General features: G+C 48.5%; 56 protein-coding genes, 1 tRNA gene and 1 pseudogene (1 of these 58 running past the window's edge). 26 read left to right on the top strand and 32 right to left on the bottom strand.

From position 1 onward, the window contains the following. Positions 1 to 22 carry the beginning of an acetyl-CoA carboxylase carboxyltransferase subunit beta gene (locus VIS94_15950; GenBank protein HEY9162571.1) on the bottom strand. The gene continues 716 nt to the left of window position 1, outside the view, so only the first 22 of its 738 coding nucleotides appear in the window; the start codon lies at positions 20 to 22; its stop codon lies off the left edge, out of view. Continuing rightward, on the bottom strand, positions 19 to 762 hold the full coding sequence (locus VIS94_15945; protein ID HEY9162570.1) for an MBL fold metallo-hydrolase: 744 nt from the start codon (positions 760 to 762) through the stop codon (positions 19 to 21). The genes VIS94_15950 and VIS94_15945 overlap by 4 nt, the downstream gene beginning before the upstream one ends. Before the next feature lie 148 nt (positions 763 to 910). Between VIS94_15945 and VIS94_15940 the strand changes: the two genes are divergently transcribed. The 3 genes from VIS94_15940 to VIS94_15930 are packed head-to-tail and all read left to right on the top strand — an operon-like array spanning position 911 to position 4,852. After that, positions 911 to 2,827 carry an aconitate hydratase gene (locus VIS94_15940; GenBank protein ID HEY9162569.1) on the top strand — a complete coding sequence of 639 codons (1,917 nt, stop codon included), beginning with the start codon at positions 911 to 913 and terminating at the stop codon, positions 2,825 to 2,827. A gap of 1 nt (position 2,828) precedes the next feature. Next, positions 2,829 to 4,232, top strand: a complete 1,404-nt coding sequence (gltX, locus tag VIS94_15935) for a glutamate--tRNA ligase (GenBank protein ID HEY9162568.1) — start codon at positions 2,829 to 2,831, stop codon at positions 4,230 to 4,232. Next, positions 4,229 to 4,852: an MBL fold metallo-hydrolase gene (locus tag VIS94_15930; GenBank protein HEY9162567.1), complete on the top strand. Its 624-nt coding sequence runs from the start codon at positions 4,229 to 4,231 to the stop codon at positions 4,850 to 4,852. Before gltX ends, VIS94_15930 begins: the two co-directional genes overlap by 4 nt. A gap of 7 nt (positions 4,853 to 4,859) precedes the next feature. Here VIS94_15930 and VIS94_15925 read toward each other — a convergent pair whose 3' ends face one another. Beyond that, the gene (locus VIS94_15925) at positions 4,860 to 5,270 is read right to left on the bottom strand and encodes a hypothetical protein (GenBank protein HEY9162566.1); all 411 of its coding nucleotides are present in this window, start codon (positions 5,268 to 5,270) and stop codon (positions 4,860 to 4,862) included. A 129-nt stretch (positions 5,271 to 5,399) separates the two neighbouring features. Between VIS94_15925 and VIS94_15920 the strand changes: the two genes are divergently transcribed. Next, positions 5,400 to 6,383 carry a LysM peptidoglycan-binding domain-containing protein gene (locus VIS94_15920; protein ID HEY9162565.1) on the top strand — a complete coding sequence of 328 codons (984 nt, stop codon included), beginning with the start codon at positions 5,400 to 5,402 and terminating at the stop codon, positions 6,381 to 6,383. 30 nt (positions 6,384 to 6,413) lie between these two features. Here VIS94_15920 and VIS94_15915 read toward each other — a convergent pair whose 3' ends face one another. The 6 genes from VIS94_15915 to thrC all read right to left on the bottom strand — a co-directional run bounded on the left by VIS94_15915 (position 6,414) and on the right by thrC (position 13,686). Then, positions 6,414 to 6,722, bottom strand: coding sequence for a PilZ domain-containing protein (locus VIS94_15915; GenBank protein HEY9162564.1), 309 nt, complete (start codon positions 6,720 to 6,722; stop codon positions 6,414 to 6,416). Between the two features lie 454 nt (positions 6,723 to 7,176). Next, positions 7,177 to 8,184 carry a UDP-glucose 4-epimerase GalE gene (gene galE / locus VIS94_15910; GenBank protein HEY9162563.1) on the bottom strand — a complete coding sequence of 336 codons (1,008 nt, stop codon included), beginning with the start codon at positions 8,182 to 8,184 and terminating at the stop codon, positions 7,177 to 7,179. A 251-nt stretch (positions 8,185 to 8,435) separates the two neighbouring features. Continuing rightward, complete coding sequence (locus VIS94_15905; protein HEY9162562.1) at positions 8,436 to 9,593, bottom strand: aromatic amino acid transport family protein; 1,158 nt, start codon at positions 9,591 to 9,593, stop codon at positions 8,436 to 8,438. A gap of 56 nt (positions 9,594 to 9,649) precedes the next feature. Then, entirely contained in the window at positions 9,650 to 11,086 is a 1,437-nt protein-coding gene (ahcY, locus tag VIS94_15900) for an adenosylhomocysteinase (GenBank protein ID HEY9162561.1), read from the bottom strand. A gap of 14 nt (positions 11,087 to 11,100) precedes the next feature. Continuing rightward, entirely contained in the window at positions 11,101 to 12,261 is a 1,161-nt protein-coding gene (gene metK / locus VIS94_15895; protein ID HEY9162560.1) for a methionine adenosyltransferase, read from the bottom strand. Between the two features lie 42 nt (positions 12,262 to 12,303). Further along, positions 12,304 to 13,686 carry a threonine synthase gene (gene thrC / locus VIS94_15890; GenBank protein HEY9162559.1) on the bottom strand — a complete coding sequence of 461 codons (1,383 nt, stop codon included), beginning with the start codon at positions 13,684 to 13,686 and terminating at the stop codon, positions 12,304 to 12,306. A 116-nt stretch (positions 13,687 to 13,802) separates the two neighbouring features. On the opposite strand from thrC, the gene VIS94_15885 reads away from it, so the two are divergent. Beyond that, positions 13,803 to 14,696, top strand: coding sequence for a phosphoribosylaminoimidazolesuccinocarboxamide synthase (locus VIS94_15885; protein ID HEY9162558.1), 894 nt, complete (start codon positions 13,803 to 13,805; stop codon positions 14,694 to 14,696). 133 nt (positions 14,697 to 14,829) lie between these two features. On the opposite strand, the gene VIS94_15880 is transcribed toward VIS94_15885, so the two are convergent. Next, entirely contained in the window at positions 14,830 to 15,489 is a 660-nt protein-coding gene (locus tag VIS94_15880) for a CoA pyrophosphatase (GenBank protein ID HEY9162557.1), read from the bottom strand. A gap of 78 nt (positions 15,490 to 15,567) precedes the next feature. Between VIS94_15880 and VIS94_15875 the strand changes: the two genes are divergently transcribed. The 11 genes from VIS94_15875 to VIS94_15825 all read left to right on the top strand — a co-directional run bounded on the left by VIS94_15875 (position 15,568) and on the right by VIS94_15825 (position 24,741). Then, positions 15,568 to 16,158 (top strand): hypothetical protein, encoded by a 591-nt coding sequence (locus tag VIS94_15875; protein ID HEY9162556.1) that lies wholly within the window; start codon positions 15,568 to 15,570, stop codon positions 16,156 to 16,158. A gap of 36 nt (positions 16,159 to 16,194) precedes the next feature. Then, positions 16,195 to 17,766 (top strand): bifunctional phosphoribosylaminoimidazolecarboxamide formyltransferase/IMP cyclohydrolase, encoded by a 1,572-nt coding sequence (gene purH / locus VIS94_15870; protein ID HEY9162555.1) that lies wholly within the window; start codon positions 16,195 to 16,197, stop codon positions 17,764 to 17,766. A gap of 243 nt (positions 17,767 to 18,009) precedes the next feature. Continuing rightward, positions 18,010 to 19,287 carry a phosphoribosylamine--glycine ligase gene (purD, locus tag VIS94_15865; protein HEY9162554.1) on the top strand — a complete coding sequence of 426 codons (1,278 nt, stop codon included), beginning with the start codon at positions 18,010 to 18,012 and terminating at the stop codon, positions 19,285 to 19,287. A gap of 62 nt (positions 19,288 to 19,349) precedes the next feature. Continuing rightward, positions 19,350 to 20,156 (top strand): MBL fold metallo-hydrolase, encoded by an 807-nt coding sequence (locus VIS94_15860; GenBank protein ID HEY9162553.1) that lies wholly within the window; start codon positions 19,350 to 19,352, stop codon positions 20,154 to 20,156. Positions 20,157 to 20,319: 163 nt separating this feature from the next. Beyond that, positions 20,320 to 20,808, top strand: coding sequence for a 5-(carboxyamino)imidazole ribonucleotide mutase (purE, locus tag VIS94_15855; protein ID HEY9162552.1), 489 nt, complete (start codon positions 20,320 to 20,322; stop codon positions 20,806 to 20,808). Between the two features lies 1 nt (position 20,809). After that, positions 20,810 to 21,433, top strand: a complete 624-nt coding sequence (locus tag VIS94_15850) for an L-threonylcarbamoyladenylate synthase (GenBank protein HEY9162551.1) — start codon at positions 20,810 to 20,812, stop codon at positions 21,431 to 21,433. 23 nt (positions 21,434 to 21,456) lie between these two features. After that, on the top strand, positions 21,457 to 22,584 hold the full coding sequence (locus VIS94_15845) for a glycosyltransferase family 2 protein (protein ID HEY9162550.1): 1,128 nt from the start codon (positions 21,457 to 21,459) through the stop codon (positions 22,582 to 22,584). A 181-nt stretch (positions 22,585 to 22,765) separates the two neighbouring features. Further along, positions 22,766 to 23,542 carry an imidazole glycerol phosphate synthase subunit HisF gene (gene hisF, locus VIS94_15840; GenBank protein ID HEY9162549.1) on the top strand — a complete coding sequence of 259 codons (777 nt, stop codon included), beginning with the start codon at positions 22,766 to 22,768 and terminating at the stop codon, positions 23,540 to 23,542. 2 nt (positions 23,543 to 23,544) lie between these two features. Further along, positions 23,545 to 24,108, top strand: a complete 564-nt coding sequence (locus tag VIS94_15835) for a hypothetical protein (GenBank protein ID HEY9162548.1) — start codon at positions 23,545 to 23,547, stop codon at positions 24,106 to 24,108. 30 nt (positions 24,109 to 24,138) lie between these two features. Beyond that, positions 24,139 to 24,516 carry a hypothetical protein gene (locus VIS94_15830; GenBank protein HEY9162547.1) on the top strand — a complete coding sequence of 126 codons (378 nt, stop codon included), beginning with the start codon at positions 24,139 to 24,141 and terminating at the stop codon, positions 24,514 to 24,516. Positions 24,517 to 24,555: 39 nt separating this feature from the next. Beyond that, positions 24,556 to 24,741, top strand: a complete 186-nt coding sequence (locus VIS94_15825; GenBank protein ID HEY9162546.1) for a hypothetical protein — start codon at positions 24,556 to 24,558, stop codon at positions 24,739 to 24,741. A 240-nt stretch (positions 24,742 to 24,981) separates the two neighbouring features. Here the strand turns inward: VIS94_15825 and VIS94_15820 are convergent, their stop codons facing one another. The 9 genes and pseudogenes from VIS94_15820 to VIS94_15780 all read right to left on the bottom strand — a co-directional run bounded on the left by VIS94_15820 (position 24,982) and on the right by VIS94_15780 (position 35,343). Beyond that, positions 24,982 to 26,025 (bottom strand): hypothetical protein, encoded by a 1,044-nt coding sequence (locus VIS94_15820; protein ID HEY9162545.1) that lies wholly within the window; start codon positions 26,023 to 26,025, stop codon positions 24,982 to 24,984. 66 nt (positions 26,026 to 26,091) lie between these two features. Then, positions 26,092 to 26,238: pseudogene (locus VIS94_15815) on the bottom strand (cupin domain-containing protein). A gap of 117 nt (positions 26,239 to 26,355) precedes the next feature. Further along, positions 26,356 to 28,431 carry a hypothetical protein gene (locus VIS94_15810; GenBank protein HEY9162544.1) on the bottom strand — a complete coding sequence of 692 codons (2,076 nt, stop codon included), beginning with the start codon at positions 28,429 to 28,431 and terminating at the stop codon, positions 26,356 to 26,358. Between the two features lie 226 nt (positions 28,432 to 28,657). Next, on the bottom strand, positions 28,658 to 29,689 hold the full coding sequence (locus VIS94_15805; GenBank protein ID HEY9162543.1) for a Gfo/Idh/MocA family oxidoreductase: 1,032 nt from the start codon (positions 29,687 to 29,689) through the stop codon (positions 28,658 to 28,660). Between the two features lies 1 nt (position 29,690). Further along, positions 29,691 to 30,293: a ThuA domain-containing protein gene (locus VIS94_15800; GenBank protein HEY9162542.1), complete on the bottom strand. Its 603-nt coding sequence runs from the start codon at positions 30,291 to 30,293 to the stop codon at positions 29,691 to 29,693. Further along, complete coding sequence (locus VIS94_15795; GenBank protein ID HEY9162541.1) at positions 30,290 to 32,434, bottom strand: FAD-binding protein; 2,145 nt, start codon at positions 32,432 to 32,434, stop codon at positions 30,290 to 30,292. The genes VIS94_15800 and VIS94_15795 overlap by 4 nt, the downstream gene beginning before the upstream one ends. Positions 32,435 to 32,457: 23 nt before the next feature. Next, complete coding sequence (locus VIS94_15790) at positions 32,458 to 33,216, bottom strand: 3-ketoacyl-ACP reductase (protein ID HEY9162540.1); 759 nt, start codon at positions 33,214 to 33,216, stop codon at positions 32,458 to 32,460. Positions 33,217 to 33,244: 28 nt separating this feature from the next. Then, positions 33,245 to 34,225 (bottom strand): LacI family DNA-binding transcriptional regulator, encoded by a 981-nt coding sequence (locus tag VIS94_15785; GenBank protein ID HEY9162539.1) that lies wholly within the window; start codon positions 34,223 to 34,225, stop codon positions 33,245 to 33,247. After that, on the bottom strand, positions 34,222 to 35,343 hold the full coding sequence (locus tag VIS94_15780; GenBank protein ID HEY9162538.1) for a hypothetical protein: 1,122 nt from the start codon (positions 35,341 to 35,343) through the stop codon (positions 34,222 to 34,224). Before VIS94_15780 ends, VIS94_15785 begins: the two co-directional genes overlap by 4 nt. A 131-nt stretch (positions 35,344 to 35,474) precedes the next feature. Here VIS94_15780 and VIS94_15775 point away from each other — a divergent pair, with 131 nt between their 5' ends. From VIS94_15775 to VIS94_15755, 5 genes are all read left to right on the top strand, one after another. After that, a complete protein-coding gene (locus VIS94_15775) occupies positions 35,475 to 36,290 on the top strand; it encodes a crotonase/enoyl-CoA hydratase family protein (GenBank protein ID HEY9162537.1) in 816 nt (271 codons plus the stop codon). A gap of 14 nt (positions 36,291 to 36,304) precedes the next feature. Further along, a complete protein-coding gene (locus VIS94_15770; protein HEY9162536.1) occupies positions 36,305 to 36,850 on the top strand; it encodes a cupin domain-containing protein in 546 nt (181 codons plus the stop codon). Between the two features lie 9 nt (positions 36,851 to 36,859). Beyond that, complete coding sequence (locus tag VIS94_15765) at positions 36,860 to 37,999, top strand: acyl-CoA dehydrogenase family protein (GenBank protein ID HEY9162535.1); 1,140 nt, start codon at positions 36,860 to 36,862, stop codon at positions 37,997 to 37,999. Positions 38,000 to 38,188: 189 nt separating this feature from the next. Further along, positions 38,189 to 39,136, top strand: a complete 948-nt coding sequence (locus tag VIS94_15760; protein ID HEY9162534.1) for a hypothetical protein — start codon at positions 38,189 to 38,191, stop codon at positions 39,134 to 39,136. A gap of 194 nt (positions 39,137 to 39,330) precedes the next feature. Continuing rightward, positions 39,331 to 40,287: an amidohydrolase family protein gene (locus VIS94_15755; protein HEY9162533.1), complete on the top strand. Its 957-nt coding sequence runs from the start codon at positions 39,331 to 39,333 to the stop codon at positions 40,285 to 40,287. A gap of 84 nt (positions 40,288 to 40,371) precedes the next feature. Here the strand turns inward: VIS94_15755 and VIS94_15750 are convergent, their stop codons facing one another. Next, on the bottom strand, positions 40,372 to 40,890 hold the full coding sequence (locus tag VIS94_15750) for an HXXEE domain-containing protein (GenBank protein ID HEY9162532.1): 519 nt from the start codon (positions 40,888 to 40,890) through the stop codon (positions 40,372 to 40,374). 154 nt (positions 40,891 to 41,044) lie between these two features. Next, positions 41,045 to 41,941, bottom strand: coding sequence for an SDR family oxidoreductase (locus tag VIS94_15745; GenBank protein HEY9162531.1), 897 nt, complete (start codon positions 41,939 to 41,941; stop codon positions 41,045 to 41,047). Between the two features lie 280 nt (positions 41,942 to 42,221). On the opposite strand from VIS94_15745, the gene VIS94_15740 reads away from it, so the two are divergent. Both VIS94_15740 and VIS94_15735 read left to right on the top strand, forming a co-directional pair. After that, positions 42,222 to 43,415: a sialidase family protein gene (locus VIS94_15740; protein ID HEY9162530.1), complete on the top strand. Its 1,194-nt coding sequence runs from the start codon at positions 42,222 to 42,224 to the stop codon at positions 43,413 to 43,415. Positions 43,416 to 43,449: 34 nt separating this feature from the next. Continuing rightward, the gene (locus VIS94_15735; protein HEY9162529.1) at positions 43,450 to 45,360 is read left to right on the top strand and encodes an aldehyde ferredoxin oxidoreductase family protein; all 1,911 of its coding nucleotides are present in this window, start codon (positions 43,450 to 43,452) and stop codon (positions 45,358 to 45,360) included. A 493-nt stretch (positions 45,361 to 45,853) separates the two neighbouring features. Here VIS94_15735 and VIS94_15730 read toward each other — a convergent pair whose 3' ends face one another. Genes VIS94_15730 through VIS94_15700 form a run of 7 tightly spaced genes read right to left on the bottom strand, consistent with a single transcriptional unit; the run spans position 45,854 to position 51,237 of the window. Continuing rightward, complete coding sequence (locus VIS94_15730) at positions 45,854 to 46,870, bottom strand: NAD-dependent epimerase (protein ID HEY9162528.1); 1,017 nt, start codon at positions 46,868 to 46,870, stop codon at positions 45,854 to 45,856. Beyond that, positions 46,870 to 47,520, bottom strand: coding sequence for a pyrimidine 5'-nucleotidase (locus VIS94_15725; GenBank protein HEY9162527.1), 651 nt, complete (start codon positions 47,518 to 47,520; stop codon positions 46,870 to 46,872). Before VIS94_15725 ends, VIS94_15730 begins: the two co-directional genes overlap by 1 nt. 7 nt (positions 47,521 to 47,527) lie before the next feature. Continuing rightward, entirely contained in the window at positions 47,528 to 48,424 is an 897-nt protein-coding gene (locus VIS94_15720; GenBank protein ID HEY9162526.1) for a prenyltransferase, read from the bottom strand. Next, positions 48,417 to 49,442, bottom strand: coding sequence for a Holliday junction branch migration DNA helicase RuvB (ruvB, locus tag VIS94_15715; GenBank protein HEY9162525.1), 1,026 nt, complete (start codon positions 49,440 to 49,442; stop codon positions 48,417 to 48,419). Before ruvB ends, VIS94_15720 begins: the two co-directional genes overlap by 8 nt. Then, positions 49,439 to 50,002 (bottom strand): Holliday junction branch migration protein RuvA, encoded by a 564-nt coding sequence (ruvA, locus tag VIS94_15710; protein HEY9162524.1) that lies wholly within the window; start codon positions 50,000 to 50,002, stop codon positions 49,439 to 49,441. The genes ruvB and ruvA overlap by 4 nt, the downstream gene beginning before the upstream one ends. Beyond that, a complete protein-coding gene (gene ruvC / locus VIS94_15705; protein HEY9162523.1) occupies positions 49,999 to 50,487 on the bottom strand; it encodes a crossover junction endodeoxyribonuclease RuvC in 489 nt (162 codons plus the stop codon). The genes ruvA and ruvC overlap by 4 nt, the downstream gene beginning before the upstream one ends. After that, positions 50,488 to 51,237 (bottom strand): YebC/PmpR family DNA-binding transcriptional regulator, encoded by a 750-nt coding sequence (locus tag VIS94_15700; GenBank protein ID HEY9162522.1) that lies wholly within the window; start codon positions 51,235 to 51,237, stop codon positions 50,488 to 50,490. Positions 51,238 to 51,409: 172 nt separating this feature from the next. Here VIS94_15700 and VIS94_15695 point away from each other — a divergent pair. Together VIS94_15695 and VIS94_15690 are read left to right on the top strand one after the other, a co-directional pair. After that, a tRNA-Ala gene (locus VIS94_15695) sits at positions 51,410 to 51,485 on the top strand. A gap of 133 nt (positions 51,486 to 51,618) precedes the next feature. After that, complete coding sequence (locus VIS94_15690) at positions 51,619 to 52,944, top strand: hypothetical protein (GenBank protein HEY9162521.1); 1,326 nt, start codon at positions 51,619 to 51,621, stop codon at positions 52,942 to 52,944. A gap of 144 nt (positions 52,945 to 53,088) precedes the next feature. On the opposite strand, the gene VIS94_15685 is transcribed toward VIS94_15690, so the two are convergent. The 4 genes from VIS94_15685 to VIS94_15670 all read right to left on the bottom strand — a co-directional run bounded on the left by VIS94_15685 (position 53,089) and on the right by VIS94_15670 (position 56,296). Continuing rightward, the gene (locus VIS94_15685) at positions 53,089 to 53,544 is read right to left on the bottom strand and encodes a cupin domain-containing protein (protein HEY9162520.1); all 456 of its coding nucleotides are present in this window, start codon (positions 53,542 to 53,544) and stop codon (positions 53,089 to 53,091) included. 63 nt (positions 53,545 to 53,607) lie between these two features. Further along, positions 53,608 to 54,702, bottom strand: a complete 1,095-nt coding sequence (locus VIS94_15680; GenBank protein HEY9162519.1) for a hypothetical protein — start codon at positions 54,700 to 54,702, stop codon at positions 53,608 to 53,610. A 16-nt stretch (positions 54,703 to 54,718) separates the two neighbouring features. Next, the gene (locus VIS94_15675) at positions 54,719 to 55,705 is read right to left on the bottom strand and encodes a DUF6282 family protein (protein ID HEY9162518.1); all 987 of its coding nucleotides are present in this window, start codon (positions 55,703 to 55,705) and stop codon (positions 54,719 to 54,721) included. 186 nt (positions 55,706 to 55,891) lie between these two features. After that, entirely contained in the window at positions 55,892 to 56,296 is a 405-nt protein-coding gene (locus VIS94_15670; GenBank protein ID HEY9162517.1) for a gamma-glutamylcyclotransferase family protein, read from the bottom strand. 80 nt (positions 56,297 to 56,376) lie between these two features. Between VIS94_15670 and VIS94_15665 the strand changes: the two genes are divergently transcribed. After that, positions 56,377 to 57,381 (top strand): NAD(P)-dependent oxidoreductase, encoded by a 1,005-nt coding sequence (locus tag VIS94_15665; protein HEY9162516.1) that lies wholly within the window; start codon positions 56,377 to 56,379, stop codon positions 57,379 to 57,381. Positions 57,382 to 57,671: the final 290 nt, after the last annotated feature.

Below are 57,671 nucleotides of genomic sequence, written 5' to 3'. Positions count from 1 at the left end.
CAATATCCAGAATTTCCGTCAAAGGTTGAATACCTCCCCTCCCCTTATATATCCCATTCCTTCAGGTATATCTCTTATCACATCTTTAAAATAACGCGGTTTGATATGGTATGCAATCACCTTCGAGAAGCTCAAGCGGTTCAATTCCCTGCCGATAACTGCCGGAGTCATATGCCCGGTAAGTCTTGCAACCTCATGCATCTTATCAGGAAATGAAGTTTCCACGAAAAACAGTTTAAGCTTTGATGCAAGGGAAGCGGCAAGATTGAACAGTCCAGGTGTGTATGAGGTGTCTCCGCTGAATATGACATGCTTGTCGCCTTCAGAAATCATAAAGGATTTTGCCCCGCTTATATGTTGGGCTTTTATCCCCTTTGCGCATAATCCATTAAGGCTGAAGGTGTCTGCAGGCAGCGTATGAATTCTGCATAAGGATCCGTCAAGTTCAAGTTGCTTCAGCTTCGGCCATATTGTACCGTTAAACAGGTGTTTTCTTATTGCATTCAATGTAATTCCGCTTCCCCATATGTCGACGCCCTTTCCTTTGCCGAAACATACAACGTCAAGGATGAAAGGGAGTTCCTTTATATGGTCTATATGGGAATGGGTCAAAAGGATATGACTGATGCCCGAAAGTCTTTTAGTATCAAGAACAGAGGCAGCCGAGCCAGCATCTACCAGAACTTCCCCGTTTATCAGTATGCTAGTAGTATTGAATCCTTTTGCCACGGCACCACTGCATCCGAGTATTTCTATCTTCATAACCATCCCGCTTATTGTTTAGAAATACTCTTCGGTTATATTTGAAATAAACTATAGGCTTTCTGAAAATGCCCCCGAATGTCATTGACTGAGACGGTCTTATCAATTAGACATTAATTCACTTTTTAAAACCATTTAAGAGGTCATCATGGCTTATACGGCAGCACAAAAAATTATCAATGCCCACAAGGTAGATGAAACACCGGATGAAATTGGGTTAAGGATAGACCAGACGCTCACTCAGGATGCAACAGGCACCATGGCTTATCTGGAGTTCGAGGCCATAGGGATCGACGCAGTCAGAACCGAGCTTTCGGTCAGCTATGTGGACCATAACACGCTCCAGACCGGTTTCGAAAATGCGGACGACCACCGTTTTCTTAAGGACATCGCGGCAAAATACGGCATCTATTTTTCAAGACCCGGAAACGGCATATGCCATCAGGTGCATCTTGAGCGGTTCGGAATACCTGGCAAAACACTGCTCGGCTCAGACAGCCACACCCCGACCGGAGGCGGCATAGGAATGCTGGCTATAGGCGCAGGAGGTCTTGACGTAGCTGCAGCAATGGCCGGAATGCCCTTTTATATCCCGAAGCCTAAGATACTCGGAATAAAACTATCAGGCAGTCTTTCGCCCTGGGTCAGCGCCAAGGACATCATACTGGAGGTACTGAGAAGGCTTACAGTCAAAGGCGGCGTCGGCAGGATAATCGAATATACCGGAGAAGGCGTAAAAAGCCTTAGCGTCCCGGAGCGGGCCACCATTACAAACATGGGGGCCGAACTCGGTGCGACCTCGTCAATATTCCCGAGCGACGAGATTACCAGGGCCTTTCTTGTCGCACAGAAGAGGGGCGAGAAATGGATGGAACTGAAGGCAGATGATAATGCTTCATATGATGAATTGATTGAAATCGACCTGAGCAACCTTGAACCTATGGCGGCATGCCCTCACAGTCCCGACAGAGTGGAAAAAATATCCGCGCTTAAGGGTAAAAAGGTCGATCAGGCGCTCATAGGCTCGTGCACGAACTCATCACTCAAAGATATGCTCACCGTTGCAGCGGTCCTTAAGGGGAAGACTGTTCATCCCGATGTAAGCCTGGGCATCGCACCCGGATCGAAACAGGTACTTACAATGCTGGCCGAGACAGGTGCGCTCACTGATATAATCGCAGCCGGGACAAGAATTCTGGAGAGCGCATGCGGCCCTTGCATAGGCATGGGCCAGTCCCCCAGAACAAAAGGCGTGTCACTAAGGACTTTCAACCGGAATTTCAAGGGCCGCTCCGGGACAGAGGACGCGGAAATCTATCTGGTATCCCCTGAAGTGGCAGCAGCTTCTGCGATTGCAGGGGTATTGACAGACCCGAGAGATCTCGGGATTTATCCGGAAATAAAAATTCCTGCCGTTTTTTCAGTCGATGATTCAATGATTATTCCACCCCCGGCTGATAGAAATATCGAAATCACGAGGGGGCCGAACATAAAGCCTTTCCCCAAAAGAGGCGCAATGGAAGATTCAGTCGAATTAGAGGTCCTGCTCAAGCTTGAAGACAATATAACAACCGATGACATCATGCCGGCAGGCTCTAAGATATTGCCGCTGAGGTCAAACATTGAAAAGATTTCGAAATACGTCTTTTCAGGCATTGACAGTAATTTTTCAGAAAGGGCGATTGCTGCCGGCGCAGGCTGCGTACTGGCAAGAAACAACTATGGCCAGGGATCATCAAGGGAACATGCGGCAATCGCACCCATGTATCTGGGGATAAAGGCCGTACTTGCAATAACGTTTGCCAGGATCCACCGTGCCAATCTGATCAACTTCGGCATACTGCCTGTTACAATCGATGAGAGTTCATATCATTCCATAAGGAGCGGGGATAAAATTCAGATATCCGGAATTCTAGGAGCACTTGACGGAACAGGCCGGATAAAGATTGATAATACCTCATCAGGAAACAGCATCGCAGGAAAACTAACGGTTTCTGAAAGAGAAGCGGCCTTGCTGAAGAAGGGCGGCCTCCTCAATTATATAAAATCCGTGGCAGGTGATTAAGATGACAGAAATAAGAACAAGATTCGCGCCTTCACCGACCGGCCACCTTCATATAGGCGGCGCAAGAACAGCCCTTTTCGCATGGCTTTACGCAAGGCATACAAGCGGAAAATTCATTCTGAGGATTGAAGATACCGATGCCCTGCGTTCAACCGACGAATATACAGAGAAAATCCTTCAGGCAATGGAATGGCTTAACCTCAACTGGGACGAAGGCCCTTTCTTCCAGTCAAAAAGGCTCGATATTTACAGGGAATATGTGGAACAGCTTATTAAAAATGACCGCGCGTTCTGGTGTGAATGTACGCCCGAAGACCTTGAACTGAAACGCGAGGAAGCCCTTAAAACCGGCGGAAAACCTAAGTACGACGGGACATGCAGAAACAAGAAGCTGGGCCCGGGACCCGGCCGTGTTGTCAGGTTCGCCTCACCCAAAACCGGGACAACTTCCTTTGAAGATGTCATAAAAGGGACAATCAGCGTTGACAATTCCGAACTGGATGATCTCATAATTCTAAGATCAGACAACATGCCCACCTATAATTTCACTGTAGTGATAGACGATGCAACCATGAACATAAATTATGTCATCAGAGGCGATGATCATGTTAACAACACCCCCCGCCAGATCGCCCTGTATGATGCGCTTGGTTTTCCTCATCCCGTATTCGCGCATGTCCCCATGATACTGGGTTCGGACAAGACTAGGCTTTCGAAGCGCCACGGTGCCACATCGGTAATGGCCTACAAGGAAATGGGGTATCTTCCCGAGGCACTTGTAAATTATCTGGTCAGGCTTTCATGGGCGCACGGTGACCAGGAGATATTTACGATGGATGAACTCGTGGAGCTCTTTGACATCAAAGATGTCGGCAGAAGTGCTGCTGTATTCAATCCTGAAAAGCTACTGTGGCTCAACCACCATTACATAAAAACCGGGGATGTAAAAAGGCTGGCAAAACTTCTCAGACCGTTTGCAATAAAAGCCGGGCTTGACCCCGTAAGTGATGATTATCTCGAACATGTAGTTGAAGATGTACGGGAAAGAACACATACCTTGAAAGACATGCTCGATTTCGGAGATTTCTATTTTAAGGAAATAGATGAATCGCCTGAGCTCAAAAATAAATTCCTGACTCCGGACATGATCCCGGTTTTCAGGGAATTGATCTCAGGCCTTGAGCATGTAGACCTTGCAGACAGAAAAATTACCGAAGGTGTCTTTGCCGGTGTCCTTGAAAAATGCGGCATCAAGTTCAAGCAGCTCGCCCAGCCAATAAGGATCGCACTGACAGGCAAAACGGCTTCGCCCGGAATATTCGAGATCATATCGACTCTCGGCCCCAGGGTTATTCCGCGTTTGAAAAATGCCCTTTCCTTCATGGAATCAAGCACAGGCCGATGATAAAGGTAATACCGTTTGAATCCCGCTATTTCAGCCTTTTAAGTTACATACTGGCGGATCACGATAGAGGAGAATGCATCATCATCGATCCTGCAAGAGAGATTTCTTCATCAATAGAAGACCCGCTCAAAATAAAATCGGTGATCAACACGCATATTCATTTTGATCACACGCAGGGGAACCCCTTTGTAGGCAGACTGAGCCCGATTAAAGCGCACAAGCTTGAAAACAAACCACTCTATCGTCTGACTAACACTCTGATATCATCCGTGATGGCTGGCAAAAAGCCTCCGAAAACAAATTTTTCGCTTAAGGATGGCGATGAGATCGCTCTGGGCGGAACAATCATCCGCATATTGCACACGCCGGGCCACTCACCGGGTTCCATCTGCCTTTACTGGGATGGCAACCTTATCTCAGGAGATACTATGTTCACAGGTGGAATAGGCCGGACAGACATACCTCACGGCAGCAGCACGTCCATAAAAAAAAGCCTCGCAATGCTTCTCGATCTGCCGGATGATACTCTTATCTGGCCGGGTCATGTGTATGGCTCCAGATATCCTCTCACTTTGAAGGAAAACAGACGGGCAGTAGTCTGGTCAATGAATTCCCTATGATAAAAAGCTAATCCAGAGGATTCGGTTTCTTTTTTACAGCCGATGGGTCTTTCAGCGCCTTATCCAGTTCAAGGAATAGATCCTGCTTCGCAGGACCTTTTTTCATCATTCCTTCTATCTGACTGAGCTTTGCCTCTTTTTCAGCCTTGACGCGCAGTATCTCTTCCATCATCGCAGGCGTTTTAACTTCCTTCGGAATGTTTTCGATCAGTAGATGGTCCTTTATATAAAACCTCTCTTCTGTTCCACTGATCGCAGTCCCGATAATTCCTGCATCATCAAGCCGTCTTGAAATTCTTGCGGTTTCCTCCCGGGAAAGATTGAGAGTATCGGATATCTCTTTTAACGAAGGAGATATTCCCTTGCCATGCTCTAAAATCCTTATTGCGGCTACAAACAGATGCGCCTGACCGTACATTCCCTGATCATTCATTCAACAAATATATATTTAAAACCATTTAATCTTGCAATAATTATTCAAGAATGGCACATTCAAAACCGATAAAGCATCTAAGTACAAAACCTGTGCAATAAAGGAGGGTACGACTTGAAGAAGGTTATTCCTCTAATTACCGGCTTTTTTTTCCTGCTGGCATTCGGTGCGGCCTGGGCGGATGATTCGGAAATTGTTCATACGGTCAAGAAAGGCGACACTCTTTGGGATATTTCCAACAAATACCTGAAGACACCCTGGAAATGGCCGCTCGTCTGGGCAGAGAATGATAAGATAACAAATCCTCACCTCATTTATCCCGGGGATAAGATTGTAATTTTCAGCCAGAATGGCGTGACATCCATAAAAGTTATTCCTTATGACAAGACCTCAGGAGAAAGGATCTTCTCGTTTGATGATTTTTCCAAAATGAAAGGAAGGTCCATTGTATTATCACCTGAATTTTCAACGCTTATCTATTCCGACAATCCATTGAAATTAAAAGGCCGTGTTTTGAAAAAGGTTGAAAACGGCGATTTGTCCACAACAGATGACCAGATACTGATCAAAGGATTCCCTGACGCAAAGCCTGGAAAAGTTCTGGTAATAAAATCTTTGCAGAACGACGTGAAAGTGGATGATGAAGTCTATGGCTATCTTTATAAAATTGTTGCCCTTGCTAAAGTGGACAATGTTGAAAAAGATATAGCTATCTGCACTGTTACCTATTCCTATCAGGAGATTAGCGGAAACGATCTTGTCGATGATGATATTACCGGGGTAAAGCCCTTGACACTAGATCTGTCTGAAAATAAAGGCTTCGGAGAATCAGTAATCATTGACGTATGGCACAATGCCTCAGGAGGAGGAAACGGAGATTTGGTATTTATTGACCGGGGTACATCCGATGGTCTCAAGCCCGGCAATATCCTGAATATTTATAAAGACGTCCCTGTCAAAGATGGAAAGACCACCAAAGATATAAATGCCTATGCCGGCACAGCTGTCGTTATTCAGACAGTTAAAAACAGCGCCATAGTACTCATTACGTATGCGACCATGTATATTGAACAAGGTTTTGTTGTATCGGGAAAATAGGCAAGTAAATATAAAGTCAGGGGGATGCCCCTAATAAGGCATTCCCCAGTTGGATATAATCGAATCTATTCCTCTCGTATCTGTTCTTGTAAACTCTATACCCATACCGTTATTTGATTTTCTTGTGACACGACCCTGTGCCCATACTATCCGGCCCATGTTGTCAACATCGATACTTGCAAGAATATAAATCCCGACATCATGTGGAGATTCCGTTTGAATGAACATACCTTCCTTGCTTATATTGTTCACCTTCCCCCTGCAGTACTTCATTGAATCTCCCATGTATATGACTTTCAGATTTACGCTGGTGCGGGCATTTTTCCTTCTCTCGTCCATGAAAGATCACCTCCAATTTTAAACTTGAAATCCTGATATATTTTATCGGCAATTGAAATTAAAAACTATATTATATACCAGCATTACCACACTATATAAAGTTCAACAAGGTATAGCCTTCTAAATGTGTTCTCAGGCTTGAGAAAATATCCTCTACGGCATGAGGTAAAACAATACTGCTGACTGCGGATCTGATGTTATAACATAATAAATTTCTCACCATCAGGTGAGTATTGCATTCAGACCGCAGCAGCATAAGATAACTGAAATAAATATGCAATTATGTAGTAATAAGCAACAGACATGCCAAATGTTATTTCCAGCACGAATATTGCCTAACCTGTTGATAATGAGGGCCAAAATTTTACACAACAACCGTAATTAACCATTCTGACATGTTAGATGTCAGCAACTAATGGAATTCCTGTGCTGCCTGGGGAAATAAATTTCTCTATCAATATCCTCGAGGATTCATCAGTTGCCACCGCCATGAATCTTCACACATCCTCTCAAGCCCGAGTTCGGCCTTCCATTCAAGTTCTCTTAATGCCTTCGCAGGATCTGCATAACAGATGGCTATATCTCCAGGTCTTCTGCCTGTGAATCTATATGGTATTCTTTTGCCGCACGCCTTTTCAAAAGCCTTGACCATATCAAGGACGCTGTAGCCCTGTCCTGTTCCAAGATTGTATATCGCCACTCCCGGCTTTTCTTTTAATTTCCCTATTGCTTTTATATGACCAATCGCCAGATCAACTACATGAATATAATCGCGTACTCCCGTGCCGTCATGGGTAGGATAGTCATTTCCGAAAACGCTCAACTCCTTTAATTTCCCGACGGCAACCTGCGAAATAAAAGGCATGAGGTTGTTCGGAATGCCATTGGGATCTTCCCCTATCCTCCCGCTCTTATCGGCCCCGACAGGATTGAAATATCTCAGCAGGATAACATTCCATGAATTATCGGAGGCATGGAGATCCTTCATTATTTCCTCTATCATATATTTTGTTCTTCCATATGGATTGGTGGGACCGAGCTTGTCCTCCTCCGTAATCGGGATATGCTCAGGATCTCCATAGACGGTCGCCGAGGAGCTGAAAACAATATTCTTGACATTTGCATCCTTCATCGCTTCGAGGAGCATGAGCGTTCCCGTAATATTATTGTGATAATAGTGAAGAGGAATTGACACAGACTCGCCGACAGCCTTCAACCCAGCAAAGTGTATGACCGCTTCAATTTCATATTTTGAAAATATCGATCTCAAGGCATCCATATCAAGCAGGTCGGCTTTATAGAAATCGACGGTTTTTCCTGCAAGTTCGCTGACCCGTTTCAATGATTCTTCCTTGCTGTTTGAAAGGTTGTCAACTACGACAACTTCAAACCCGGCCTTCAAAAGTTCAAGTACTGTATGACTTCCTATATACCCTGCACCGCCTGTGACAAGAATCCTCATATATCCTCCGCTATTTAATTATGTCTTTGAAATTTAAATCGGTATATCCGGGGAAAAAGAAAAGAGTTCTTTATATAAAAAACGGATAACGATGATTTTCATGGCTGGGCATTGATTGCCGCAGATGAAAGAGGCTTATCCTGGATGCTCTCTTTGATTCCTTCAAGCGGCAAATCTATATTTTAAAAATCCCTGACAGCCCTTCTGTTCTTCAAAGGTTTACGGCGTCCGCCTGAAAATATCCTGCAGGACTAGTCCACCTTTACAAGCGAACCGGCAGCCATCAATATGAATGCGATTATCACCAGCGCCTGAAAGACAGGTTTGCCGAAAAAGTCAAGCTGCCATTCAGGTTCTTTTACTGCACCCTGCTTTTTTACGATATTATAAAGAGGTATCATCATTATAACTATAAGGATTGCTATCGTTCCGCCTGCAATCTGCATGAAACCCAGAAAATCGGTGGCCCTTGATATGACGACGATAAATGAGGGGAGCGTCGCCACAAGCCATGAAATTCTCTGTCCCCAGCCAAGCCTTTCCTGCACTACCACAGCCAGGGCAAAAGAAACCGACCAGTATGTGGTTAGCATTGCCAGCAGAACGAAGAGTGAACTGAAATACTTAATCCAGCCGCCGATAGAATTTGCCAGGCCGTTCATGGCGAACCTGGTTACATGGCCGGAAGCACCTACACAGATCATGACAATGGCAAATATGATGATGCAGTTCAAAGCCATACCGAAAGCCACGGCCTTCGGTATGAGCTTTTTGTTCCATGAGAGCCCCTTAACAACCTGTGGAACCGAAAACAGGGCGAAAAAGCTGAACATCATCATACCGAACAGGGCCATCTGGTATTTGAACGCCCCAGTAACTTCGGGCCTGAAGGAGAGACCGTGTCTTAGTGAGGCGATAAGCAGGATTATCACGAATACAAATATCGCCGAAACACCATACTTTTCGCTTATGCCTATGGCTTTCAGACCGAAAAATACAACGCCCGCCGCAATAAGATAAACAATACAGTGGGCGGCCCATAGTGGAATGGCAGGGAACAGATTGTTTATGTTCTCTCCCCCGCCCGCAATAAATGCTGAAAGGCTCGCTATGAAAGAGAGAACTATTACGGCGAACAGAAACCACAATATATATTTTGTTATTGTACCCTTCAGCATGTACTTGCTGAACATTTCTATTATCTGTTCATTGTGACCGTCCCTCAACATGATTTCAGCAGTCATCAGATGAAATATCAGGCTGATGCCGAATGCCAGCAACAGGATAATGAGAGTGGGAATAATACCGGAAAGAGAGGCCAGATATGGTGCGGCCATTACCCCTCCGCCTATGCCGTATCCAGTAACAATTGAAGAGGCCTCAATAAAAGTCAGGTTTTTATTCTCCATAAAATTATCCTTTCAAAATAATTCTGGTATTAAAAAAGCGCCTCTAAGGCGCTTTTTTAATACCTGTAATGATCCGGCTTGAACGGGCCCTCTGGTCTGACCCCGATATAATCCGCCTGCTTCTTGGTTAATTTTGTAAGCTTCACACCGAGCTTGCCCAGGTGAAGCCTTGCAACCTCTTCATCAAGAGCTTTCGGCAGCGTGATGACATCAATCTTATGTTTATTCGACCATAGTTCGATCTGGGCAAGCGTCTGGTTCGTAAACGAGTTCGACATGACAAAGGAGGGATGACCCGTGGCGCATCCCAGGTTTACCAGCCTTCCTTCTGCGAGAAGGTAGATGCTGTGCCCGTCAGGGAATATGTATTTATCCACCTGCGGTTTTATGTTCACCCTTTTAACGCCTTTCTTTGTGTTCAGCCTGTCCACCTGTATTTCATTGTCGAAATGTCCGATGTTGCAGACAATAGACTGATCCAGCATTTTTTCCATATGCTCGAGCGTAATCACTTCGCAGTTGCCGGTTGCCGTTACAAAGACATTGGCCTCTTTCAGCGCGTCTTCAACAGTTGTCACCTCGAATCCTTCCATAGCCGCCTGAAGCGCGCATATAGGATCAACCTCAGTAACAAGCACTCTGGCGCCGAAACCGCGCATGGATTTTGCACAGCCTTTGCCTACATCGCCGTATCCGCAAACACACACGACCTTTCCTGCAATCATGACATCGGTTGCACGTTTGATTCCATCCGCAAGCGATTCCCTGCAGCCGTAGAGATTATCGAATTTGGATTTCGTAACCGAATCATTGACGTTAATGGCAGGGAACAGAAGCTCTCCCCTTTCCTTCATCTGATAGAGCCTGTGTACCCCTGTTGTCGTTTCCTCCGAGACACCCCTGATATCCTTGACCATCCTGTGCCAGAATGTTTTATCTTTCTTCAACTGGCGCTTGAGGATGGCATTTATTATTTGAAGCTCTTTATTCTCAGTCGGTTCGTCAAGAATTTTCGGATTTTTCTCGGCATAATAACCCCTGTGGACCATAAGCGTTGCATCGCCGCCGTCGTCAACAATCAGATTGGGTCCTTTTCCTTCGGGAAAGCTGAGTGCTTGAAGCGTGCACTCCCAGTATTCCTCAAGCGTCTCGCCTTTCCATGCAAAGACGGGAGTGCCACAAGCAGCAATACCCGCAGCCGCATGATCCTGAGTTGAAAATATGTTACATGAGGCCCAGCGCACATCTGCACCCAGATCTTTCAGCGTTTCAATAAGGATTGCCGTCTGGATAGTCATATGAAGGCTGCCGGTAATCCGCGCCCCTTTAAGCGGCTTTTTCTTAGCGTACTTTTTTCTGAGGGCCATCAGTCCCGGCATTTCATGTTCGGAAATCTCAATTTCCTTCCTTCCGAATTCGGCAAGCTCAATATCGGCAATCTTGCATTTGAGTTCTGAATAATCCAGAATCCTTGTGTTGGTTTTGCGGGCCATTATCTGCTCCTTTATCAGGCCAGATTTTTTAGGGCTTCGACCTTGTCGGTCTTTTCCCATGTGAATTCAGGCTCATTCCTGCCGAAGTGGCCGTAACCTGCCGTCTTCTTGTATATCGGTCTGAGCAGATCAAGCGCCTCGATTATACGCCTTGGTTTAAGCGGGAATATTTCTCTCACCATTGACGAGAGCTTTTCTTCGGGAACAGTAGAAGTGCCCCATGTGTCAATCATGACGGATACGGGATCGGCCACACCGATTACATAGGCCAGCTGCACCGTACATTTCTTAGCAAGACCCGCAGCTACAATGTTCTTGGCAATATAGCGCGACATGTATGCTGCGCTGCGGTCGACCTTGGAAGGGTCCTTTCCGGAAAAAGCACCGCCGCCATGAGGTGCGAACCCGCCATAGGTATCAACTATGATCTTCCTGCCCGTCAAACCGCAGTCGGCATGCGGACCGCCAAGGACAAACCTGCCTGTTGCATTTATATAATACTTGGTATTGTCATCTATCAGCTCATTCGGGACTATCTTTTTAATCACCTCTTCGATGATGCCTTCTTTCAGCTTGTCATAGCTGATGTCTTCATTATGCTGTGCCGCAATGACAATACCATCAATCCGTTTTGGAACCCCATCCTTATATTCTACCGTGACCTGAGTTTTGCCGTCCGGCCTCAGAAATTCTAGGATGCCCTGTTTCCTGGCATCGGAAAGTCTCTTAGAAAGCCCCTGTGCATAAAATATGGGTGCCGGCATAAGTGTCGGGGTTTCATCGCAGGCAAAACCGAACATCATACCCTGGTCTCCCGCACCCTGCTCCGCAAAAAGGCCTTCACCCTCGTTCACTCCCTGTGCGATATCGGGCGACTGCTTGTCCAGGGTAACCATTACACCGCAGGTATCCCATGAAAACCCCATACCGCTGTCCGTATAGCCGATCTCTTTTATTGTCTGTCTGGCTACACGCTGGACATCGAAATTATGTTTAGTCGTTATTTCTCCCGCAACGACAACAAGACCTGTAGTTACAAGAGTTTCACAGGCAACACGCGCTGCAGTGTCATGGGCCAGTATCTCGTCAAGAACCGCATCCGAAATATGATCGGAAACCTTATCGGGATGGCCTTCCGTCACTGATTCTGATGAAAACATAAAGTTCTTTACCATTCTTTTCCTCCCTTGATATCTCTGTTTATTCAGTGTTGATTCCTAGCCCTTTTTCTGGAGGCCAAGATACTCTGCAACTTTTATGGGATCAAGTTCCAGTCCGACAGGTGTATTCCTGTATTCGTCGTTTACAACAACCCCGTATTCAGGGGCAAAGCTGTCATCGAAATACATCTGCTGGAAACCCGAGAACTTGAGCTGGTGAGAGGTCGAATCTACCACGAAATTCATATCCTTCTCGAGCATGCCTGCCCCAAGCGCCTTTTTGAGTCCGGCTACAGATTCGCCGCCCTGGGTGCATACGACATGTCCATGCCTGTTGGATTTCAGCATGCCTTCCATAATTTCCGTCTCTGTCACGGTAATTGTCATGAATTTATGGCTGTAATAGCTTTCAACAAGCCTCTTGACCTTCGGAAAGCTCACGGGATCGCCGATCATGGCCGCCTGAGCTACAGACAGAGACACCTTCATGGGATGGAACTCACCGCTTTCACGCCATTTGACGACAGGATCCGCATGATGGCTCTGCACACCGAGAATTACAGGAAGCTCATCAATGATGCCCAGGTTAAGGAGATCAAGGAACCCTTCCATGACTGCAGTTACATTGCCTGCGTTTCCTATGGGCACAACCACGGCCAGATTGCCAGTCTGCCATCTCATCTGCTGCGCCACTTCAAATGCGTATGATTTCTGCCCCAGTATCCGAACCGGATTTTTCGAGTTCAGCAGAAACACCTTGTAATCCTGGGCAAGCCTTTCGACAACACGCATGCAGTCGTCAAACACACCCGGAAGCTCAATGACCGTCGCACCCGAGCCCAGAGGCTGGGAAAGCTGCTGGCTTGTCACTTTTCCTTTAGGAAGGAGCACTACGGTCTTCACCTTGTCCTTCGGCAGGTAGCTCAGGTACAGTGCCGCAGCTGCCGATGTATCACCTGTTGAAGCACATATGCCGAGAACATTATCCAGATCTCTTACCCTTATTACATGGTTCAGATAGCTTATGGCTGATGCCATACCGCGGTCCTTGAAGCTTGCAGAAGGGTTGAATCCGTCATTCTTCACAATAAACGGGGCGCCGACCCATTCTGAGAGTTCAGGATTAGCCTTTACAATGGGTGTGTTTCCTTCTCCCAGATAGATGATATCTTCCACCGGAAGTATGGGCAGTATAAGCTCATGGAATCGGAATATACCGGAAAGGCTGTGAGTGTTTGTGGCCCTTCTGGCATCGAATATATCGCGCCATCTGCCGGGCGATGTTTTTTTCAGGTTATCAAATTCGGTGTTTTCGATTATCAGAAGGGAACTGCATTCGGGGCAGGTGTAAATGAAATCATATATGTCATAATTGCTTCCGCAACCTATGCATTTATAGGCAAGGGAACCGCACATCTCTGGCATGTTTTCTTCAGCCATAGCAAACAAATCCTATTAAAGACGTCTTTTGGGAATGCCAAGTCATATAATACGCTATTGACTTTTTCAATACTTTTTTGGCACCCTAGCGCTCTATTACATAAGAAGGAGATCATATGTCAGCCTTATCAAATTACGAGATATCTGGTGGCAGGAAAATATCCAGCGGCAAGGTCAGAGAAATCTTCGATGTGGACGATGATCACCTCATGATGGTTACCACGGACAGGCTCTCGGCATTCGACGTGGTTATGCCTGATCCGATTCCAGACAAGGGGGCAGTTCTCAACCGCATCTCGCTCTGGTGGTTTGACAAAATGAAGTCCGTCATGAAAAACCATGTGGTCAGTTCCGACATAAACGAATACCCCGCGCCATTCAAAGGAGACATCAGACTGAAGGACCGCTCGATGCTGGTCATAAAGGCCAGACCGCTGACAATCGAATGCATAGTCAGGGGCTACATCTCAGGCTCAGGGTGGAAAGAGTACAAAGAAAAAGGCTCCATTTCAGGAATAAAGCTTCCTGCGGCATTGAAGGAATCTGACAAGCTGTCCGAACCGATCTTTACTCCCTCAACAAAAGCTGAAATGGGCCAGCATGACGAGAATGTCTCCGAGGAAGTTGCAAAGAATCTTGTCGGTACTGAAATCTTCAACAAGGTAAAAGAGGCCGCACTGAAGATCTACAAAACAGCGGCTGATGAGGCCTTGAAAAAAGGCATCATCATCGCCGACACAAAGTTTGAATTCGGGATAAGAAACGGCGAGGTAATACTGATCGACGAGGTGCTTACCCCGGACTCCTCGCGCTTCTGGCCGCTTGACAAATACGCTCCGGGAAAAGCCCAGCCGAGCTATGACAAACAGTTTGTCCGCGATTACCTTGAAACGCTTGACTGGGGGAAAAAGGCTCCCGGTCCGAAACTTCCTGAAGAGATCATCTCGAAAACTCGTGAAAAATATATCGAGGCATACGAGAGGCTTACCGGACTGAAATTCTCATCCTGACACAGGCTGATTCGCATATCGTTCCACGTCAAAAGCGATAACTGATTTTATTGTGTCAATGAATTATTTATGTCTGATTATTCAAATATTTCCAGGCTGTTATCGGGAATTAATGAAAAGATCAGTCAATCTTCTATCTGTATGCTTCCTGAGAAGCAATAACAGAAAGTATCCATTTTCTTGCTGTTTCTGTTACTGGTTTTGTTGCAGGCTCCCTTTCCAGCAGGACTTCGGCAAACTGGCGCAGCATTTTTGCGGTCGCTCCCCAGATCACTCCATCCTCTGTTTCCAGACAGAAAAGTTCGAACTCATGACCTTTGATCGAGGCCTTCTCCATCATCCATGCATCATCTGAAAGCACATCGGCCAGCGGCAGGAAAAGAAGCGTCTCGGATTCGCTGTTTATTTTAAGCTCATACGGCCAGGGGACAATTCCCACAGCAGGGGTGATATGAAAACCGGATATGGTGATATAATCATCAAGCAGTCCCAGTATATCAACATCACCGGACCTGATGCCTATTTCTTCTTCAGCCTCTCTCAGGGCGGTCTCAACCGGTGATGCGTCATCGGACTCGGCATGCCCTCCGGGAAAGGAAATCTCCCCCTTGTGGTGTTGAACATTCATTGAACGTTTTGTAAGGATGATCTGAGGTCTTTCTTCAATAAAAGAGACCGGTATAAGTACGGCGGCAGGTTTCAATTTTTCCACGAAAATCTTTTTTCTCGTCCTGCTACCCAGTCTTGAACTTATCAGATATGCCAGTTTCTCTCTGCTTGACAATTCATCCATAGCAAAACAATGTACCACATCATACGGATAATGAACAGTCTTGACCGCCAGTGTTATTGCTGTGTATAGATATGAGTCATGAAGACAACATACCCCATAGAAGAATTCATCGAGTTCATGGAAGACATGATGAATGACCTTGACCAGCTTCTTGAAAGCCCGACTGTGGAGAAAAAATCCGCCATCAAGTGGAGAGAAGATACCAGAAAAAAAATATCCACTGTCTTCGGTGAAAACCACCCGTATGTCAGGGAATTCGAGGCTATTGATTTTGCAACCCCTTTCATCGACGGCTCGGACAGGGTCATGGTCGAGGATACATACAGGCTTGGCCTGGAGGACGGGAAATCATATCTGATCGCCATGATGGACGAGCTCGAAAGCGAATACTATCACGTATTCGGCATGATGGATATCGAAACCACTTTTTATGAGATGGGCAGGTATATAATTGCTAAGACAGAAGACGACGCCGTCAGGGAAGACCTTCTTCAGAGGATATCTGTCTTGAGCGAGGGACTTGTCTCCGGTGATATCGACGGCAAGGTCATCTCCGAACAGCTCAGATACATAGGTCAGATGGATAAGGACCTGTTCAAGATGATCGTCCCGATCTTTGCATGGTATTATGTTGGTGCAGACAAGTCAGGTGACACGATCCCCAACTGATAAACACTACAGCAAACCAAAATTTAAGGAGTTATAATGCCAAAAATCGAGAGAGTACTGATCAGTGTTACAGACAAGGCCGGAATCGCCGCTTTTGCAAAAGACCTTGCTTCCTTCGGCGTGGAAATAATATCAACCGGCGGAACCGCTAAAATGCTCAGGGAGAGCGGGCTCACAGTGATCGACATATCGGACTTTACCGGTTTTCCCGAGATGATGGACGGCAGGCTGAAGACCCTGCATCCCAAGGTTCATGGCGGAATGCTGGCGCTCAGAAACAACCCGGGTCATGTAGCGTCTATGAAGGAACACGGTATAAAACCGATCGACATGCTTGTTGTAAACCTCTACCGCTTTGAAGATACCGTGGCAAAAGGCGCCGGATTGCACGAGGCCATAGAGAATATAGACATCGGCGGACCGGCTATGCTTCGCGCCGCATCCAAAAACTACGAATTCGTTAGCGTTGTCACGGACCCGGCTGACTATGCATCCATCATTGAAGAGATGACCGCTTCAGGCGGAGCAGTCAGTCCAAAAACCAACTTCAACCTTGCCAGAAAGGCATTCTCCCTGACTGCCCGCTATGACGCAGCCATTTCGAATCATCTACAGGGCATTGACGTGGAAGAAGGCCAGTTCCCTCTTACATATACCGTGCAGTTCAACCGCAGGCAGATCATGAGATACGGAGAGAACCCGCATCAGAAGGCCGCTTTCTATGCCGAGACAAAAATCGACCAGCCTTCCATTGCCACAGCGGAACAGCTCTGGGGCAAGGAACTCTCATATAACAACATCATGGACTCCGATGCCGCACTCGATATGATTATGGACTTTGACAAACCGGCATGCGTCATCCTGAAGCATTCCAACCCGTGCGGGGCCGCTCAGTCGGATTCTTCACTTGCAGAAGCCTACAGAAATGCATTCGCAGTCGATAAGGTCAGTGCATTCGGGGGCATAGTAGGGCTCAACAGGATTGTCGATGCCGAAACTGCCAGGGCGATCGGTGAGGTGTTTACCGAGGTCGTCGTTGCACCCGGTTATACCGAGGAAGCCTTGAAGATTCTGGAAGAAAAGAAAAATATCAGACTCCTGAACGTTCCCGAAATACTTGCAGGACCAAGTGCCAAAAAGCAGATGATATCAACTCGAAGGGTTGTAGGCGGACTTCTTCTGCAGGACAGGGATATGGGAACCATTGACCTCAAGAATGCCAAAGTCGTCACAAAAAGGGCCCCGACCGCGGAAGAGCTTGAGGCGTTGCAGTTCGCATGGCGCATAGTCAAGTTCGTCAAGTCGAACGCCGTAGTCTATGCCTCAAAGAATCAGCTCATAGGCGTCGGCGCAGGGCAGATGAGCCGGGTCGATTCCTCAAGGCTTGCGATCCTGAAAGCAGGAAACTCGGGGCTGTCGCTCAAAGGCTCTGTAGTTGCATCGGATGCGTTCTTCCCGTTCAGAGACGGCATAGACGAGGCTGCAGGCGCGGGTGCAACGGCTGCTGTTCAGCCCGGCGGCTCGGTAAGGGACGAGGAAGTGATCGAGGCTGCCAATGAGCACAACATGGCGATGGTATTTACAGGCATGCGGCACTTCCGCCATTAATAATAATACAGGTCGTTATAACTTTGCATCTCTGCGTCGCTCCTCATCGAAGTCATTGCGGCATACGCTAATGTATGCCTCATGACTCGATTTCGTCGCTTCTTGATCTGCTTTGTTATAACGCCCTGTAATTAAAAACATAGATTGAAAAACAAACCTGAATACAAAAACAAATCGAAATAAATATCCGATTCTGATAATTTAAAGTCCTTATTAAAAAACAACCAGTCCGGAGGATAATGGATGAAAGTTCTCGTTATAGGTTCGGGCGGCAGGGAGCATGCACTCTGCTGGAAAATCGCCAAAAGCCCGCTGGTCGATACGGTTTTCTGCGCACCGGGAAACGGCGGAATCGAGATTGATGCCGAATGTGTGAATATAGGTGTAAGCGATTTTGCCTCGCTCATCAAGTTCGTAAGGTCAAATGACATAGGGCTCACCGTGGTCGGACCAGAAGTTCCTCTTTCCGAAGGAATAGTTGATGTTTTTGCAGCAGAGGGGCTGAAGATTTTCGGACCGGACAGGAAGGCTGCTCAACTTGAGGGCTCAAAGGTCTTTTCCAAGGAGGCCATGAAGGAATTCTGCATTCCGACAGCCCAATTCTGCACATTTAATGACTACGATTCCGCAAAAGACTATGTGGGAAAGGCATGCTTCGATCTAGTCGTCAAGGCGGATGGTCTTGCCGCAGGCAAAGGGGTTATCGTCACATGCGACAAGGACGAGGCATTCAGGGCGCTCGACGAGGTCATGCTTGACAAGGCCTATGGCAGCGCCGGAAACTCGGTCGTTCTCGAGGAAAAGCTCATCGGAGAGGAGGCTTCCTTCATCGCGATATGCGATGGCGAGAATATCGTTCCGCTTGCATCTTCCCAGGACCACAAACCTGTCTTCGATAACGACGAGGGGCCCAACACCGGAGGCATGGGTGCGTATTCGCCTGCGCCCGTAGTTGATGATAAGATATTCGGCAATGTCATGGAAAATGTACTTTACCCTCTTGTAAGAGGGCTCAAGAAAAAAGGCATCATATATAAAGGCGTCATTTATGCAGGCCTTATGATAACGGATAAAGGAGTGTATGTCCTGGAATATAACGTCAGGATGGGAGACCCGGAGACACAGCCGCTTTTGATGAGACTTAAGAGCGACATCGTGCCGGTCATGCTTGAAGTGGCCTCAGGCGGCAGCATCAAGGACATGTCACTGGAGTGGGAAAACGGCGCAACCGTCTGCGTGGTGATGGCGTCGGGCGGCTATCCCGGCGGCTATAAAAAGGGCCTACCCATATCAGGCATCGAGAAAGCCGACTCCATTCCGGGCGTTAAGGTTTTCCATGCAGGCACGAAAAAAGAAGGCAATGTAATAATTACATCCGGCGGCCGAGTGCTTGGTGTGACGGCACTTGGGCCGGACATCAAATCAGCCATAGACAAGGCGTACAGGGCAACAGGCCTTATCAATTTCGATGGTATGCATTACAGGAAGGACATCGGGAGAAAGGCGCTTATTAGAGAATAGTGGTGAGATGGGAGTGGTGAGTGGTGAGCAATGTAAGATTTTATAAATAGGCCATCGTAATCATGCTTGAAATAGATACTTTTGAAGATATCACACAAATCAGAATGAGCCGTGAGATCGACGGCAAGCCGGTTTACTGGGTGGCGGCTTATCTGATAGACGGATTGTTGATCGACACCGGATGTTTCTATACGGCTGATGAACTCATGAACTTCCTGAGCGATAAGAATGTAAAGCTTGCGGTCAACACTCATTTTCATGAAGACCACATCGGTGCCAACAAGATTCTCATGGAGAAATTTGGAATCGATATATTCGCTCACCCTGATTCGGCAAAGCGCATCTCTCAAAAGATCGAGCTTTATCCTTATCAGGAAACCGTCTGGGGTTACCCGGAACCGAGTGTGGTAAAACCCGTTCCGGAAACAATCAAAACAGGTAACTATACGTTTCAGGTCATCGAAACCCCGGGCCACAGCACAGGCCATATCGCCCTGGTCGAGCTTTCAAGAGGCTGGTGCTTCTCGGGGGACATATTCACACGCGAAATGCCCAAATTCATAAGGCCCGAGGAAGATGTCAGCGGTATGATAAAATCAATGCGCTCGCTGATAGACCTGCCATGTGAAAGGCTCGTGCTTTTGACCTCGGTCGGCAAGATCGTCATCGATGGAAGAAAAGCCCTTTCCGAATGCATGGCCTACCTGTCCGACATGGCATCCAGGACAAAAGCGCTTGCAGATGAAGGCCGTGATGTGAAAGACATCATGGACACACTTTTCGGCGGCGAACACAACTTCGCCTCGATTACGAATAACCACTATTCGACTTATAATTTTGTCAAGTCATTGCTGATGTGTAATAATTAAATAATATTTTGCAAATACATCAGAACTACAGGGCGTCAGAACAAAGCAGACCGCGAAGCAACGAAGATGAGGAGTGAGACATACTTTTATGGTATGTCGCAACGACGAATCGAGGCGCGACAAAGGTATGCGCAGTTATCACGCCCTGTATAATGGAGGGGAAATGAAGGTTGCCATTATAATGGGAAGCAAATCCGACCTGCCGGTAATGGAAGAGACTACCGCTATTCTCAAGCAGTTCGGGGTCGAGACCGAAATGAGGGTGCTTTCCGCACACAGGTGCCCTGATGAAGTTGCCGCGTTCGCAAAAGCCGCAGCAGACAACGGCTTTTCTGCAATAATCGCAGGCGCGGGCATGGCCGCACACCTGCCGGGAGTCATAGCATCATATACGACGCTTCCGGTAATCGGCGTGCCCATAGATGCATCGTCGCTTGACGGCATCGACGCCCTCTTATCAATCGTCCAGATGCCCCCGGGAATACCCGTAGCAACGGTAGGCATCGGAAAAGCCGGAGCCAAGAACGCAGCGCTTCTGGCAGTGGAAATGCTGGCCCTTGCAGAACCGTCTCTCAAAAACAAGCTGACATCTTTCAGGGATGACCAGAAAAAAACCATTCTGGCCGCGGACAAAGAGGTGAAAAACTCCTAGGATGCTTATCACCTCCTCTGCTGAAGACATAGCGTATCTCACAAAAAAGAGACCGGGAACGGTTTTCGCCTACCCTACCGAGACGGTTTACGGCCTGGGCTGCCCGATTACCGACAATCAGGCAATAGAGCGTATAATCAATATAAAAGGCAGAAACGCAGCAAAAGGCATGATAGTGCTTGTCTCAGGACTGCATCAGGCAAAGGCTCTTGCAAAAATCGATTCCAGACATGAACTGCTGCTTGGCAGATTCTGGCCCGGTGCCTTGAGTGCTGTCATGAAAATCAATTCCAGTCTTCATGAAACTGCCGCGTACATCCAGAACGGGACAATCGCAATAAGGGTGTCTCCCCACCCGCTAGCAGCAGAACTTACAAGGTTTATCGGCCCCATCATATCTACATCCGCAAATCCTTCAGGGATGAAACCTGCCAACTGCAGGGAAGACATAATCTCATACGGCCTTGATATCGATGCGATCCTTGACGGCGGAAAAATTCAGGACGGATTGCCGTCAACTCTCATTGACCTCACCGGCGAAGAGCCTGTCTCTTTGCGAGAGGGAGCGGTTCCCTTCGAAAAAATTCTTGAGTTTTGGAATCAATTACCATTGAGTAAATCATGACTGCATCCGGCAAGGAATCATGCATGAATGAAATAAATGTTTCCATCATTGTACCGACATACAAGGAAGCGAAAAATATAACGCCGCTATCCGAACAGATTGATCAGGCCATGAAGGGTGCCGGACTTACTTATGAAATCATAATTGTGGATGATAATTCGAAAGACGGCATTATTGAGGCAGTGGATCTGATCAAGGATAGATACAATATCCACTTGAAAGTAAGAGAATCGGAGCGGGGCCTGTCTTCTGCGGTTATTGCAGGGTTCGGCCTGACAAAGGGTGAGATTATCGTCGTAATGGATGCCGACCTGAGCCACCCGCCTTTTAAAATTCCGGAGCTTGTCATCCCGATACTGAATGATGATTATGATTTTATTATCGGAAGCAGATTCGTCAAAGGCGGCTCCGCACCGCATTTCAACTGGTATCGAAAGCTCAATGCCCTGGTGTCCAGGATGATAGCCAGACCTTTTACCAATGTCTCGGATCCGATGGCCGGTTTCTTTGCTTTTAACAGGAAGCTCTTGAGGCCGGGATTGATGCTTAATCCTCTCGGGTTCAAGATCGGCCTGGAGTTGATAGTCAAGGCCTCCCCGAAGCGCATATCGGAAATCCCAATCCAATTCCGGGAAAGGGAGTTCGGGGAAAGCAAACTGTCATTGAAGGAACAGATTAATTATCTCATCCATATTAAAAGGCTGTTTGAATATAAATACGAAACCATTGCCCAGTTCATAAAGTTTTGCCTCATCGGCGGCTCCGGCATGGTAGTCGACCTTGCCGCAGTCTATCTTTCAATGCAGATATTTATGATTTCAGGCATCATCTCCACACCGTACCGGTTTCGCTCCGCCCGGGTAATCGGTTATGTTTTTGCCGTCACATCGAATTTCCTGTTGAACAGAAAGTTCACTTTCCCTGAAGCCGGGCAGGGAAACATCCACCGGCAATACCTGTCTTTTTTCATAGTGTCGCTGCTGGGTTTTATCGTAAACTTTTCCATCTCCGTCTATCTTCACGAGCATATCGCTTTCTTCAACAAATACTACCTGTTAGCGGCCTTCATGGGCATTCTTGGGGGCACTCTCATCAATTTTTCAGGAAGCAAACTCTTCGTGTTTAAACATGGGAAATCAGAAAAAGATTAGTAAAAACAACCGTAATTTTAAGTACTTTTAGACCCGTATTTTGACAAAACAATTTTACCGGAAAATCCCCCCGTCACCTTTACCCTGATGTCAAATGAAATTTCAATTATTGTATTTTTATCTGTTTTCTGCGAAAAATCTATTTCCAGATGCCTGTCTAGAAGACATGACCGGAGGGTAAATGCTTAGCAAGAGAATCATCATCTGCCTGGATGTAAGGAACGGCAAAACTACAAAGGGCGTAAAGTTTCTGAGCAATGTCGACATCGGAGACCCTGTAAAAATGGCAAAGGAGTATTATGAGCAGGGTGTGGACGAACTGGTATTTTACGATATAACCGCATCCTCAGACAAAAGAAACATAATGATAGATGTGGTCGACAAAGTAGCCCGCAACATATTCATACCCTTTTCCGTGGGCGGCGGACTCAGAACCATTGACGACATGTACCGCGTGCTTGATGCCGGTGCGGAAAAGGTCAGTGTGAACAGTTCGGCGGTCGAAAACCCTTCAATAATTTCAGAAGGGGCGCGTGTTTTCGGCAGTCAGTGCATCGTCCTCGGAATGGATGCAAAACATGTGGGCATAAGCGATAAGATCCCCAGCGGTTATGAGGTGTTCATAAACGGCGGCAGAACACCGATGGGCATCGATGCACTGGTTTGGGCGAAGCGTGCTGAAGAGCTTGGCGCAGGCGAAATATGCCTTAACTCAATTGATGCGGACGGTACAAATGAAGGCTATGAGCTTGCAATAACAAGGCTGGTTTCGGATAATGTGGGCATACCTGTCATCGCATCAGGCGGGGCAGGAAAGCCCGAACATCTGAGGGACGTGCTGACTGCCGGCAAAGCGGATGCAGCGCTTATCGCCTCGATGGTTCATTATGGCACATACACAGTCCGTCAGATAAAGGAATATCTTGATAAGGAAGGTATCCCTGTAAGGAAAAAATGATGATGAAAAAGATAATAATGCCCTTAGCTGTTTTGGCCATGGTAATCATTTCAGGGTCAGGCGCTGCATATGCATACGGTCCGGCTGCCCCGAAACATTCTTCCCCGAAAATGCCTGAAAACAACATCTACACTGACCCGTTCAGCTATTGCAACTGTGCCGGCACCATAGATGCTCCAGATAAGAGATATCAGGGGGAAAAGGTGCCCGAATCAATGGTAACGGGAATGCGCAAGGTCATGAAACTTGGCGGCGACACGCCTTCCGATTACATAAAACAGACCACATTCTGGCGCTGCATGGACAGAAAAGTCTTTGCCTGCATGGTAGGCGCAAATCTTCCATGCATGGAAAAAGCTGATATGAGAAAAACGCCGGATGCGGCCATGAGGGATTATTGCCAGAACAATCCGGATCAGGATTTCATACCGGCTTATGTGACAGGACGTACAACCGTTTATGAGTGGCGCTGTTCAGGAAAAGTTCCTGCAATATCGAAACAGCTGTTCAAACCGGATGCCAGGGGTTTCATTTCAGATATCTGGTATGAGATCCCTGCCGATTAGTCACCCCTTGAACCGATCCGGAGGTCAGACATGAAGGACGCACTTCTTCTCGGTATCTGGAAATATATCCTGCGCGTACCCGGCTTTGCGTGGAAGGCGCAGGTGGGCGGTGCTGCCAAGGAAAACGCCTTCAGGCTCGACTTCATGACGGATGATCATCACAGGGTGCGTGATCTGGCAGTAACCGGCATTGCGGAAAAAGGCAGACCGCTGACGCCTGAATATTTCTCGCAGTCATTAGGCATCGGAACGGCAAGAGTAAACGAGATACTCCTTGAACTGGAACGCCATATGACCTTCCTGTTCAGGAATCCGGATGGTGATGTGATATGGGCATACCCGGTCACAGCGGAAAAGACGCCGCACAGGCTCACCTTCAGCACGGGAGAGCGCATCTACGCCGCCTGAGCGGTAGACGCGCTCGCGGCGCCCTTCGTGCAAGGGCTTTTGAAAAACAAGGAACTTACGGTAACGATTGAAACCGAATGCGCATGCTGTAAAGAGCCTCTCGTACTGGAAGTTGACAGCTCAATGAATTACAGAGTTCTTACGGAAAATTCAGCACCCGTTGTATTTGCACCCTTGGTTGATTTTGAGAAGCTCGATGAGCCAAGCATAATAGATTCATTCTGAAGGCTCTCTGTATTCTTCCGGTCGGAAGAACATGCAAGAAAATTCAGGAAAACCGGCAAATGCTCAAAAGGGACCTATTTCAATATGGATCAGGGCATGTACATAACCCCGATCATCCAGGGCGCGCTTTTTGACGCCGGCCGCAAGAGATGACTCTGCAGCCCAGATGAACCATATCCTGCCTAAAAGCCTGTCTCAAGCCTTTTTCAGATATGTCCCCTTCGCCGGAGCGGATATGATTTATTCGGCACCTGAATCGACCGCAAATTTGATGTCGGCCAGGATCTGTCTGTGATCCATGCCCTGCCCCCCGTCAGCCCGGGGGTGCCCGTCATTTCCCCCCAGGGCGGATCCGAAAGGAAGGCTCGGCGTTCCGTAATAGGGACCGCAGTTCGTGCAGGGAATTCCAAAATTTGAAAAGGCATGGTCCAGCTTTCTTTTTATCCCTAACACGTATTCGGCGCTGTATTCATCCTCATGTAAAATGATATCCCAGTGCTGTCCCTTTGAATAATTTACCAGAAAATCTTCAGGAACCTGAAGTTCGGCGTCCTTGTCGGTATTCCAGTCTCCACCTATTACGGTTTTACCTTTGCCTGCAAGGAGGCTCCAATAGCGGGCTATTTCCTCTTTGCGGCATTCCTTTTTGCCTGAATCGGGATGAACCGCCACCGCGGTTATCTCTTCATTCAGCCCTTCTGAAACCGAAAGCAGGAGCGTCACACCAAAGCCCGTAAAATCATAGTTGCAGTTCTTCATGCCGTATTCGTCGTTGCGTCCGCAGGCTGATTCTGCGCTGCCCTCTACATAGCTCAGGCGTGATTCCTTCCAGGCTATGCATTCATGTTCATGAGATGCGCCGTCAGCATCGAACGCAGCAGGTGCGCCGGTATAGCGGTCACGGCTCATTCCGCATATTCCAGTATACCCCGGAGGAAGAACCGGCCCGTTCATGGCTGAACCGGTAAGCTGATCCTGTGAATAGATTTCGGAGAGCATGATGATGTCAGGCTTCCAGTATGCAATATAATCACGCAGGCTCTTTACATCGCAGGCCCGGCAGAGCTTGTATTCCCAGCAGCCGAATTGCGGAGAAGCATTGCCGGCGTTTATTGCAAGATACCTGATATGGGTCATTATTTGCGGGGCATCCGTTGAAGTCTCCCCGCCGGCACCACTCGCGGCTTCGTCATCAGCAGGTGATGCTGAACAAGCACACAGGAACAAGGCCATAATGGCCACCGACAGCACAAGCAATAAAAGTATGCGTCTCATTGGATCCATTCTCCCTCTTTATTAAACTTTCATATTCAAGGATAATCACCTCAAAAGCTTTTATTCCCGGCTGCTTCATTTGATAAGTACAAGCAGCATTTTGAACTTTGTCGCAGCCTTCAGCGCATGCGGATGACAGGCGGGCATGATTATCATCTGCCCATGGCTTACCTGATCAATAAAAATCTCCGCATTGCCGTCTAAAACATAAACAAGTGCGTCAATTTGAATTGATACCACCAGAGAAATACCGGGTTTGTTTATGCAAAGCAGCCTCCAAATCCACCGACAAGTAGCCCCCTTTTTTTAATAAAGGGGGCTTGCGGGATGGTATCTATTTTATCTCGGACCTGATCCTGTCTTGTAATAGGTCCTCATCGCATTTGTAAAATCAAGCTCCAGAGATTTCCCGTTAAAATCGATAACGGTTTTTTCAGTGCCGAATTCCTGCGTGCAGTATTTGTTGTCAAAGCGTTTGTAGGGTCCTATGTCAACAGGACTGCCATCTACTGTCATCGGCCCGTCCCAGCCGACGCTGACAAGGCCCTGAGACGGCGACTGATAGGTTATGTCAAAACCTTTGCATTTAATCGTCGCTTTTATTTCAGCATTGGCAAGGGCGGTTGTAAACGCTTCAAATGAACCACTCTCGGACAGGCTCCCCATCTCGACGATATAGAAGTTCTGTTTTCCGGGGACCCTCAGTTCTATGCCGTTTTCCTGCCAGAAAGGTTTGAAAAACGAATAAAGTCCGATATAGCCGTCGCCCTTGCGGCCGAACACCCAGTGGCCCTTTGTGATGACTTCGTCGAAAGCCCATTTCGGGAAATAGGCGAGGTTATAGTATTCCGGCCCCATGGCCAGCATGAACAATTCTATCAGCGGAAGCTCCGGATTGCGGTCATATTGAATTATGCCCACGTTTTTATAAAGCGTGGCCCTCGGTTTCCAGCCGCCTACATATTCCTCACCCCTGAGTGTCGGTCCTGAGTTAGTGAAAACCGTGGCATACATGTCAAGACTTCCCTGCCATATAAGCTCCTGCATGCTGGACATGCCCTTCTGATGATCCTGAACGCCTGAAAGCTGATAGTCCGGAGTACGGTAGGTGTATGTGTTGGGCGCTTCCAGCATGATTCCCCTGGTCAGATCGCCAAGCATCTTGCTGTATCCTGTCGGGGTAGTCAGATGCGCCAGTGATGATACTTTGATGAAGGTTGAGAAATCATCGTCGCTCATCCCGAGGTCGCTGCTTACATCGGCGCTGAGGTCGTATTTGTCCATGAGCTTGATGGAACCGTCAACCACATAGGGTGCGACCATTCCCGACATTGTCCACCAGTATATGATATCCTCCTCGGACGAAAATCCTACGCCGAAAGCGTCGGCATCGTCCAGTGACAGGCTCATCCTTTCTTTGTGCTCATTCTGAGGCGCAGCATCTGCTGCAATTTCTTCGAGTATTGCCGGGGGTACGTAGCTGCTGGTGGCGAGGAAGGTTGCAGTAAAATGGCTTGGATCGAGGTGATCGCCTATTCCGAGCATAAGCCAGGCCGTTTCGTTTGTGGATTCCCTGCCCGGCAGTTTGTCAGGCCCCAGTGCAACCTCCTTGCCGTCCTCTGTCCGTCCGTGTGCGGTGGCGTATGAGCCCTTGAAATAATTGTTTGCAAAATCGAAAGCAATCAGATCTAGCAGCATTGAGGCCTTTGTTGACACCTCTACATCGTCAGAGAAATCAACCAGATTGACTAGTGCTGGCATGGTCTCGTTATAGTAGATGTTGGAATGGTATTCGGTAAGCCCGAATTTTCCCCTGAAACCGAGCCATGAATTGACCCAGTGCAGTCCATGTTCGACATGCTGAAGGCCGGTCATACCTGAATTGGCAAATATCTCGTCGGGATAGAGCCTCCCGGCCAGGAGTTCGGCCGTGTTGAATAGAATCTGGTGATTTTCGGTCGTGGTTATCGTTTGGGTCTCGCCCGGCTCATCATACCAATACCTGAAATTGAGGACAGTCGCTTTCATCTTTTCGCGAAGTTCGGCCGGCAGGGAGTTCGTGTTCCTGTCAATGCAAAGCATGCGGATGATCGCATTAAGGCCGAAATCGGCGCAGTCTTTCCTGGCATCGGCTTTTGCGAGTGCTGCAAGGATGGGCGCCTCGGCGACAGGCTGTCCATTTGCAACACGAACGACCTGCGCATCAAGCCCATCGCTTAAAAGGGCATCGCTTATATACAGGGATCTGCGCAATTGATAACCCTCACTCGGAGTGATCGGAATTGGGACTGCAATACTGCTCGACTCTTCCTGAGGTGCAAGATACTGAGTATCCGCTCCGGAATTGCCGTTGCCCGAACAGCCTGCGAAAATAATTACTGAGAGAATGAAAGCGAAACCGAAATATTTCCTCATATTAAACCTCCAGATAAACTGCACATTTGCCCTTAATTATTTTTTTGCAACATCCATGCCCTTATACACCTATTGCCGATTCTTTACACCATGTCTGAATATCCTTTATTGTCGCATACATGCGCCCGCAAGCATTCAATCCATTTCCGGCAGCATGCTGATTTATCGCACCACGGGCAATTTTGTTTCCCGATTTATGAAATAATTTCGTCACACATATGAACTTTCATCCGTTTATCATTCCCAGAAATCTCGTGTCCGTTTCCACGGTTTTACCCGTTGCAGCGGATCTGTAAACAGCTTCTATTGCAGCCAGTACCGGCAGCGATTGTGAAGCGGGAGTCAGGAAAGGCCTGTCTTCCATAACCCATGCCCTGAAACCTTCAATGCTCCTGAACAGCGCATGAAGGCCTCTGGCCGGAACCTGATACCTGGGAGGCTTTATACCGACAAACCTCACCTTGGGCGATGAAAATCCCGAATAGAGGGCAGTAGCCCTGCTTCCGTAGACGTCGATCGTCACCTTCTGCTCGGATGCGGCAGCCATGGATGAAGCCGCCTGGATAAGTATGCCGTTTTCAAGCTCGATCACCGCCATTGCGAGGTCTTCCACCTCTACATTCTTGAAGCATTTTCTTGCTGTCATCCCTGTAGCCCTAAGCGGGGCTTTGCCGCAGGTCCACAGAAGTACATCAAGTGCGTGACTACCCTGAGTCAGAAGTGTACCTCCACCGGAGGTCTCAATGCATTCATGCCAGGGGGATGTGGAAAAATATTTGTCAGTCCTGTGCCATGGGACATTGCAGCGGCCATAGAGGATCTCGCCCATATCTCCGTTACGTGCAGCCTGAGCCATGGCATAGCAGCCGGTATCATAACGGTATTGATAATTGATGCCCAGCTTGAGTCCTGCTTTTTCCGCAAGCCGGCATACATCGAGGGCGTCTTCCATATTGGTCGTTACCGGTTTTTCGCAGAATACATGCCTGCCGCCGGCAATCGCCTCTTTTATCATAGGCGTGTGAAGGAAGTGCGGCACTGCAAGGTATACCGCATCCGGCTTTACCTTTTCGAGCATCTCGGAATAGTCGGAGAAATATTGGGGAATCCTGAACCAACGGCTGAAGAATCTCGCCCTGTCTACATTCTTATCACAGCAGGCAACAGTCCTGATGCCGCTGTTCAGTATGAAACCAACTGCGGTAAACCGTGCTATGTCTCCGCACCCGACGATTGCAATACTCATTTTGTTCTTCATTTCATCCTCCGCAAACCCATGAAAGTCCTTCCCTTATGATCGTCGCCACTTCAGGAACATCGAGCGACGCCGCAACATGACCGGGTTCTATATAGCACACCCGTCCTTTACCGTAATTCTGAGTCCACACGACAGGTACCGCTTTGCCGGACTTTTCCGTCATATATGAGACCGATATGCCGGGTCTTGTTTCATGGATGTAAAGCTCATCCTGAACTGTAAAGGACTCCGGCGTAAATATTTCAGAGCCTTTTGAGATGCAGGTAAAGGGAATGACCTCCTCGTGGGAGACAAACCGCCCACCCATTAGATTGAACCAGTCTCTTGACTGTTTGAAGGATGCGGTTGCCGAGTGTATGCCCATCAGACCCCCGCCGTGCGCTGTAAAACTCTCAATTGCGAACAGCGCCTCATCGCTTATCTTCTGTCTGTGGAGATAGATCACAACCGCATCGAACATGCCGCGCTTCAATATGCATGCGCCTTCGATGGAAGGGGTCTGCACAACCGTGCACTTACCGGAGATAATTTCAAAAAGCCTTTTCCTCGCAAACACGCTTGGATGGAAAAGTCCTGCCGAGATAAGAAGAACATGTTTTTTCATGACCCGAACACCTCCCCTTTTTTGAACATTGTCCATACGGTTTCGAACCAGTTATCGGTCACTGGCACAGGCCTTACCGGTACGAATTCGCTATGTGCCCTCCCCTTGCCGTCAAGCCATGTTTCTATAACCATATCTGTCAATGCTTTGCATTTGCTGAGCCTGCTTCCGGATTTTTTTTCTGCCGGGATACATCCTGAATCCCGGTTGTCATTTTTTCTATAGACAAACGATCCCCTTCCCTGACCGAGGGTTTCAAGAAGCTTGAGCGATGCATCGAGCATGGCCCTCTCGGCAATGAGCAGATCTATGTTTTTAAGCCACTCCCTTATTTCAGATAAATCCTTGACGCCGGACGAGAGGTGCTTACGGAGCTGTCCCTCATTTGATGACATGGCCTTTTTCGTCCCTGCAACACTTCTTATTATCCCGAGAGCCGAAGACGCTCTCCGCTGAATATTGAGCCTTTCTTCATACGGGTTTATCCGGCTCTTTGATTGAAGCGCACCTTTTATGGCTGAAGTCATACCTTCAATATTGACAGAATTTCCACTCCGGGTGGTTTGTGCTGTTTTAATCCTGTGCGCTATACACATGGCCGCCCTCAGACTGCCGACCTGTCCCGCATTGAGCGCGCTGCCTCCGGGGCGGTATATGCCGTGAGTTCCTGCTGATTCTCCAACTGCAAAAAGATTTTTTACGCTTGTCTCCCACCATTTATCGACTGCAAGACCGCCGTTTAAATGCTGGTTGCAAACCGCTATCTCAAGAGGTTCCTTCTTAAGGTCAACCCCTTTTGAAAGATACAGCTCATAAGCAGCCACGTTCATCTTTATCAGACGCTTTACCGGCGTGTCTCCGTCAGCCCCTGATTTTTTAAGATACTCTCTTGCCGCCTCCGGCAGACCACCTGTTGTAAACCTGCTTCCGGGATAGAACGGATTGCGGGTGAAATCCATATAGACCTTTCTTCCAAGCTCCACCCTCTCTCTGTAAACAAGGAGGTCAATCATCGAAGAGCCGGGGACCTTCCTAACATCAAACGGCCATTCATATCCTTTCAAAAAAATCATCCCGCACATTGTCTGCCAGTTTTCAAAATGCAGGGCCAGAAAATGCTTCTTGTCCGTTCCATCTGCATTGCATGAAAAATAGTCAGGAAGCACCTGCTGGAAACTTCCCGAGAGGTTCCATCTCGGACTTATTGACGCAATGCCGAACTGGCTCTCTGTAAGATTGCACGCCTTTACGCCTGCCATAAGCGCTACCCCCAGAGAACCTGTCTGCTCCCTGGGATATACGCTGTCCGCATACAATGCCGCAGGCCCTCCAGTACCCCAGACTACATAATCAGCAAGTATAACCTGCATACTGTTACTTCTGTCCAATGCAACAACACCCCGGACAAGATTCGACCTCCCCCATCCCCCTCCTGTCCAGTAGGAGGCAATCTTATTTTCTGAATCCGCAGAATCTGCGGATTCAGAAAATTGACGGCCCTCTTCCCCTCCAAGGGGAAGAGGGGTGGGAGATGGGGGGATTGAAGTATCTGACTCTGTAAGTATTTTTACAACTTCCAGCCCATCGATAATTTTGATGCCAAGGCGTCTCGATTCGGCCAGGAGTTTTTCATGCATCATGATTGAGGTGCGGGGTCCGGCCGATGTAGCCCTTGATGCGATGTCATGGTCTGTTCTGTAGCCGGGATAAATGCCGTATTCATTGAATGGAAACTCCACACCCAGTAAGCACAGATGTGCGAAAGACTCGGATGAAAGGGATGCCTCGATCAGTGCGGTATCACCATGCATTGCCCCGCCTGAAAAAAGGTCCTGAGCCATTTTATATGCGCTGTCGCCGCCGGGTGCACACGGATTGAGCCTGTAGTATGTCTGCTTGTCGGATCCGGTGTTTGCAGATGTCCCGAGGTTTAAGCCCTCGGTTATGACGGCTATATCGTCGATACCGGACCTTTTGAGCCTGATCGCCGCATTGAGCGATGCTGCACCCGAGCCGATTATGGCGACCTTTAAAGATAGTAGTGAATGTTCAGTGGTGAGCGATGAGACAGTAAAAAGCTTATCTTTACGCGCAGCAGTTTTCCTTTCAGTTGAAATACTTGATAAGTCTTTCCTTTTCATAATGTTTGAGGTCACCTTTATTATTACAGCCTCCTGATATGGAAACCGCCGTCCACGTTTATAATTTCCCCTGTTGAATATGGAAAATATCCAAGTACGATTGATTCTACTGCTTTGGCAACATCTTCCGGCTGCCCCCATCTGGGCATTGGTAAAAGGCCTTCTGCGATGAGCCTGTCATATTTTTCCCTGACCGGAACTGTCATATCGGTTGAAATTATTCCCGGCCTTACCTCGAACACGCCTATATTATCCATTGCAAGCCGGGCTGCATAAAGCTGCGTCATCATGGACATGCCTGCCTTGCTGATGCAGTAGTCGGCCCGGTTTGTGCTGACAGTGTATGAAGAAATGGAAGCGATGTTGATGATATAAGAGCGCCCGGACCTTTCTTTCATCAAAGGAACAAGTGCGGACGAAAGCAGCATGGGGCCTATCAGGTTGACCTGAAATACGTCAAGAATATCCTTTTCATCAAGTGCAAGGATATCTTTTCTGCCGGATGTTGTCCTGCCTGCATTATTTACAAGGACATCCAGACCTCCCTCTTTTCTAAGGGCTTCAATTATCTCTTTCCGTGTCTCTTCCCGGGCAATGTCGCCGCTCACATAGATGCATCCGCCTGAGATTGATTTAAGCTCTGAAACAAGTCCGGATGCTTCATCAGCCGCCCTCCTGCCGTTTATGATCACATGATGGCCCAGTTTTGCGAGCGTCAATGCCACGGCCCTGCCAATACCTGCCGTTGAACCGGTTACAAGTGCGGTCTTTTTCTCAGTCATTTAATATACTCCATAATTGTCCTTATGATTATTCCACTGTCTCACCTTCGATAAGCTCGCCCTCGACCTCCAGCCTCAGTGTCCTGTTCGTTTTATTTACAATGTTATCCTTAAGCCATCTGGCTGCGTAAAACCCCATTTCATAGGTCGAAAGACTCACTGTGGTGATGAGAGGCCTGAAAAGCTTTCTCATGGGTGAATCGTCAAAACCGGTTATCGCTATATCTCCGGGCACCGTTTTCCCCAGCCTGTTTATCTCAGAGATAAGCCTTATTGCAAAATTATCGTTAAAACACATTACTGCATCGCATTTTTTTAAATAGAAGCGGGCATCGGCATCACTGATACCGTCGATACCTTTTACATTTCTGATAAATGCAATGTTAAACAACCCGGACTCCATCATGGCTGAAGAATATCCTCTGAGCCTGTCATTATTTACGGGATTATCCGGGTATCCCAGGTAGCCGATCGATTTTTTGCCCTTTGATATCAGGAATCCGGCAAGCTTCAGCATGCCCTTGAAATTGTTACAGGAGACATAGTTCCCCTCGGTTCTGTTCAGAAAAACGTAAGGTATCTCTTTCAGATCTAGCATTTCCAGAAGAGCTTTCCGTGCAGAACCGAAGGCAAAAATAACGCCGTCCGCATATATGTCTTTTTTGAGCATTTTTTCCGAGAGCGCGTTATAGCCCGTTACCTCGACCGTTTTCCAGTCTCCGTCAAATACGCTGTTTATCGAGGACATCAATTCTGTCATGGCAAAAAACGGGTTTGCAGAGGTCTGATCCGTATCGGGTATGACTATGAGAATTCTAAGCTGCGTCCTGGACAAATGCCTTTTTCTTCTTCTGTGAGAAAAGTCATGTCCCTGAAGGGATTCTATCACTTTCTGCCGGACATCACCTGAAATGCCCGGTGCATTGTTAAGAACCCGGGATACGGTACTGGCCGACACACCGCACCTGGCAGCAATATCGGCAAGGGTCAGTACCGGACGATCTTTCATTTATCCTCCCTGTCAAGCAGACAGAATACATTCTTCATTGATTTTAAAAGTTTTGAACATCCGCCGCACAACCTGCACCATTTGATTGAACCGGGGTCTTCGGCAAGCTTGAGAGGAAAAAGCGGGTCGGCCATATTCTGGCGGCCGAAACCCGCAAGATCCGTATAGCCCTTTCCGATGTTCTCGCCAGCCAGACATGCTGAAGCGCTTGAGCCGGTGGAATATGCCGATCCGATTACGGACGTATCCGGAAAGTTCTCTTTAATAACTTTCGCATACCGGAAATGAGAGTACATATTGAATATGCCGTCTTCGCCCGGACGGGTAAGCTTTGGGGTTATTGAAGGTATGCCTGCCGACACATTTATATAATCTGCCCCGGCCCTTACGATAAAGCCGGTCGTTTCGATGATATCACCCGGGTCTTCGATTAACTCTTCCGGTGATGAAGTACCGCATCCGCCCCTTATGCCCTCGTAGAATGAAATGCGGGAACCCATGATGAGGCCGGGATAATCTCTTTTTACTTCTTTTATTATATCGCAGATCAGTCTTGCACGGTTCATGGCATCTCCGCCATAAATATCCTGCCTTCTGTTATTGGGCCTCAGCATCTCGCCCAGGAGATAACCGTGGCATGCCTTTATGTCCACACCATCGGCGCCTGCCTCATGGGCAAGCCCGCAGGCTTCGACAAATGCATCCTTAATCTTTTCTATATCGGATGTTGTCAGTTCAGGTATGTCGTCATCACAACTGCTGCACACACAGGCCTTCTTCGAAGGATCATGAGCAACGCGGCCCGCATGCGTAAGCTGTAGCATGATGAGGGCCTTATCATCATGACCCTTGAACTCCTGAACAAGCCTGCTGAATCCCGCAAGATTTTCCCGTGACATGACAAGTCCGTGATTCCTGGCCAGTGAATCGCCGGTTACCGATGTTGCCTCGATAAAGACAATGCCCCATTTGCCACTGGCAAGCCTGTTGTAGCGCGAGAGTATCCTTTCGCTTACTCTACCGCCCGGATCCGAAGTGTTGATCTCCATCGCCTGAGCCACAAGCCTGTTACGTACAGACACGTCCCCCAAGCGAAACGGTTTGAATATATTCTCCATTACATTTTCCATGATGGATGCAATTATAGCAAATTAAATTATTTGTTGCATGCAATTTTTGCAATTTCTTTTCCTTTTGACAAATCCGTTTTATCCCCTTAACTTGTTGATTCGAATTTCAGGAGGTAACCATGAGCGAAAACTATACTTTCTATAAGATTATCAAAGAAGCCCCTTTAGCGTGGGTCTATCTGAACAGGCCCGAGAAGAAAAACGCAATGGGACCTGCTGCCTGGACCGAAATCATCCCGATATTTGATGACCTCGACAGGGATGATTCCATCCGCTGCGTCATAATCGCGGGTGAAGGCAAGGACTTTACGGCGGGCATAGACCTCATGGCCATGGGTAACGAAGTGCCGGGCCTTAAGGACTGGGACATGAGACCCGCTACGAAGATCAAACTCTTTAAGAGCATTTTTCCGCTGCAGGACACCATGAGCTGCATTGAAAAGTGCAGCAAGCCCGTGATCTGCGCATTACACGGCTACTGCATAGGCGCAGGACTCGACATGGCCAGCGCATGCGACATAAGGCTGGCCTCAGAAGACGCCAGAATGTCGGTGCGCGAGGCGGCGGTCGCCATAGTTGCTGATGTCGGAAGCCTTCAGAGGCTCCCTCACATAATCGGCCAGGGTTATACTCGCGAGCTTACCTACACGGCCAAATATTTTGATGCGGCGCGTGCTAAAGAGATGCACCTCGTAAACGATGTCTATCCAGATAAGGAATCTCTCCTTGCAGCAGCCAGGGAAATGGCCCTTGAAATATCCTCCTGCTCGCCTCTGGCGGTTCAGAGCGCAAAGGATGTCCTTAATTACTGTCGCGGCAAGAGCATTGCCGACGGACTGGAATACGTTGCGGCAAGGAGCTCTATGATACTTCCATCAGACGACCTCAAGGAAACGATAACCGCTATGCTTGAAAAGCGTAAACCCAAATTTTAAAAGGAAAGCTGATAATGGCAAAAGCTAAGGAAACAAAAAAATCTTTCGGACAGAGCGTAAAATGCTACCGCGAGGACAGAGGCCTCAGCATCAAGGAACTCGCCCATGAAACCGGTTACCCAGCCGACCTTCTCGAAAAGGTGGAATGCGATGAAATAACGCCTCCAGTAGCCCTTGTCCTTCAACTCAGCAGGACGCTCAAAGTGGATGTCAACACACTTGACGATGCAGCCCAGAAGGCATCCAACCGCGTTAAAAGCCAGAAAAGACGGGCCGGTTCGTATGCCTATAACCAGCTCACAAAATCAGGCTCGGACAAACACCTGGGCGCCTACCTCGTAACGATTGAACCGAACACGGAGCATAAGGGTGTTGAATATCACCATGACGGAGAAGAATTCGTGTATGTCCTGAAGGGAAAACTCACCATCTCTGTAGGCAAGAATATCAGCAACCTGGAGAAGGGGGAATATATTCACTTCAATTCGGCCCTGCACCATGCGCTCAGCAACCCCTCGGATGAGAAGGCCGAGTTGCTTGTAGTGCTGTACATTCCATAGGCCATCCTGATGACATTCGAACTTTCAAGCGAACAGACGATGATAAGGCTCATGGCGAGGGACTTCGCCAGGAAAGAGCTCGAACCCAATGCATCCAACTGGGACAGGCAGGGAATATTTCCGATAGACGCCATAAAAAAGATGGGCGAACTCGGGCTTCTCGGCATGATGGTCCCTGCCGAATACGGGGGTTCGGGGGCCGGTGCCGTGGCATACAGCCTTGCGCTTCAGGAAATAGCCTATTCATGTGCATCAAGCGCAGTCACCATGTCGGTTGCCAACCTTTCGACCGAACCCTTATTGAAATTCGGGAGCGAAGAGCAGAAAAGACGCTGGCTTACCGGACTTGCCGAAGGTTCCAGGCTTGGAGCATTCGGTCTTACCGAACCTGGTGCCGGTTCGGACCCCGGCAGCATGTCGTCAAAGGCTGTACTGAAGGGCGGCAATTACATCATAAACGGTACCAAGGTATTCATCACCCACGGAGAATATGCAGACATCATCAACCTTATTGCAAGAACAGGGCAGGACAAAGGACCTAAAGGACTATCAGCGTTTATCATTACACCGGATCTGCCGGGTTTTAAAATCGGCACAAGAGAAGACAAGCTCGGCCTGAAGGCATCCAATACAGTTGAACTTGTATTCGAGGACTGCGTCGTCCCGGCCTCGAACCTGCTCGGCAACCCCGGCGAGGGGTTTAAAGTCGCCATGAGCGCGCTGGACAGCGGTCGCGTAGGAATCGCCTCTCAGGCAACAGGCATCGCCAGGGCATGCCTTGACGAAGCAATCTCATATACAAGAGAAAGGCGCCAGTTCGGAAAGGCCATCAATTCATTCCAGGCCATACAGTTCATGATCGCGGATGCGGCAACGAGAGTCGAGGCGGCTTCATGGCTAACGCTGTCCGCAGCCTACCGGAAGGACAAAGGTCTTAAATTCACGAAAGAGTCATCAATGGCCAAACTTTTTGCATCGGAAACCGCTAACAAGGTGGCTTACATGGCACTCCAGGTACACGGCGGTTATGGATATACAAAAGACTACAAAGTGGAGAGGCTGTTCAGGGACGCAAGGGCCACAACGATATATGAGGGGACCTCCGAGATTCAGCGTATTGTTATAGCAAGAGAAATGATCAAGGAATAACAACATGTTATGACAATAAAAAATAATTTATCAAATAATTATAAAACAAATGATTTTATTGTTAAAGTTTTTGGTGCAGGCAATCCGATTATATCTTCAATGGAAGAAAAACGAGAGAACAGACGAAGAAGTACGAACAATTTACATGACCTTTATGCCAACGTAAAAATTGACAGACATAAGGTCAAGATGCCGGTTCTTGACATATCAATCGGCGGTATGGGCATTCTTATCTCTGACGGTTTCTCCTATTTCAAGGAAGGCAAGGAGCTTACCATTGAAACACTGGAGAAAGGCGGCAATGTTATTGCAGCTGATATTACAGGCAAGATTGCCTATCTGGGACCGGGGGTCCCGTCACGCGCGGGTATTGAATTTTCTCCGCAGGACACTCCCATCGAGGCTTATACAAAACTCAGGAATGTCAACGGCAAAAGCATAAGGATTATAAAAGGCAGCAACAACATTTATGATCTTTTCAGCGAGATAAAGAGATGGTCGCGCGGATTCGGCGACATGCTGATGGTCTACAAAAACAAAGCAATCCCGGCCGAATTTTTCTATCTGAGACCCGATGACAACAACATGGTTCTCAGAATAGTAAGAATTTCCGAACTGCGACTCCCGTTTGAACCTCAAGCCGGAAAGGACTACACATTCTACCTCTTCAAGGGCATCAATGTCATGATATTCACCGTCAAGGTCGTGAATATCATCAAGAACATCCTCGAGACCACCTGGCCGACCGAGGTCAGTTATATAAGCCGCCGCAGCATGGCCAGATACCTGATAACGGGAGACGAACCTCTCACGGCATCGCTTGTGCACCCGATCAACTCAAAGAAATTCCCGGTTGTAATATGGGATATAAGCATAGAAGGCATGGGGGCCGAGATTCTCGAAGAAGAAATACCTGTCATCGACGGCATGAACCTTCCCGACATTAAGATCAACCTTCCAAAGGGAGAGGTAATGGGAAAGGGAATTATACGCTCTGTCAGGACTGAGAATATCCTTCAGAAAACTCAGCTTGGAATCGAATTCATAGACAACCCGGACAGTTTCAGAGACAAGATCCTCGAGTTCATACTGGACAAGAATCTGCTGTCGGATGAGATGCTGAAAGGCAAAGCCTGATCCCGTAAGCATTTTAAAACTTTCTTTGATTCGGGCTCATCTTCGATACTCCAATCTTCGCAATGCAGAAAACTGCCGGTTGTGCCGAAATGCTTAATTTCATATATTTAAATATACCCGTTTCGAATCCTCGTACTCTATATCGATTATCTGTAGTACTTGAAGAACGAACAACACGATTAAAGGAGGACTAAATGAACGGCAAAGAAGGTAAAATTGATATGCACGTGCATTACCTGCCTTATGCCTATCGAGAGGCGCTGCTCAAAAACCCAGGGGCAAACCCTGACAGATTTCCAACCCCGGACTGGAATCCGGAGATGCACCTGGAGTTCATGGAGGCAATGCATATCACAACTTCCATGATTTCTGTCTCGTCGCCGCATCTAAGCTTCGCCGATGGCGTCTACGCCAGTAAAATCGCCCGCCAGTCAAATGAGGAAGGGGCAGAACTTGCGGAAAAATATCCCGGCCGGTTCGGTCTACTGGCGTCGCTCCCTCTGCCCGATGAAACCGGCAGCATTGATGAGATAGAATATGCCCTGGATGTGTTGCATGCAGACGGCTTTACCTTACCCACCAATGCGCGTGGAGTTTATCTGGGTGATCCGAAGCTTGATCCGGTTTTCGAGGTTTTGAACAAGCGCCGGGCGATTGCAGTTATCCATCCGACGACACCCGGCCTCATTCCTCCGAACGTCGCCGAACGGGCGCCAATACCCATGATGGAATTTTTCTTCGATACGACACGGACTGTAACCAATCTGATACTGAACAGGACATTGAAACGGTTTCCGGATATCAGAATCGTTGTACCGCATGCAGGAGCGTTTCTGCCGCTTCTTGCAGACAGATTGTTTGCATTCACGAACTTCATGCCTCAGGATGGAGATGTTCCGGATGTCTATGCAGAATTGAAAAACCTTTATTATGATGTGGCGGGTTTCTGCGTGCCCAGACAGCTGAGCGTGCTCCTGGGGATAACAGGCCCCGAGAACCTGCTCTACGGAAGTGATTTCCCCTACACCCCTCGTTTCGGCTGCGAAATTCTGGCGGATTTACTTGAAAAAACCGAGCTGCTCACCTACACAAACCGCCAGGACATATACCGGGGCAATGCGATCAGCCTTTTCCCGCGTCTGGCAAACTGATATCATGGAATTTTAAGGATTCCGATGTAGGTCCGGAGTTAATTTATCCGCTGTTCCCTTAACGGCCCCGGATATAGCCTTATCTCATTTCACAAGATGAAAGATCTTGGCAAGTCTGGCTCGAAGAATTATGGCTCTTACATAGGTGGGGATGAGCATAAAGATCATTGCGCCAATAACAAATCCCATTATGAGAATTTTCCAGGTCAGCAGACCCTTCCTACCCCATTGTGAAATGAAATACAATCCGCCGGGTACGTAAAGAGCGGCCGCCGTGACCACGCCGGGAGAATACTCCCTGCCAAGAATATTGGTTGAAATGTGAAGGAAGGCATTGGACAGGACCCACATGCTGCCTGATACTCCGGCCCACAAATTTCTTTTGGGATCTTTATAGTAGAGATAGCAGCCGTAGGCCAGGGCCACAAAGAACATGAAATTGCCGATTAAATTCTGGGCCCAGTTGAACTTGCCGAAATATCTATCGGCCCATTCAACAAAGCCGCAGGAAAATTCCTCGACCATATGCAAAGCGTAAACAAGGCAGAGAATAAAAATCATCTCAGGTTTCTTATCAATATTAATCAAGGTACCGTTTTTCACGACAGTCTCACCCTTTTGAAATATTCCCCGCACCGGAATGTTCATAAAAGCTGATAAGCTTTATACGCTGATTAACTGACAGAGAAATTATATCCTCTTCTGATTCTTATTATCAGTTTGAGAGTTCATCAGCTTATTTGCTGGATTGCATGCCTTATTTCCGGGCTTCAGCTCCCCTGGAGATGCTTTTTTCCGACATCCTATCCGCCTGCTGCGGGCCTTTTAATGCCTCGCTTAAATCAATTTCCACAAACCCCTTGCATGAATATATCGATTTGCTCAGACCCGTGATGCCTGTAATGAAATCCATGACAGACGGCGGGAAAAGCGCCTTTATTACGGGCAGTGCAAATACGGTCAACGGCTTGGCCACGATCATTCTGTCTTTCAAAATCCCCTTGATCACTGCATCAGCCATTGCCTCAGGTTTAAGCGCAGGCTGCCAGAAAGGCGTTTTCATGCCCTCGAACATTCCGGTATTGATAATGTAAGGGCAGACAACGGTTGTCTTGACCTTTGAATTATTATTCCTGAGTTCATTTCTGAGCGCTTCGTTCAGTCCCATCAACGCATGCTTCGTCGCACTGTAAATGCCCATGCCGGGCATGGCCAGCAGACCTGCGGCAGAAGCTATGGTCACAAGGTGGCCGTCATTTCTTTTTACCATATCGGGCACAAAGGCTTTTATCATCCAAAGGGTTCCCAGAAGATTGATCTCAACCTGCCTCAGATGCTTATCGTCTGGAAGTGTCAGTATCTCACCGGTAAATACTATACCGGCATTGTTTATAAGGATATCGATCCCGCCTGTTTCTTTATGGATGATCTCCGATGCCGCATAAACCTTTTCGCGATCGGAAATGTCAAAAGCATGGGCATATACGGTTGTTCCCTTCTTCCTGATTTCTTCAGCCGTTTTTTCGAGGCCTTCTCTGTTGACATCGCAAAGTACAAGCGATCCCCCAAGTGCGGCTATTTTTTCCGCCATCAGTTTGCCTATTCCGTGCGCCGCTCCTGTAATGAGAACCGTCTTTTTGTTGAAATCGGTCATAATAACCTCCATGAAAAAATTGAATTTTTTTATTATAATATTTTTGCATACCATTATCCAGATTTTTTATGACAGTAAATCATCATACTTGACATCAGGACATCTGCTCATCTCTTCAAAAACGAGGTTCATATGAACCATCATGAATGAAGTCCATGGGCAAAGTTCTCAATCAGAAACCCGGAATGATGGTTGTACAGAACTCCTAATGATAATCACTTTCCTATGGTGCAAATATAAAGTATATCTGGTCTTTAATGATTTAAAGGAGGATTGATTTATGACATCCATGAAATCATCAGGTTCGGGCAAATTTCCTGTTCAGTCATGCTGCTTAATTTTAATGTGCGTCACCGTGTTCATCTCAACAGGGTGCAGGAAACCCGTGTTTGAAGAGACCGATCTTTTCATAAGCGGCACAAACGGATACGACACATACAGGATACCATCCCTTATAACCACGAAGACCGGGGCATTGCTGGCCTTCTGTGAGGGGCGCAAAAACGGCCAGGAGGACAGCGGCGACATAGACCTCCTCTTTAAACGTTCCACCGATGGCGGCAAAACCTGGAGCGCTCAGAAAGTAATCTGGGACGACGGCAAAAATGTATGCGGCAACCCTTGCCCTGTGGTTGACCTTGAGACAGGAACCATCTGGCTTCTCATGACATGGAATAACGGCTCTGACAATGAAATGACCATAGACCTCGGGCTCAGCAGGGACACCCGCCGGGTTTTCATCTGTTCATCGAAGGATGACGGCCTCACATTCTCGAAACCTGTTGACATAACTTCAAGCGTAAAACCAGGTTTGTGGCGCTGGTACGCCACCGGACCCGGAAGGGGAATTCAGCTGCAGACAGGCACGAAAATGGGCCGCCTGGTTGTACCCTGCAACCATTCAACAGCCTTCCTGACATTCGGGGCCCATGTGATATTCAGTGATGATCACGGGAAAACATGGCATTACAGTGAAACAATCGGCGGCGGTGCCAATGAAAGCCAGGTCGTTGAACTCGCGGACGGCGATCTGATGATGAACATGCGCATTCAATGGCTCGGCAAGGGCTATCGTGGAATCTCCCGCAGTGAAGACGGCGGGGAAACATGGACAAAATTCGTTTATGACATGACCCTGCCCGATCCTGTCTGTCAGGCAAGCATCATACGATATTCCCTGGCTGGTAAAACAGGGCGGGACCGGCTGCTGTTTTCCAACCCGGCAACGGGCGGCCGGAACGGTATGACAGCCCGGCTCAGCTATGACGAAGGTGATACGTGGACAATATCCAAACTGATCTATTCGGGTCCTTCGGCCTATTCCTGCCTTACCGTCATGCCGGACAAATCGATCGGTCTGCTGTATGAAAAAGGCGATTACGGAACGATATCTTTAGCCCGCTTCAACCTCGCCTGGCTTACTGATTCAAAGGATTATGGCGATGCTGCTTATCCGTTCCTGATTGAAAATTAAGGCTAAAAATTAAACTTAAAAACGGAGGTTATCAATGTCGAGCAATTACAAGGCCTATACGGGAAAAATGCTCAAGATCGATCTGACGACAGGCGCCATCGGCGAATATCAGATAACGGACGCGGACCGTGAAAAATTTCTTGGCGGCCGCCACATGTCGACAAAGATACTCTGGGACCTTCTCAAGCCCGGTACGGATCCTCTCTCTCCGGAGAATGTCCTGATTATAAATACCGGACCTCTGACAGGAACAGGCGCACCGTCTTCAAGCCGCTACGACATATCGGCAAAAAGCCCGCTTACCGGCGGAATCGGCCATTCCAACAGCGGCGGTAATTTCGGCCTCCACCTGAAACGTGCCGGATGGGACGGGATAGTCATCCTCGGAAGGGCTGAAAAGCCTGTCTATATAGATATCTACAACGAAAAGGTCGAGATAAGGGACGCCTCCCATATCTGGGGGAAGGACACACAGGTATCTCAGGAACTCATGGGAAAGGGTGGAACCGTCGCAATCGGCCCGGCAGGAGAAAATATGGTCAAATTCGCAAGCGCCGTCTCACAGGAGCGTTCGCACGGGCGCTGCGGCATGGGGGCGGTGATGGGGTCAAAAAACCTCAAAGGATTGATTGCAAGGGGGACAGGAAAAACCGAAGTCGCCGAACCTGAAAAGCTCAAAGAACATTACAAGAAATGGACAGCAATGCTAAGGAAGCATCCTGCCACCGGAGACCTGGCCCCGCGCTACGGAACCGCCTTCTTCCTGACAACCCTGTCCAAAGGTAATGCGCTCCCCACAAAGAACTTCTCAACAGGCACCTATGAGAATGCCGAACTCTTGGGGGGTGTGAGGCTCGCTGAAGAATATCTTGTGAAAAACTATGGCTGCGTGACCTGCCCCATCAGATGCGGGCGTGTCGTAAACATCGACGGCAAGGAGGTCAAGGGTCCTGAATACGAAATCCTCTGTCTGCTCGGCTCCAACATGCTCATAAACGACATGGATGCAATCATCAGATGGAACTACCAGCTCGACCTTCTCGGAATGGATTCAATAAGCGCCGGAACGGTCATGGGCTTTGCAGCTGAGCTTAACGAGAAAGGACTCTGGAAAAACGGCATCGAGTTCGGAAGAAAGGATAACATAGCGCAGATCATCGAAGATATAGCCTTTCGCAGGGGCATCGGTGATGACCTGGCCGAAGGCGTGCGCGCCATGTCAGAAAAATTTGGCGGTGGAGATTTCGCCCCTCACGTTAAGGGTCTTGAAATTGCAGCTTATGAGCCCAGAGGCTCGGTCGGACACGGCCTGGGCTACGCAACCGCCAGCCGCGGGGCCTGCCATCTGGACGGCGGATATCTGGTATATTTTGAAGTTACAGGCCCTGTCCTGCTCGACCCCTATCACTGGCGTTCAAAACCGGGCTGGGCAGTGCTTGACCAGAACATGATGTCAGCCATAAGTTCCGGCGGCCAGTGTCTTTTCACCTCCTGGACATTCGTTCCGCCTATCGCATACAAGGTTCCAGGCAGCAAGATGGCTTCATGGATCATGACAAAGATTCTGACTTACGGGTGGGCGTCTATCGAGGGAATGCTAATGCTGCCCTATTCGCTTCAGAAAATACATGTACCGCTCCTTCCGCACACCAAGGCCATAGAACTGGCAACAGGAATGAAGTGTGACTTCGGCAGGTTCATGGAAGCAGGCGCTCGAGGATACACACTTGAACGGCTTTTCAATATGCGCGAAGGAATCGGCAAAAAGGATGACACCCTGCCGAAACGGTTCACCGACGAGGAGCAGATAAAGGGCCGGCCGGAGACAAAAGTCCCGATAAATAAGATGCTTCCCCGCTACTACCAGCTCAGGGGATGGGACGAAAACGGCGTTCCGACTCCAAAGACGCTCAAAAAACTCGGACTGGATTTTGTGAACATCTGATCTACGGGCACGGGCATTTTCAGAAAACATTGGGCTGTTGAGCCGTTAAGCAGAGCCTTTGATTCTGCTTTTCAGCTTACAAGCCAGCCTTTACAAATCATTCCCCGGTTTCGTCGTTTCTTGATCTGTTTTATTCTATCGCACTGTATCGTTCATATCCTTCGGTTTATTTAATAAAATATCTTACAGGGATCCAGATTCCGGCATAACCACCTGATAGCAAATGTCTTTCAAATCAATATATCAAAATGACTGTTTACCACGAAGAGCACGAAGAACATGAAAAGAAGCAAATAAAATCAGACCATTCTGAGGAATGAAGAAAGCATTCCTCAGAATCAATCATTCAAATCGCCAATTTTTCTCCTGGCGATTTGAAATTGGTTTCTTCGTGACCTTCGTGCTCTTTGTGGTTCATATCTTTTGAAGTTATCGGCAATGATCAGACGTATGCCGGAGTGACGAGGCAAGAAAATGACTCGGAGATGCAAAGTTATGAAGCCATGAACTGATAATACTCCCTGTACCACTTCACAAATCGTTTAATCCCCTCTTCCACAGTTATCTGCGGACGAAAGCCTGTCACGTTTTCCAGGTCTGCAGCATCTGCGCAGGTTGCAGCGACATCACCCGGCTGCATAGGCAGCATGTTCTTTACTGCTTTTCTGCCGAGAGCTTCTTCAAGCACTTCGATATAGCGCATGAGTTCAACCGGACTGGAGCCGCCGATATTGAAGACCCTGTACGGCGCAAAGCTTGTCCCGGGATCGGGGTTTGCCCTGTCCCAACCTCTATCGGGCTTCGGGATGATATTTGCGATACGGACAATGCCTTCGACAATGTCGTCAATATAAGTGAAATCGCGAATCATCTTCCCGTTGTTATAGACATCGATCGGCTCGCCGGCAAGAATGGCCTTCGTAAACATGAACAGCGCCATGTCAGGCCGGCCCCACGGACCGTAAACGGTAAAGAACCTTAGCCCTGTCGTAGGCAGGCCGTACAGTGAGGAATAGCAGTGCGCCATGAGTTCGTTCGTCTTTTTGGAAACGGCATAAATGCTGATCGGGTGATCGACGTTGTCATGCACCGAGAACGGCATTTTCTCATTGATGCCGTAAACGGAACTGGAAGACGCGTAAACAAGGTGCTTCGTCCCCGCATGCCTGCAGCATTCCAGGATGTTCATGAACCCGGCAATGTTCGAGTCAATGTATGCAAAGGGATTCTTTATGCTGTATCTTACGCCGGCCTGCGCAGCGAGGTTTACTACGACATCGAAATCATGTTCTTTGAAGATTGCGGGAATTCTTTCTCTGTCAACAAGGTCGGCCTTTTCGAATATGAACGCGTCATAATCTTTCAGCATGCCGAGGCGGTCGAGCTTTATCCGGGGGTCGTAATAATCGTTGATATTGTCGATGCCGAAGACCTCATGAGAATCTTCGAGAAGCCTTCTTGAAAGGTGAAAGCCTATGAAGCCTGCACTGCCAGTTACCAGGAATTTCATCAGCGTCTCCTTGAACCGTAAAGGCCTGTAAGCCTTTCAACAGCATCGGGAAGTTCGTATATGTTCTGGATGTACATCTCGGCATCGACGCCGGGATCGATGCCCAGGAGTATGCCGTGCATACCCAGCGACTGTGCGGTTTCCACATTGTCGGCCCTGTCGTCCACAAAAATGACTTCTGAAGGTTCACATCCGTATCTTTCGACAACCTTTTCATATGGCGCGGCAAGCGGTTTGGGTATGAAATCCATATCCTCGATGGAAAATATATCCACAAAATATTCTTTTACGCCAAGGGCGTTGAGCACCCTTGACGCATAATCCCTTGAAGCATTCGTAAAAGCTATCATGGGCAGGCTGATCGCCGACAGGGCCTCTTTAAGCATTTCGTCTTCAAAAAGGATATCTTCGACAGGGACATCATGCACATTTCTTATAAAATCATACGGATCGGTATTGTGATTTCGCATCATGCCGCCCAGAGTCGAGCCGAAATTCCTGATATAATCGTTTCTCAAAAGCTTTACATGCTCTCTTTCCATGCTTAACGATGACATCACATAGTCTTCTATTCTCTGATTCACATGCCTGAACGGACCTGTTCCCTTGGGGTAGAGCGTGTAATCCACATCAACAAGTATCAGCTTCATGATACTCCTACAGTATGCGGCTTAATAGAATACCTGCTGACAGAACGACAGGAGCGCCTATATTCATGATCACGTTTTTTGTCATATAAGGGAGCAGGGCCGGAAGGTTTTCGGCGTTCTTGAGAACCCCGCGGGAGATATCGATTGCCAGAATCAGAAACACAAGCTCGATCAGGCTCGTCACAGGAAGGATTCCCGCAGCCACGCCAGCTACAACCGGGATGAATGAGACAAAGAGGAAGATTACATATATCCTGGCGCTTTTCCTTGGGCCACTGTCGATCAGGAGATGCTTCCTTCCGACAGTGCTGTCTGCTGCGGCATCAGGAAACTGATTCAACAGCAGAAGGTCGTTCACAAGGAAGAAAGGCACAAGAGAGACAACGAAGGAAGCCCAGTTATAAGAACCTGTCAGCGCAAAGTGCGTCCCCATGACCATAAGGGGGCCGAATCCAAGCCCGGATGCCATAAGGCATAAAAATGGGGATCTCGTTATCCATTTCGTATAAAGCACTATTATGACCACACCGAGTATGCCAAGCGGCAGCAGCATGAGCCCCCTGATATAAACAAAATAGATGCCGACGGCGCATGTGACAACAAGCGATATTATGCCTGTCGCCAGGCCGTACCAGGCCTTTTCCGGATTTTCGGGAAGTGCCTTGCTTCCGCCCGAAAAAGGTGTCGGAACTGTTACGAGATCAAGCCCGCTTTTAAAATCATCGTATTCATTGAGAGCATTCACGCTGATATGCGCGCAGACTGCTCCCGCAAGCACAATGATTATATTTATTGCGCTTGGCATGGTACCGCTCAGGACCGCTGTCGATATGCCCAGCATTACACAGGCCGGGGTCAGTATCAGAAAGGCCGGCTTCATTGGCCCGGTTATCGGGTTACTCATCTTCAAGAACCTCCATCTGTCTTGGTCGTTTTATATTAAGATGCTTGTACGCCTTGGCCGCCGCCTGTCTGCCCCTGGGGGTTCTGTTAACATAGCCGTTCTGTATGAGGAAAGGCTCGTAAACGTCCTCTATGGTATCCTTGTCTTCACCGATTGCCGCAGACAGAGAATCGATACCGACTGGTCCGCCGCCGAACTGCCGTATCATCACTTCAAGGATCCTGCGATCCATCCTGTCGAGACCTGTTGCGTCAATATCCAGTCTGGTCAGGGCCGTGTCCGCAATATCATGCCTTATCATCCCGTCGCCCATCACGTCTGCAAAGTCGCGCACCCTTCTTAAAAGCCTGTTTGCTATCCTCGGGGTCCCGCGCGACCTGTGGGCGATTTCATCGAGCCCTTTTTCATCCGCCTCAATCCCGAGGATTCTTGCCGACCTTTTAAGTATATGCGCAAGTTCATCTCTTGTATAAAATTCAAGATGGCCTATTATTCCGAACCTGTCTCTCAAGGGCGACGTAATCCTGCCCGCACGGGTTGTAGCCGCAACCAGCGTGAACGGACACAGGTCGATCCTTATCGACCTAGCCGACGGTCCCTGTCCTATTACGATATCGAGTTTGAATTCCTCCATTGCCGGATAAAGTATCTCCTCGACAGCAGAACCAAGCCTGTGGATTTCATCGATGAACAGCACATCGCCCTTTTCAAGGTTGGTGAGTATTGCGGCGAGATCGCCTGATTTTTCAATTGCAGGTCCGCTCGTTACCTTGATGTTCACTTCCAGCTCGTTTGCAATGATATAGGCGAGCGTGGTTTTGCCCAAGCCCGGCGGACCATAGAACAGACAGTGGTCAAGAGGCTCGCCCCTTGAGCGCGACGCCTTGATGAATATATCGAGGTTGGCCTTAAGTGCATCCTGACCGACATATTCCTTGAGCGTTTTCGGCCTTATGTTTGACTCGAAATCCGCCTCGTCGCGGTCCATTATCTTGCCTGTCAATTCATCCTTGCTCATAACATTTCCTTAAGCGCCGCCCTTATTATTTCCTCGACATTATCCGATTTTATCCCCGCAACCGCTTTCCTGGCCTGACTGTCAGAATAGCCGAGCGCAATGAGCGCCTGAACCGCGTCCTCGGATGGCGCCTGTACACCTCTTGCCTGACGCGGATAATGTTTCATGATCTTTTCCTTCAGTTCAAGCACTATGCGCTGCGCGCTTTTCCTGCCAATACCGGGAAGAGAACAGAGATAGTTAATGTTCTCATTCACGACCTCATCCAGAAATCTGTTCGGCTCGGTGCCGGAAATTATGTTCATCGCCGTTTTCGGCCCGACGCCCGAAACGCCTATCAGGAGCGAGAACATCTCCTTCTGTCTGGGATCCGGAAAACCGTAAAGTTCAAGAGAATCTTCCCTTGAAATCAGTACGGTCGAAATGGTTATCTCGTGTCCCGGCTTAAGGGTGATTTCAGCACCGGCCGGTATGTTGACGAGATAGCCGACACCGCCGGCCAGTACCGTAAGGCTGCCCGGCACAACGCTGTAAACTTCACCTTTCAATAAACTTATCACGGCGTCAGCCTCCTTATCCTCCTGGATGCGCCGTGGCAGATTCCCACTGCAAGGGCGTCCGTAGCATCCTTTGAGCTGATCGACTTTTTCTTCATGCCGAGCAGCATGGCAACCATGTCGCTGATCTGATCCTTCCCGGCATGGCCGTATCCGCAAGTGGCCTTCTTGATTTCGGTAGGCGTGTATTCAAAAACAGGCAGGTCCATAAGGGTTGCTGCCAGTATGATCACGCCCCTTGCCTGGCCGAGCTTGAGCGCTGTCTGGGCATTAACCGCATAAAAAGAAGTTTCTATCGCCGCTTCGGCCGGTTTGTATTTTTCCAGAATGGATTTCACGCAGAGATGGATTTCCTTAAGCCTTTCCGAAAGCCCTTCGGATTTTGGCTTTATCGTACCGTGAGCAATGTGTTTAACCGAATTACACCCGATATCCAGAACCCCGTATCCTGTGCAGTGCGTACCCGGATCAAAGGCGCAGATAATCATTTATCCTTGGAATTGAGCCATTTCCTCGTCGTCGATATCGAAATTGGAAGATACGGACTGTATATCGTCATGGTCTTCGAGCAGGCTCATCAGCTTGAGCACCTGCTGGGCGCTTTTGCCTGTCACTTTAACGGTATCCTTGGGAATCATCGAGACTTCCGCACTTGTATATGCGATATTTTTCTCCTCAAGTGCGGCCCTTACATCTTCGAGCATGGAAGGTTCTGTAAGTATCTCAAAGCTTTCTCCCTGGTCGCTTATATCATCAGCACCCACGCCGAGCGCTATGTCATAAAGTGTGTCTTCATCGACTGCACTTTTTTCTACGACTATCACTCCCTTTTTGTCGAACATCCAGGCGACGCATCCGTTCTCTCCCAGGTTCCCGTTATATTTCGCAAAGAGATGCCTTATATCCGCAACAGCCCTGTTTTTGTTGTCAGTCAGCACTGAAAGCATAATGGCCACTCCGCCGGGGCCGTATCCTTCGTATGAGAATTCCTCAAGGTTGAATCCTTCGAGTTCGCCCGTACCCTTTTTGATAGCCCTGTCTATGTTGTCCTTTGGCATATTGGCTGCTCTTGCCGTCAATACGGCGGTTCTTAAACGGGCATTGGACGTCAGGTCTCCTCCGCCCATTCTTGCAGCCACAGTAATTTCCTTGATCAGCTTGCTGAAGAGCTGGCCTCTTTTAGCGTCAGCCGCCCCTTTCTTATGTTTGATGGTACTCCACTTATTGTGACCGGACATATTGTCCCCCTTGATTTCTTAATATTATAATTGTCTATCACAGGCCATTTTTCATGACAAGAAGCAACCGCTAAGGCCAATTAATCTAAGGACATTACCTGTTCCGGAAATCAATTTATTGTTGCAAATACGGTTTTTTATATGCTACCCACAAGCACTATCCTGACAGTGTGGGGCCGTAGCTCAGTTGGGAGAGCGCATGAATGGCATTCATGAGGTCGAGGGTTCGATCCCCTTCGGCTCCACCAATAATAATCATTTAAGTTTATGCCTTGAAAATTATCCGTTGTCCGGTCTTCATTAATTGACACCCCGCATGCATTTCCCTATACTTGGCGAGTTTGGAAAGTATTCTTTGAAAATTCAATCAAGGAGAGTTCGATGGCCTTTAAGATCACTGTCGTCGGCGGAGGAAGCAGTATTTTCACACCCCAATTGATCTCCCTTTTCATCAAGTCTGAAACCTTTCAGGGAAGCACAATCATGCTGATGGATATAGACCCTCACCGTCTCGAGTTGATGGAAACGCTGGGCAGGCTGCTTGTGGAAAAAACCGGGGCTCAGCTTATAATAAAGAGCACTACTAACCGTCGCGAATCCCTTTCGGGGGCGGACTTTGTCATCGCTGCCATTTCCGTTGGCGGATATGACGCCTGGGAAAAGGATCTCGAGATCCCGGCAAAATATGGAATCTGCCAGCCAATCGGCGACTCTGTCGGCCCGGGCGGTATAATGCGTGCATTCAGGCATGTCACCCCGCTGGTCGAGGTCTGTAAAGACCTTCAGGAGGTCTCTCCTGACGCCATACTCTTCAACTACACCAATCCTGCTACGGTTCTGTGCCGGGCAATGCGCAGGGAGACACGTGTCAATGCCATAAGCATCTGCACGAACGGGGTCTATGTGCGCGATGCGGATTTTCTGGCGGGCTGGGCCGGGGTGGAGCCTGAAGAACTCGCCCTGCCGCCGCTGGCTGCCGGGATCAACCACTGCGCATGCATCCCCGAACTGCTCTTCAAAGACGGCCGCAGCGCAATCCCCATGATACTTAAGGAATCCGACCAACCGGTCATCCGCTGGTGCATAGAAACATACGGCGTCCTTCCCATCGCATGGCCTCACTGGACGGAATTCTTCCCCTCTATCTGCAAGCTGGACGATACATATGAAGGCAGGGTACAGAACCTTAACATGAAGTATGACAATCCCGTCCATGACCTCGAAGTCGAACGGGATGTAATCGTACAATGGGAGGCCATGGTGAACAGGTGGATTTGCGGGGAGGAAGAGGCCTGCCTTGATGACATACCGGAAATCGAACCTGTGCAGGTTGTGGAAGTGATGGAATCAATCGTGGAGAACCGGGGCGAGGTCCATGTACTCAACGTTCCCAACCACGGGGCGATCGATAATCTGCCCAATGAAGCCATTGTGGAAGTTTCCACTCTGGTCAACCGTTATGGCGTTCTCCCGGTTCATGTTGGGGCTTTGCCTGAAGCCCTTGCGGCGCATTTGAGGCATCATCTCGCGGTTCAGGAATTGACGCTTGACGCCGCACTTACGGGAGACAGGAAGATTGCGCAGCAGGCCTTTGAACTCGATCCTTTCGTCGCAGGGAAACTCACGATAGAAGAGGCCGGGAACCTGCTGGATGAGATGCTTGAGGCGCATGCAGAGTACCTGCCGCAGTTTAAAAACAGGGCATAATAACTGCGCATACCGTTGATTCGGGCAGATAGCCCTCATCCTTCGGGCGTACCTTAGGTACGTCAATTTTTGTGAAGCGAAAATTTGTTCTGACGCCCTGTCAGAAATATATTGAATTTGTCATGTATTATGTAGCAGGAGTTTCTATACTATCACTTTCTCGGACTTCAGAACCTTCCCTTTTGACTTGTACCCTGTCGTCTTCTTGTCCATGTTGGGAACGCCGAGGAAAATCCCTATCAACTCCAGGTTCTCGAAATAGTCGGGATTTCTGGTGTAGTGGGCAGTTCCTTTCGGAAGATGCATGATCACTCCCGGCACGTATTCAAACTCTTTCCATACACCTTCGCTTACTTCTATTCCTTCGGCGCCGCGTCCTTTCACGCAATATACGATTTCATCGCAGTTCGTATGAACGTGTTTGGAATGTTCTTCGCGAGGCCCGAAAACCGCCCTGAAAATGCATACATTCTTTGCCCCGCTCGCCTCTTCCGAAATGAGTTCCCTGCACTCGAAGGTCGTAACCCCATCCTTCACGTAAATGAACTCAGGCTTGAGGATTCCTTCGCTGATGGATGACTTGAACTTTCTTACCGGCATATTTTCAACCTCCAGTTAATTATGTCCAGTTTTGACTGCATTTGATTTATCAAATATTACTTCTCAGATGAGCGGCCCCATGCAGCGCACGATAGTAAGCGGTTTTCCCTGGGCTTGAAAACGGTGTCCCAGAGATGCGGCGCAGGCGAACGCCTCGCCTCTTCGGACAGGTATTTTGCCGAAATCGCCCTCTATCGCACCTGTTCCTTCAATGACGATGTCAATCGAGAAGCGGTTGTCTTCAATCGCAATCTCATCCGACACATCGAGACGGGTGACGTCGAAATAATCGAGCACGTCTGGATTGACAAGGCGTGTCTCGCGGTTATCCCCTTTCTCGCGCAGAATGATTGGCTGCTGGCGGGCCCTTGCAATAGCTGCCTCCTTTTCAACCGGCATGAAATCGACAAACTCAAGCGCCCTGTCCCATCCGAGACCCATTGTCGCAGCGGCTTCATCAAGACCGTCCCACTCGGCGATGACCATGTGGTCGGTCGGCTCCTGTACCTCGATTGCAAGCACCTGAGGACCCACACAATGAGGTACTCCAGGGTAGGCGACATACACTTCACCGGGATGAACCTCGGTACGATGGAGCATTTCACGCATAGCCTTCCCGTTTTTGCTGTCAACCATACTGCGGAACCATTCCCTGGTCACACCGTCCTTGAAGCCGGCTGCGAAATATGCCGGCTCGATGCCGTCGCCGGGCGTATCCAGAAGTATCCATCCTTCCACTTTGCTGAATCCGGAATTTAGATTTTTTCTTGTCCAGGCCCTGTCAGGGTGTATGTGAAGGGGAACCGGCCCGGCAGGCGAAAGTATCTTGACCAGAAATGCTATATCAGCTCCGAAGCGCTCTGCAAAACCTGCGCCGATCATCTCTTCGGGAAAGCTATCAACCAGGCTCTTGAGTGTGACGGTACCTGCACCGTTGGCCTCCACAGTGCTGAGGCCCTGTTCTAAACCGTCAGGTCCTCTATTGCCTGCCACCGTGCAGGATCCTACCCAGTCCTCAGACCACCAGCCGTCGCCTGTATCCGGAAGACCCCGGAATTTTCTCACAAGCCCGCCGCCGTTGTAGAAACGATAAAGGGGATGATACGGAAGCGGAATCGGCCGCCTGATAATATCTCTAAGCAGATGGTTACCGGCCATGTCAAGCCGCCTCCAATCAGTCGAGTCCCAGCAGATACCTGGGGTTGTTCACACACATCTTTCGTATGTCGGCTTTTTTTATGCCCATTGCCAGGAGGATTCGTACGAATAGCTTCATGCCTTCCGCTGGCGGGACATTGACCACGGTTCCAAGATCGGATGCTATGAAACAGCGGTCGGGACCTACTTTTTTGATGCATTCGATCACGTAAAGGGGGTCGCAGTTCGGGTTGTTAAAGTTCGGGATGTCGCCATAGCAGAAGAGGCCTATAAACCCTCCCATTCTGCCTATCTCCCGCTCCTGTTCGAGCGTCATCTTGGTAACGTTCCAGTTGGGATGAGTAATCATGAACCTTTTCACGCCCAGCTTTTTGGCCTGCTCTACGACGATGAATCTCTCCTTGGTCCCTGCATGGCATGGATCAACGATCATATCGTGCTTGGCCGCTATCTCGAATATTTCATAAAGCGCTTTTACAGGCATGTCGTTTTTGTCAAGCAGCTCTATCCCGCCGGGTTCGCCTATAACCCGGTTATGGTGCGCCGAATCGTGGCTCGGCAGCCAGAGCACCTTGCCGCCAAGTCTTGCGCACATCTCGACCGATTCGGGATTGAGGCCTCCCACATAATTATTGAGGACGATGCCGCCGTATGCATGAGCCGGCTTTTTGTCGAGAGCCTTTGCGTAAGCTTCCACCGCCTGATTGACGAAAGGAACTGTCGCGGCCGTAGGAAATGTGTGGGCCTTGAAAACGACTCCTCCCATACCGATGTCGGTAGCCGCCTTCGTGACCTGGATCTGATCCCAGCCCGTGTCTATGAGAGGGTCCGGAAATGCGTGACAGTGCATGTCGTATGCGCCGTCAAGCACTTCGAGAACATCGTCCTCCTTGAGAAGAAGCACAGATTCGCCCATGGACTCTATCGTGATGTACGCGCGCCTTGTGTCTTCGCGCCATTCTTTCTCCATTGAAAGCTCGTAGTAAGTCCTCTTTTTGGCCATTCTTCGTCTCCTTGATTTGAAATTGATATGAATCCACTACACAATTAAGGAAGTATAAAGTGAGTGCACCCGGGTGTCAAAAAATATTTTAAAAATCTCCGTACCTGAAAACTGTCAGCCGGATCAGGCAAGGTGTCCGCTGATACGCAAAACATCAGACGCCTTGCCGGTTATTATGAACGATTCTCAGACCCTCATGTAGGTATTGGCCTCACGCACAAGGTCTCCGGTCATGACTTCAATCCTGCGCTTGACCATGACCTTAGGGACCTGTTCGAATGTATCGAGTTTTACAATATCCTCTTTACTGGGAGAAATGAGGACAACCCCCATAACCACGCCCTTTTCGTCAGGGATCAGATTGAAATCGCGCTTGCCGTTATTCAGAAACTCCCCCCTGCGGTATCCCTTGAGCACGGCAGGCGCAATGGGGATGGCATGGCCGAGCAGCTTCATTACAAAACGGGGGTTCATTAGATAGCCCCAGGCGAAATAGAGCTCGGCATTTTGCAGAACATCCGGCGATGGGATGTTGTCCTGCGGGGCGATTATGAAGCTCAGCGGTCCTTCTGCCCAGACATGATCAAACATGGCATTCTCCTTTTTGACAAAGCGGTTGTCTGCCAATATAATGCAAGTATTTGAATATGGTCAAGTAAAGGGAGGTTTATATGGCTCAAGATGATTCGAATGAACTGAAAGCCCTGGTGACGGGAGGCAGCGGCCTGCTGGGCCGTCATCTGGTCTCAGCCTTGTTGAATCGGGGAATGCAGGTCCGAGTTATTGATCTTTCTCCCCCTCCGGAAAATCTGGGCTCTGTTGATTTCATAAAAGGCAGTGTCACAGATGCCGGATTAGTTATGGAAGCCTGCAGAGGATGCTCGGTTGCCTTCCATCTGGCAGGCCGCATGCCGCAGGCCCGGCTTTCAAAAGACGGTTTCTGGCAGATAAATGTGGGCGGTACTAAAAATGTGGCGGAAGGATGCGTGCGCCATGGCGTTCCTGCGCTTATTTTCGCCTCTACAATCGAAATCTACGGTGCTCAGAAGGATTTTCCAATTCATGAGGAGTCGCCCAAGCTGTTTACCGGAACCTACAGCCGCAACAAATGGGAGTGCGAGCAGATGCTGCTAGATTACAGGAAAAAACACGGTCTGAAGGTTTCATTCATGCGTATGCCCATGATCATGGGTGCGGGTTTCTATCATGAGAAGGCGGCGCTTTCCATGATGCGCCGCGTCTATTACGGCAAACCGCTGCCTCTTCCCGGCGGCCCGGATATCCCGTTTACCATAGTTGCCGCAACCGATGTGGCGGATGCATTCATCGCCGCATACGAAATAAAGGAGGCCGACGGCGAGGCCTTTAATATTTCCGCAGGTCCTGCCGAACCTACACGAGAGTTCTTTTCCCGCTTCATCGAAGCTGTCGGCTCCAAATCAAGAATTACACATATACCGCACTGGATCATGCCGCCGATTGTGTATCTTGCCGTAAAACTGGACATCTCGCTGCCCATGACCGACACACCGGCGGAACTCCTGCCGTTTTCGCTTACAGGAGGGGACTATGACATATCAAAAGCAACAAGGGTCATCGGCTACAAACCCAAAAAGAGCGCACTTGACGCACTTATAGAAACATATCAGTGGGTTCTGGATCAGAAACTTTTCTGATCAAAGGCCACATCAACTGACTGATCCAGGCTGCATTATTTGCAATTTTATCAATAGAAGGCTGATTGATTATAAGGGAGCGACCGAGGTTTGATAAGCGGCAGTAACTTATTTTCAACGAACTTCTTGCATATCCTTATTTGTCAAGGTTAAACGGCCTGTTGCCCAAATAGGTATTGGCTGTTTTTGGGAATGGGGGGCAAGCAGAAGCCATAAGGTTTGCCTTTCATTTACCTGGGGATAAAATTACCAGGGGATAAAACATCGGATTATCTTTTTGCGGAATGCCC

The organism is Desulfomonilia bacterium (genome assembly GCA_036567785.1).
Classification (GTDB): Bacteria; Desulfobacterota; Desulfomonilia; order UBA1062; family UBA1062; genus DATCTV01.
Note: the sequence above shows the minus strand (reverse complement) of the source record. Positions and strands in the feature narration are given on the sequence as shown.

Coding starts and splice junctions, on each gene's coding strand:
- VIS94_15665 (HEY9162516.1), top strand. CDS start 56,377: ATGGCTCAAGATGATTCGAATGAACTGAAAGCCCTGGTGACGGGAGGC.
- VIS94_15755 (HEY9162533.1), top strand. CDS start 39,331: ATGAACGGCAAAGAAGGTAAAATTGATATGCACGTGCATTACCTGCCT.
- VIS94_15940 (HEY9162569.1), top strand. CDS start 911: ATGGCTTATACGGCAGCACAAAAAATTATCAATGCCCACAAGGTAGAT.
- purH (HEY9162555.1), top strand. CDS start 16,195: ATGCCAAAAATCGAGAGAGTACTGATCAGTGTTACAGACAAGGCCGGA.
- VIS94_15810 (HEY9162544.1), bottom strand. CDS start 28,431: ATGAGGAAATATTTCGGTTTCGCTTTCATTCTCTCAGTAATTATTTTC.
- VIS94_15670 (HEY9162517.1), bottom strand. CDS start 56,296: ATGTTTGATCATGTCTGGGCAGAAGGACCGCTGAGCTTCATAATCGCC.
- VIS94_15685 (HEY9162520.1), bottom strand. CDS start 53,544: ATGCCGGTAAGAAAGTTCAAGTCATCCATCAGCGAAGGAATCCTCAAG.
- VIS94_15800 (HEY9162542.1), bottom strand. CDS start 30,293: ATGAAAAAACATGTTCTTCTTATCTCGGCAGGACTTTTCCATCCAAGC.
- ahcY (HEY9162561.1), bottom strand. CDS start 11,086: ATGGCCCGCAAAACCAACACAAGGATTCTGGATTATTCAGAACTCAAA.
- VIS94_15680 (HEY9162519.1), bottom strand. CDS start 54,702: ATGGCCGGTAACCATCTGCTTAGAGATATTATCAGGCGGCCGATTCCG.
- purD (HEY9162554.1), top strand. CDS start 18,010: ATGAAAGTTCTCGTTATAGGTTCGGGCGGCAGGGAGCATGCACTCTGC.
- VIS94_15795 (HEY9162541.1), bottom strand. CDS start 32,434: ATGAAAAGGAAAGACTTATCAAGTATTTCAACTGAAAGGAAAACTGCT.
- VIS94_15845 (HEY9162550.1), top strand. CDS start 21,457: ATGAATGAAATAAATGTTTCCATCATTGTACCGACATACAAGGAAGCG.
- VIS94_15770 (HEY9162536.1), top strand. CDS start 36,305: ATGGCAAAAGCTAAGGAAACAAAAAAATCTTTCGGACAGAGCGTAAAA.
- VIS94_15925 (HEY9162566.1), bottom strand. CDS start 5,270: ATGTACGGTCAGGCGCATCTGTTTGTAGCCGCAATAAGGATTTTAGAG.
- VIS94_15725 (HEY9162527.1), bottom strand. CDS start 47,520: ATGAAGCTGATACTTGTTGATGTGGATTACACGCTCTACCCCAAGGGA.
- thrC (HEY9162559.1), bottom strand. CDS start 13,686: ATGGCTGAAGAAAACATGCCAGAGATGTGCGGTTCCCTTGCCTATAAA.
- gltX (HEY9162568.1), top strand. CDS start 2,829: ATGACAGAAATAAGAACAAGATTCGCGCCTTCACCGACCGGCCACCTT.
- VIS94_15735 (HEY9162529.1), top strand. CDS start 43,450: ATGTCGAGCAATTACAAGGCCTATACGGGAAAAATGCTCAAGATCGAT.
- VIS94_15945 (HEY9162570.1), bottom strand. CDS start 762: ATGAAGATAGAAATACTCGGATGCAGTGGTGCCGTGGCAAAAGGATTC.
- metK (HEY9162560.1), bottom strand. CDS start 12,261: ATGGTAAAGAACTTTATGTTTTCATCAGAATCAGTGACGGAAGGCCAT.
- purE (HEY9162552.1), top strand. CDS start 20,320: ATGAAGGTTGCCATTATAATGGGAAGCAAATCCGACCTGCCGGTAATG.
- VIS94_15835 (HEY9162548.1), top strand. CDS start 23,545: ATGAAAAAGATAATAATGCCCTTAGCTGTTTTGGCCATGGTAATCATT.
- galE (HEY9162563.1), bottom strand. CDS start 8,184: ATGAGGATTCTTGTCACAGGCGGTGCAGGGTATATAGGAAGTCATACA.
- VIS94_15720 (HEY9162526.1), bottom strand. CDS start 48,424: ATGAGTAACCCGATAACCGGGCCAATGAAGCCGGCCTTTCTGATACTG.
- VIS94_15775 (HEY9162537.1), top strand. CDS start 35,475: ATGAGCGAAAACTATACTTTCTATAAGATTATCAAAGAAGCCCCTTTA.
- VIS94_15785 (HEY9162539.1), bottom strand. CDS start 34,225: ATGAAAGATCGTCCGGTACTGACCCTTGCCGATATTGCTGCCAGGTGC.
- VIS94_15875 (HEY9162556.1), top strand. CDS start 15,568: ATGAAGACAACATACCCCATAGAAGAATTCATCGAGTTCATGGAAGAC.
- VIS94_15765 (HEY9162535.1), top strand. CDS start 36,860: ATGACATTCGAACTTTCAAGCGAACAGACGATGATAAGGCTCATGGCG.
- ruvC (HEY9162523.1), bottom strand. CDS start 50,487: ATGATTATCTGCGCCTTTGATCCGGGTACGCACTGCACAGGATACGGG.
- VIS94_15850 (HEY9162551.1), top strand. CDS start 20,810: ATGCTTATCACCTCCTCTGCTGAAGACATAGCGTATCTCACAAAAAAG.
- VIS94_15880 (HEY9162557.1), bottom strand. CDS start 15,489: ATGGATGAATTGTCAAGCAGAGAGAAACTGGCATATCTGATAAGTTCA.
- VIS94_15820 (HEY9162545.1), bottom strand. CDS start 26,025: ATGGATCCAATGAGACGCATACTTTTATTGCTTGTGCTGTCGGTGGCC.
- VIS94_15830 (HEY9162547.1), top strand. CDS start 24,139: ATGAAGGACGCACTTCTTCTCGGTATCTGGAAATATATCCTGCGCGTA.
- VIS94_15700 (HEY9162522.1), bottom strand. CDS start 51,237: ATGTCCGGTCACAATAAGTGGAGTACCATCAAACATAAGAAAGGGGCG.
- VIS94_15805 (HEY9162543.1), bottom strand. CDS start 29,689: ATGAAGAACAAAATGAGTATTGCAATCGTCGGGTGCGGAGACATAGCA.
- VIS94_15730 (HEY9162528.1), bottom strand. CDS start 46,870: ATGAAATTCCTGGTAACTGGCAGTGCAGGCTTCATAGGCTTTCACCTT.
- VIS94_15780 (HEY9162538.1), bottom strand. CDS start 35,343: ATGGAGAATATATTCAAACCGTTTCGCTTGGGGGACGTGTCTGTACGT.
- VIS94_15740 (HEY9162530.1), top strand. CDS start 42,222: ATGACATCCATGAAATCATCAGGTTCGGGCAAATTTCCTGTTCAGTCA.
- VIS94_15675 (HEY9162518.1), bottom strand. CDS start 55,705: ATGGCCAAAAAGAGGACTTACTACGAGCTTTCAATGGAGAAAGAATGG.
- VIS94_15885 (HEY9162558.1), top strand. CDS start 13,803: ATGTCAGCCTTATCAAATTACGAGATATCTGGTGGCAGGAAAATATCC.
- VIS94_15690 (HEY9162521.1), top strand. CDS start 51,619: ATGGCCTTTAAGATCACTGTCGTCGGCGGAGGAAGCAGTATTTTCACA.
- ruvB (HEY9162525.1), bottom strand. CDS start 49,442: ATGAGCAAGGATGAATTGACAGGCAAGATAATGGACCGCGACGAGGCG.
- hisF (HEY9162549.1), top strand. CDS start 22,766: ATGCTTAGCAAGAGAATCATCATCTGCCTGGATGTAAGGAACGGCAAA.
- VIS94_15930 (HEY9162567.1), top strand. CDS start 4,229: ATGATAAAGGTAATACCGTTTGAATCCCGCTATTTCAGCCTTTTAAGT.
- VIS94_15760 (HEY9162534.1), top strand. CDS start 38,189: ATGCCGGTTCTTGACATATCAATCGGCGGTATGGGCATTCTTATCTCT.
- VIS94_15915 (HEY9162564.1), bottom strand. CDS start 6,722: ATGGACGAGAGAAGGAAAAATGCCCGCACCAGCGTAAATCTGAAAGTC.
- VIS94_15860 (HEY9162553.1), top strand. CDS start 19,350: ATGCTTGAAATAGATACTTTTGAAGATATCACACAAATCAGAATGAGC.
- VIS94_15745 (HEY9162531.1), bottom strand. CDS start 41,941: ATGACCGATTTCAACAAAAAGACGGTTCTCATTACAGGAGCGGCGCAC.
- VIS94_15790 (HEY9162540.1), bottom strand. CDS start 33,216: ATGACTGAGAAAAAGACCGCACTTGTAACCGGTTCAACGGCAGGTATT.
- VIS94_15905 (HEY9162562.1), bottom strand. CDS start 9,593: ATGGAGAATAAAAACCTGACTTTTATTGAGGCCTCTTCAATTGTTACT.